This is a genomic window from Gardnerella sp. DNF01180P (genome assembly GCF_049244205.1).
Taxonomy (GTDB): Bacteria; Actinomycetota; Actinomycetes; order Actinomycetales; family Bifidobacteriaceae; genus Bifidobacterium; species Bifidobacterium swidsinskii.
In genome coordinates, this window is the sequence record NZ_CP058386.1 from 1 (window position 1) to 57,671 (window position 57,671).

A 57,671-nucleotide genomic window follows, 5' to 3' on the forward strand; every position below is an offset into this window, starting at 1 on the left:
AAGCCAGTCACCGGCACAAGCTTCGCATACGACGGATGCCACAAAATCTACATCTGCGAAAACACACAAGATGAGCAAGACGCGCAAAAAACCGGATACACCATCCACCCCATAAGCGAGCTTGAAAACACATACGAAAACTCGTGCGACCTACGCTTCATCCACAACTGGACACTCGATAAAGACTATGTCTCCCAACTAGAGCCCGCCTTATTCCAAGAATAGCCCATGCTTCACCAGAAAGCGCCGTATTTAATGCAATGCAGAAGTCTGCAACATTATTGTTAGCAAGCTCTACGCTATCAATCGTTGTGACAAGTTTTTCGCGCAACTGTTGCGTAGTAGTATGTGCCCAATTCATTTGAGCATCAGGATTAAGAGAGCGAATCTCTTCCCGTTTTTCCTCGTCAAACTGGAGAGCTGCGGAAGGAGCATTAAACGTTACAAGATCGTTGACGTTATCATCTGGGTTGGTTAAAATATTAAGTACTTTCATCAAAAGACTCCGCATTGTTTCTTGATGAAAAGGCTTATTCGATAGCTCAGAGGTATTGCTCTGAGCTATCTTAATTTTTAGGAAAGGAAAGATATTAAAATTTGTGGCTTTGTAAGAGATTAGTTAGGAAACCCAGAGGTCCATGGTTCAAATCCATGCCCCGCTACTGAAGCCAAGAATCACACGAATTTCTCACGATTGTTGTGGTTCTTGGCTTTTTTGTTTAATACTACATAAGTCGTCAAAAATGCGTCATCGCGCAATAATCAGTAAAGAAGAATTGCAAGACGGCGACGAGCGCGCGCAAGACGCTCATCATCTGCAGGAAGTATGGCAAAATACTCAAGCATACGAGAACGAATAGCATCCGCATCGCTCTTATGACCAGATGCAAGGAAGTCAAGCAGTCGCCCAAAAGCGTCATCAATATGACCGTCAATCATATCTACATCTGCTACTGCAAGCTGCGAATCTAAATCATCCTTATTATCGCCAGCAGCCTTTCTAACCGCAGCAACATCAGTATTAGTATTACGCGAAAGCAACAAAGCTTTTGCATGTTCACGCGATGCGAGCACATCATGAGGATCCGCTTCCATTACTTTTGCATACTCACGTGCAGCACCTTCATAATCACCCTTCATAGCAAGCGAATGAGCTTGCTCATGAGCAGGCGGAACACTCTCAACAGAATTATTCTCGGAACTATCTTGATCTGAGTCTTTAGACGTTTCAGACTTTTTCTCAACCGAGGATTCCACAAAAGGAGCAGTTCCAGCAACACCAGAGCGTTCAGCAACCTGAACCAATTGCGGCAAAATAGTGCCACAAATCTGCTGTAATTCCTCATCGCTAGGTAAACCTTGCGCAATAGGCATAGGGCGTCCGCCAATTAAACCGTAAATTGCAGGAAGCTGCTGCGCTTGCAATGCTTGAGCAATACTTGGGCTTTCATCAGAATCGATACGAGCTAACTGCATACGACCGTCAAGCGCGTTAACAGCATCCGCTAATTTCTGCGCCACATCATAATAGGCCTCGTCATTAGCTTGCCAAAGCAAAATAACAATTGGGAAACTTACAGACGTTTGCACCATCGCCTGAAAAGACTGCTCATTAACATCGATTACATAGCCGCCAGCTTTTGGAGCAGAAGAACCAGTAGAACCCGACGCAGCTTTAGCAGCTTGCTTAGCTTGAGCTTCTACGCGACGCTTTACGCCTTCTAAATCTACAGCCCCAGCAAGCGAAAATCCGCCAGGATTCATGCCTTGCGCTTTGCTACTCACCATTTTTCCTCTTTTCCAAGCACACTACATTGCACTTACAAATTTATAAAGCTTCTACCTTAATAGGCTGACGCTCAGCACCAACAGGAATAATCTTCATATGAGAACTAGCTGGAGGAACTACTAGAGCAATAACATTTACGTAAGTTACTCGCATAGTACCTTTTGCTTTACCGTCGCCAAATAATGCTTTTTCTTCATCAGAAGCAGGACGAGATTCACGCCCTTCACCAGCTTTACGAGTCCACACAGAATCTATGCGCGCAACAACCAAATCACTTCCATCGCTTGAACGCATAATGCTTATTTGTTTGAGATTTGGTGTAAAGACTTGTTCTTGAGAGCCTTTATTTCGCTCCATTCCAGCTTGCACTGCTTTAGAAAGTTCAACTAACTTTTTACGCAAATAATCGTCAGCAAAATGCTTTGCGTACTTGCTGTTTTCACCATTTTGTAAAACGTCAGCGTACGCAGCTACCGCTTCATCTGGAGTCATCACCAAACCAGTATCGTTAGATTTACCCATTGAAGAACCAATACTTGGCACAGCAAATTTAGGAAGATGCACTCCAGGGAATAAGCGCGCAACAGCCCAAAGTTTATAATTCGAACGCGCTCTCTGTTGACGTAAAACCAGCAAACGTTTTGACTGCTGATCTTTAGTAGTAGTTGTAATAGTCATTAAATCTCTTGGCCAACCAGAATTAGTTGGCACAATAGTTTGCGCGGCTTCACGCGGAATAGTGGCCTTAGGATCTAAGTTCCCAGTTTTGTTTGCAATCGTAAGCTCGCTCGTACGAATATCGAGAGCAGGTCCAGAAACTGCTTGAGATAATGAATCCACATCTTTTTCGTCGTTTGCCTTTTCTAGAGTGCGAAGCAACCCCAAGCGGATATCTTTTTCTTGCAGCATAGTCACATTAGGTAACTCTTGATTACTACGCGCTTCAGCAGGTTTCGGCACCTGCCCATCGCAAGCAGATAATCCGGTTACCATAACCGTTGATACAACACATGCTATTAATGTGACTACGTTGTTGCGCAATACGCCTCTATTTTTACTTTTTACTCGGTGAATATCGACATTACTATTACGCATTTTACTCATTTCCTCGCTCACTTGAAGAATTACCGCGGTAGCCTTTCCCATTTTTTCTGTAGCGACCGTTACCGCCGTCTCCTCTAAACCCATTTCGTTTTATGCGAGACTGCTTATCGTTGCTATTTTTAGACGAATTTTGACGTTTGTTTGATTCTGAGTTGCGATAGTTTTCGTGCTCATTAAGCTTTTTCTTACTAGATTCATGTGAAATCTTGCTATTACTATCTGAAGGCTTGACCGTTTCTAAACGTTTCTTTGCAAACTTTTCAGAATTATTAGCATTATTTCTATCGTTCTGACGATTACGCCTCTTGTTATTCTGCTGTGCATACTTATTTTGCTGCTGACGCTTATTCTTATAATCGTTCAGACTATTGCCATCCGACGCGCTTGCGTAAGATTTTTTCTTATTTCGCGGAGTCTTAATATTCTGAGAATTCCGCTTATATTGCTTATTTTCTGAATTTGCTGATTCTGCTGAATTTCCAGAATATTTCGCATTTCCTATATCTTCCGCATTTGCTAAATCTTCTCCGTTTGCCGCAGCATCCTGATTGTGCAAATCATTAAATTCATCATCAGCATTGTCTAAACCATCTAAATAAGAATTATCGTCATGTTGCTGCATAAAGCGCGTGGCAAACGCAAGCATTTCATCTTGCGCAATAACAGTAGTTTCAGCCAAAGAATCAGTAGATGCAACCGCTGTAGAAGCAGACGCAATTCGAGTTTGCATACCATTTGAGTCGCCGCTTTGCATTGAATCTTTGCGACGACGCGCATGATCTCCATGCCTTGCGTGGCTTCCAGAATCCTTCTTGTGTCGTTTGTGACCAAAAATACCAGACATGGTTCCAGAAATCGCCTCAGCAAAGGTGACTTCGTCACGCTGTGCAGACTTTACTGCCAACACTCCTGAACGGCTAGCTATTAATTGCTTATTACGACGACGATGCGGAGCCATTGCAAAAATAGTTGCAGAAAGTATAGCTAATACTGCAAAAAGTGCTCCTACAAAATATAAAGGCGTTGCAAAATCTGGAATTTGATTACGACGCCACCGCAATTCTACGGAAGCTTCCGGCACATTATCCCCCAAATCAATTAGCAAAACACGTCTAGCAGCCTGCGAGCGCAGTGAAGAAGAAGACGCATCATGACTATTTGACTTACTAGCGCGAGTGTCCGATTTAGGCATTGTGCCGCTTGCAACAGCATGATCATACGACGCAGAACCAGAAGATTGAACATAATCTGCAGTATTTATTGCCAATTTCGCTAAACCAAGCTGGCATGTAACTATAGGCCATAAATTAGATTCTTGGAATTTTACGTCAGGATCCTTAATGTCCACAGAGTCACCCGCTTGCACAGAGGTTTTACCAGACACTTCAGAAACTGAAAGATTATTCCAATCACGCAAACCAGTAATTCTTTGTACTGGAGAACCTGCCACCCAGCCTCTTACGTCTTTCGTTAAACCTACAGCAACACAAATAGGCTTACGCGTATGCAAAGCAGCAACACTAATACGAACCCTGTTATCTACAAGATTCAAAACACCAGGATCAGTGACAATATAACGAGTTCCAGATACGTTAGCGTACGCAATAACAACGTTGCTAGGCTTCCAAAATGTTGCGTTAGCAACTCCAAGAACAACGCTTAATACTGCAAGCAAAGCAAAAAATGGAGCTACAACGCCGCGCATGATTTTACTGCGCAAAGTGAGCCGTCGCATTGGTCGTCGCATTGGTCGTCCTTCTGTATCAGAAGCATCTTCTATATTTGTCATAACGATACCATTCTACAGTCTTTTAATATTACTTGCATGTTTTGATGTAAAAATCAGCGTCAAGCGGTAATGTGAGGCTATGAAAAAAATCAAAACATTAGAACAAAAATCCTTTTTGCTTCGCACTTTTGCAACTATTAGTGCAGTGGCAATGTGTGTAGTACTCGCTTCATGCGGAGAAAGTTCCAACAACAAAAACAATTTAACTGATGAGAACGCTCAAAAAGCTGGAATGCAGTTGCTGGAAGGCGTAAGCGCATCTGGAGCACTTGGGAAAAAGCCTAAAATAACGCTGAAAACGCCTGTAAAAGTAAAGCAAAATACTTATGCTGTTTTGCAACGAGGCAACGGAGAAACAATTAAAGAAGGCGATCGCGTATGCTCTCAGGGCATTGTGTTCGACTCCAAAACCGGCAAAGAGCTTATGAATACTTGGGAAAAAGGCAAAGCTGATTGCTCGATTTACATTAATAAAAATTCTACAAGCCGCCCATATTACGCTTTGATTAAAGGTAAGAAAATTAATACAACTATTGCTTTTGGCGTAAGTGAAGGATATAAAAATCCTTCATATGTTATGGTTCTTACAATGGTTTCGCGATCAAAGGCTATAACTAGAGCAACGGGCAAGGCTGTTACGAATATTCCCGCAAATTTGCCGAAGGTAACTCTTGATAAATCTGGAGCACCAACCTTAGATAAAAATAACTACGTTCCAGACGGAAAGCTTGTTTCTCAGACTTTGATTGAAGGAACCGGCAAAAAAGTAACTGCAAAAGACACAGTTTCTGCTCATTACACTGGCTGGACTACTGATAAAGACGGCAAATTGCATCAATTTGATTCTTCTTGGCTTCGTGGCATACCTGCAGACTTCCAACTTGCTGGAGGAGTAATCCCTGGTTGGACTAAAGGCTTAACTGGAAAGAAAGTTGGCTCCCAAGTTCTTTTGGTAATCCCACCAGAAGATGGCTACGGTAAAGAAGAAAAGAAGGACGCGCGCGGAAACGTAACTATTCCTGCAAATGCCACGCTGTACTTTGTAGTCGATATTCTCTATGCTTCGTGAGATTTGTAATTTTGCAAACTGTTGCAGAATTAACTAGCGATTCATAAATAATAAACCCCTCCTTCCCGAGGGGTTTTTACATATTTAGAACACATATTTAGAACAGACGAAGATCGTTGGACTCGACTCCACGCATTTCATCGTAATCCAATATTAAGCAAGTAAATCCACGATCCTCAGCCAAAACGCGAGCTTGTGGGCTAATAGTTTGCGCAGCAAAAATACCTCTAACCGGCTTAAGTAACGGATCTCTATTCAGTAACTCACAATAACGCGTAAGTTGTTCAACGCCGTCGATACCGCCATGCCGCTTAATCTCAATAGCGACATGTACACCATCCGCGTCCTGAGCCATAATATCCACTGGGCCGATAGCCGTAGGATACTCACGGCGCACCAACGTTGCACCATCGCCGATTCGTTCAATCTGCTCAGCCAAGTAACGTTGCAAATGATCCTCAACACCATCTTTAATTAAGCCAGGATCCTCACCCAAATCGTAAGTATTATCGCTATAAACATGCTCGAGCGAAATCATAAGCAAATCATCGCTTTTAGCGGCAGCAACACGCAAAATACAGCCATCTACAACAACGCCAGCATCGGATTCGCCGCTATCTTCTTTACGTAAAACACGCATACTACAAGGAGCTACCATCCAATTAAGAGGTTTATACGCACCAAGCTCAGAAAAAATAAGTACGCTGCCATCTGCTTTAATAAGCAACACTCGCTTAGCTAAAGGAAGCGTGGCATTTAACCTACCTGTATACTCTGCACTGCAATCTGCAACAATAATTCGCACACAGCAAGCATAACAGAAATCAAGTAAAGAAGTACCTTACTTCCCCAAAGCTTCAGCTAAATCGCGATTCTGCCAATGTTGATGTAAGGCGCAGTATCCGCCGAACAATACGAGCCACACTAGTCCGCCAATTGCAGAAGCTCGCGTATCGTCGCTAATAAACAAAGTCACATACACAAAAGCAAAGAACGCTATAGTAAGAGAATTCAAAAGCTTATAATGCGGCATAACGAAACCGTCTGGCATAAAATCAGCAGATTCACGGTACTTACGATGCGTAACCATAATCAAAATATAAATCATGATTATCACTGCAGAAGAAGCCGAAGCAAACAAAATAAACGCACCATGAATGCCAGGGATCGAATTAATAATTGGCGAAAGAAGAATCAAAGCAGACGAGAACAAAATCGCGCGAGCAGGAACCTTCGTGCGTGAAACCTTACGCAACTTACCCAAAAGAGGCGAAGGTGACTCAAGCGCAATCTGATACATGTGGCGACCAGCAGAATACAGCAAAGAATTAAGCGCAGAAGAAGCAGCTGTAATAACCACAAAGAACACAAGCGCAGAAGCCCAATGCAATCCCGCGTATTGGAACACCATAATGAATGGTGACATAAATACGCCTTCCGCATTCGTAGCCCTAAACTGTTGCCACGGCACAATAAGCATAATCGCTATGAGAGCACCAACATAGAAAACCAGAACGCGTACAATAATCTCGTTAACAGCCTTTGGCAAAACCTGGCGAGGATTCTTAGTTTCCGAAACAGTCACACCAACAAACTCAATAAGCTGGTACGCGTAAAACACCATTTGGAAGCTCATTAAGAAGGAAAGCCAGCCATTTGGCATAAGCGAGAAATTGTTGAAAATATTATCTAATCCAGCGTGACCAGCAGGACTCATTACACCACCATGCAAAGGAGTTGCAGAGTAATGGTAACCAATTAAAGCCATAACTACGGCTGTAACAATAAGAGCAACAATTAGCGTAATTTTAATCATTGAGAACCAAAACTCAGTTTCCCCAAATAGCTTTACAGCTACCAAATTTATGCACACTAAAGCCGCTAAAAATACTACTTCTATCAGCCATTTCCAATGACTTACGTCAATATCGAAAGTTTGGAAGAATGTGACACAATACGTACTAACTGCCGTAATTTCGCTCATACCAATAAGTACAAGCACAAACCAATACGACCATCCAGCAAAATTACCCCAACCTCTGCCAAGATAACGCGTAATAAAACTAATAAAAGTATGCTGGTTTGGATCCTTGTACATTAGCTCACCAATGCCACGCATCAGCAGGAACATGATCAAGCCCACAATAATGTAAACGAATACAATACTCGGACCTGTTAAGCTAATTGATTTTCCAGAACCAAGGAACAAACCTGTTCCAATTGTGCCGCCAATAGCAATAAATTGCACATGACGCTTGGTAAGACTACGCTCCATTTGGTTTGTATTGCTACTTGCATTTTCTTGCGCAGATACGCGAGAAGATTGGTTTGAAGATTGATTATGAGAAGATGTGCTATTGTGCGTCTCTGCAGATTCTGTTTGTTTAGAACCTACATTAATGTCACTATTCACAGTCTCACTCATTATTACAACTCCGTTCCTTAATAGCCACGAATTTCTAATTTTATAGGAACCCTTAACTATTCATTACGCATTCCACAATTCGCGCAACTATTCCACACTTTTAAGTGAGCTTACTGGATCTATGCGATCCAAAGCTGGGTTGGTAGCCCATTGCACAATTAACGCAAAAATTAGTGTTGCAACGCCAGCAATGCAATAGCTTAAAGGAGCTACTTCAACTTCAAAATACAAAGACGGCATACGAAGCGCGCTAGTCAACAATCCTGCAATAAGCCTTCCTAATGGCAATCCAACTGCAATGCCGATAACAGTTAAAGTAAGCATTTCTTTATGCACATAGGAATGAACTTCTCTACGATAAAAACCAAGAACTTTCAGCGTAGCCATTTCGCGAGTACGTTCCGAAATATTAGTACTTGCAAGAGTAAAAAGCACAGCTAAAGCTAAGCCAGCAGCCAAAGTTACGATTAAAGCAACAACAGCATTCATAAGATCAAAACTAAAAGCATGCTTCATACGCGTAATATTCATAACAGCAAGCACACCGTCACGTTCAGAAACCTTGTCGGCATATTTAATTTTATTATTATCGCTACCTCGCAAACGCAAAATTAACGCATTATGTTTCAAAAGCTTACTGTTTTCTCCATTAAATAAGCGTTCGTAGCAACGTTCAGTCATGTAAATATTAGAACCAATAAGATTACGAACAATAGCTTTAACTTTAACTTTCGCACGTTTAAAACTAGTATTCGTCACATTAATTTCACTACCACGAGTAATGTCCAGAGATGCAGCAGCGCTTTGAGAAAGCAACGGACCTTCATCTGTAAGTTTAATAGCTTGCAAATTATTGCCCACATCCTGCAAATTTACAAGATAAGACAAAGTTTTTGTGTCTTTTACAACAATCAACTGCACGCTTTCAGCATCCTCAACATGACGACTATGCGACTTATTTGATTGATTTTTAGCTATTTCTCCAGAGCCCACATAAGCTGGAAGTATAGTTTCTACTTTATTATTTGACTTGTCTTGCTCAACGCTTTTCTTCATATTTTGGAAAGATCCTGGAGCCGAGATAGAAATCATATCGTATCGATAAATTCCCTCGTATTGGCGAATACCCAAGGTCGCAACAGTATCGTTCAAAGCAAGACCGCAAACAATAAGCGCTGTGCAACCGGCAACTCCACCAATAGTCATGCACAATCTGCCTTTGAATCGCGCCAAATTGCGAACAGTAACCTTATTTAAGAAACTCATTCGCTTCCAAATCCAAGGCAACCTTTCAAGAAGAACGCGAGAACCAGCTTTTGGAGCTTTTGGTCTTAACAAAGCTGCAGGAACTTGCTTTGTTTCTCGCCAACTAACAACGATTGTGCATATTGCAACAGGAATCACAAATGCTAGCACACACAAAGAGCCATATAGCCAGTCATACTTCAACCTAACGTCTGGAACGGCGTATAAACCACGCAAGATTTTTAGTAAAAGTGAAGGGATTGCAAGAAAACCCATAATATCGCCAATTCCGCCGCCAACAAAGCACGCAAATATTGCGAAGAAAGCATGTCTTGTTACTGCAGTAGAACGACCGTATCCCAAACTTAAGTATGTGCCAATAAGCCCTCGCTCTTCTTCAACCATACGAGCCATAGCAGTTAAACTCATCATCATTGCTACAACAAGAAATACTGCCGGGAAAGCGTATCCAAGTGACTGTATTGAAGCAACGTCAGAACGCAAACTAGCATAACTATCGTTAGCTATACGAGTAGATATATGCCATTGAGCTTGAGGAACACGTTTTTGAATCTCTGACTTAATTTGTTTACGAATTTGCTTTTTTGCTTGCTCTTTAACAAAATTTGGAGCGCGCTGAAGTCTAGGATCGTTTGCAATAATGTTTTTTACTTCTGAGTTAACTTGGTTGTCGATAATTTGATTACGTCGAGCTGTTTCTCGCTTAGATTGCACGCGTTCTTGAATCTGTTCAGATGCATCGTCGACAATGCCCCGATAATCTTTAGAAAAAACATTGACATGTTGAGTATCATTCAAACGTACCGATATTGCTGTATACGGCAAGCCGGTCACGTTATCAGGAGCAGCAGAAGTAAATATTGGATATCTAGACGTCACAGAGTTACGAAATGCTTTAGATTGATAGCCATCAGGATTGTTTAAATCGTTGCTATCTAGCACGCTACCAGTTATGCGCAAACGATAAGTTTTAGACTTTGAATTAGAAGAATCAAGATTTCCAACGTCCACATTTTGCTGCATGTTGACTACTATCACATTGCCAATGCTCAAGCCACTATCGTGTAAAAATCGCTGAGTTACAACAGCTTCACTATTATTTTTAGGCATATTGCCCTTAAGCAAATGCAAACGATTAAGATTTTTTTGCGATTCTACATAATGCACGAAATTCATTGCGTATGAAGACTTTGCATCATCTGTCGCGTGTGCTGTTGCTTTCCAAGAACGCTCTGCTTCAACTTCACTCACACTTGGCAACGCGCGTAATGCTGCAACATCGTCTTTAGTTAAACCAAGAGTAGATACGATTTGCAAATCATAAGCATGCAATTTCGCATACATATCGTTAGTAGCGAGAAACATGTCGTTGCAGCCTGCATAAATACCAGTCATAACAGCAACGCCAAGCATTGCAATAACCGCAAGAACACAGAAGCGACGCCATTCGCGAACCCACATTCTAATTGCGCTAATAAATACTATTGGCAGCAATGAGTGCGTGCGCTTACCTTCACTGCCATTATTGGCGTTTTTATTATCAGATTGCTTTGAAACTGCTGTTACTTTCCGCATAACAACCACCTAATCACCACTCAATATCGGCTATAGCCATAGGATGTTCTTGCACAGTTTCGTCTACAACTTTTCCAGAACGGAAACGAACAACTTTGTGAGCCATCGGAGCAATGGCAGCATTATGAGTAATAATCAGCACTGTCATGCCTTCAGTTCGGCAAATATCTTGCAATAATTGCAATACTGCCTTACCTGTTTCATAATCCAAGGCACCAGTAGGCTCGTCACATAACAATAATTTAGGTTTTTTAGCAAGAGCTCGCGCAATAGATACGCGTTGCTGCTCACCGCCAGAAAGTTGAGCTGGGAAATTATGTAGCCTTTCTTTCAAGCCAACATCAATAAGCGTTTGAGCAGGGTCAAAATGATCTGCACAAATTTGCGAAGCTAACTCTACATTTTCAAGAGCAGTTAAATTTGGAACTAAATTATAAAATTGAAAAACAAAACCAATGTCTTCTCTGCGGTAGCGAACCAAATTACGACCTTTTAGCTTAGTAACATCGCAATCGCCAACAACAACACGACCGCTTGTTGCAGTATCCATACCACCCAAAATATTTAATGCTGTAGTTTTTCCCGCGCCAGATGCACCTAAAATTACTGTAAGCTCACCGCTCTGTGCAGTAAAACTGGCATCATCTAAAGCTCGCACAGCACCAGAACCTGATGGGTATTCTTTCACTACATGATCAAAAGTTATATATGCCACAACACACCTTCACAATATGAGAAACTATAAAAATTCAACTTCTATTTATTTGTATTATCTACCGTTATATTTCGTACTATTTTACTAAATGAGCGCAAAATTCGCTAACTTACTTCAGCGATGACACTCCACATCTTTCCATGCAATACGCATTACCAAGCCAAGTATGACGAGAATTTGGCCAGACAGCACCTAAACGCGGAGCACATTGACTCATCCATATACTTGGCACACGCCCATCTGCGCTTTGCGAACCAAGCAAATTAAATCCATTCTTGCTTTCAAGCCAATCTGGATGTTGTGTTGCAATAGCAAGCCCTTCTTCCAGCGTAAGAGGCAAACGCTCATCAGAATCAATAAGCTTACGAGCAACATCAGGCTCTCGATTCAAATACGATGAGCCAGTATGCGGATCGACAACTATATAGAACGGACCTTCAGGAAACTCATACCCGTCTTTAGGAAGAAAACTTATGATATCTCGCGGAGGCATAGTAGTGAATCCAGCCATGCGATTAATACTCGTCCGAGAAATCAACGATTCAGGCGAAACTAATTCACGCGTAGGAATCAATAAAATATTCGCACCTAAACTACTATTTTCAAGCGCACATAATATAGGATTTGCCAACTTACGAAAAGCATTGGCACTCATATCAGCCACATCTGGATACCCAAGTGCCACTATACGATCGAGTTGCTGCTGTATTTCTTCAGATGCTATTGACATAATTCCAGTTTACGCAAAATCTTACATAATCGCGAGCGCAATATAACCATAATTAGTTTAGGAAATTACGCTTTTTAGCAATAATTTCCGCCAATTGCACAGCATTTAATGCAGCACCTTTTCGCAAATTATCGTTAGTGATAAAAAGTGCCAATCCCTTATTTCCATCTACTGCTTGATCTTTCCTAATTCTGCCAACATAACTTGCAGATTTTCCGGCTGCTAGCTGAGGAGTAGGAATATCGTTAAGTTCAACTCCTTCAGCATTGCTCAATACTTCGCGAGCCATGTCTGGAGTTACATCATGCTCAAACTCAGCGTTTACACTCATGCCGTGACCAGTGAAAACACCTACTCGCACACAAGTACATGAGGCTGCAAGATTTGGCAAATGCAAAATCTTACGGCTTTCATTGCGCAATTTTTGTTCTTCGTCAGTTTCTTCAGATCCGTCATCAACTATTGAACCAATAAAAGGCACTACATTAAAAGCAATAGTACGAGCAACTTTTGTAGGCTCAGGGAAATCTATTGCACTACCGTCGAAAACGAGTTTATCTGCTCCTTGGTTTAATGCAGCTTGAGCCTCATTCATGAGTTGCAAAGCACCGGCTCGACCGGCACCAGAAACAGCTTGATAAGACGAAACTATTAAACGTTTTAATCCAAAAGCATCAGCAAGCGGCTTTAATACAGGCATGCAAGCCATAGTTGTGCAATTTGGATTTGCTACTATTCCTCTTGGAATAGTATCTAAATCTTCAGGATTTACTTCCGCAACTACCAAAGGCACATCGTTATGCATACGCCATTGCGAAGAATTATCTACTACAATTGCGCCAGCTTCAGCGAATTCCGGAGCCCAAATTTTTGAAGTTCCGCCGCCTGCAGAAAAAATAGCTATATCAATTCCGTGCAAATCTGCTTTTTCTACATCTTCTACAACTACGTCTTTGCCACGATATTGCAAAACTGTGCCAGCAGAATGAGCAGAAGCCATAAAACGTAAATCTTTTATTGGGAAATCACGCTCGTCAAGCACTCGACGCATTACCATACCAACTTGGCCAGTTGCGCCAAGTACTGCCACGTTCACGCCTTTTTCGTTGATAATTGTCATCGAGACTCCCTTAAAAGTAAGCACGTATAATTTCTACAGTTTTTACAATTCTACAATTTAAATAATTTAGTTAATTTAATAATTTAATAATTTAAATTGCTTCAGCGCCCGCTTCCGCCGTACACTACTGCTTCAACCTGACTTGCGTCCAAACCGTAAGCAGTATGCAAAGCGCGAACAGCTTCATCAATTTGTTCAACAGGAACCATGGCAGCAATACGAATTTCCGAAGTAGAAATCATCAAAGTATTTATACCATGTTCACTTAGCGCAGTGAAGAAGGTAGCAGCTAGGCCTGAATGTGTTTTCATACCAACGCCAACAACAGCTACTTTTCCTACTACTGGAACGACATCCATAGAAGTAAATTTCAATTCATCATGCGCTTCTTCTAGAACTTTACGGACTGCTTCCATTGATGCTCCTGGAGCAGTAATAGAAATATCTGCTGTACCAGTAGAAGCACTTGCTTGCGCAATCATGTCAATATTTACATTTGCTTTTGCAAGAGTTGTAAATACTTTCGCAGCCATACCAGGAATATCTGGAATACCGCGAACCGTAATCATTGCCTCACTGCGATCATGAGCAACGCCAGAGATAACAGGAGTTTCCGGACCTAAATCAGGAAATAAATCGCCCATAGTCGAAAGAATATCGTGGTTTACCATTGTTACCGCCTTTAAGCTCGAAGATTATTTGACATTATCTATTAATATTTAGTTTTGTATTTTCTAACTCAGATTAGGCAAATCGTTCGGATTAATATTATTTGGAACTATAAGCGTTCCGTTCCTATGTGAGAATGAACTTCTAACATGAAGAGGCATACCAAAACGCTGAGCGTACTCAACACAACGCAACGCAAGCACGCGCGAGCCGCAAGATGACATTTCAAGCATTGAATCATAATCAATTACAGGAATACGTTTTGCAGTTGGCACAATACGTGGGTCCGCAGTAAATACTCCATCTACATCCGTGTAAATCTCACATACATCAGCACCTAAAGCAACCGCAAGCGCTACAGCGGAAGTATCCGAACCGCCTCTACCGAGAGTCGTGTCATCTCCAACTTCGTTAATTCCTTGGAACCCGGCAACAATTGCAACACTGCCTTTGCTAAGAGCTCTTCTGACACGATCAGGCTTAACCGCACGAATATGCGCAGCTCCAAACTGAGTATCTGTCATAAATCCAGCTTGAGAACCAGTAAAAGAATAAGCATGAGATCCTTGAGCATGAATAGCCATTGCAAGCAAACTCATAGAAATTCGTTCGCCTGCTGTCATAAGCATATCCATTTCGCGAGCAGGAGGATGAGTGTTTACACTCATTGCTTGATCAATTAAATCGTCAGTCGTATCTCCCATCGCTGAAACTACAACAGCAACATCATTGCCTGCTGCTTTTGTAGAAAGAATGCGTTTGGCAACACGTTGTATGGAATCCGTATCCGCTACAGAAGAACCACCGTATTTCTGTACGATAAGCGACAATTTTTACCCCTTGCTCATGTCAATATTGATAAACGCACAGGATATGCCAAATAATGGCTTCAATATCAGACTACCAACTATGCCCTATTTACTAATAATGATTTGTGCTCATAAAAACAATATTCAAAATTACACAGATTGACGACCAGAAAATGCACGACCTAAAGTGATCTCATCCGCATACTCTAAATCTCCACCAACAGGCAATCCACTTGCCAAGCGAGTAACTTTAATTCCTAGAGGATCGAGCAATCGAGCCAAATACGTAACAGTCGCTTCACCTTCTATATCAGGATCAAGCGCAAGAATAATTTCTTGAACTTTTGCATCTTTAAGACGTTCAAGTAATTGCGTAATTGCTAAGTCCCCAGGCCCAACATTTGCCATTGGGTTAATTGCACCACCAAGAACATGATAAACACCTGAATATTCATGAGTTCGCTCAATACTCATAATGTCTTTAGGTTCTTCAACTACACAAATTTTGCTATGATCACGCCGAGGATCTGCGCATACTATGCAAGGGCTCTGCTCACATACGTTTCCGCATACATCACAAAAACGCACACTTTCTTTCATGTTATTAATTGCGTCTATTAGCTCTTGAACATCTTTATCCGAAGAAGAAAGTAAGTAAAACGCAATGCGCTGAGCGCCTTTAGGTCCAATCCCTGGAAGCTTTGAAAATGCTTCAATTAAATGACCAATTGCTCCATCATATGACGATGAATTATGCACTGTAAACTACTCCTCTTGCTTTTTCTTAACGCTCATAATCGCATTTTTAGGATTTTTAGGATCAGTAGAAGCAAATTCTTCAACAGATTTAACTTCAAAAATTTGTTTAAGCTCATCAGTGCTTACAGACGTTGCGGATTCTAATGAAGCATCATCCATCGAACATTCGTCAGCAGTAGCTCCATTCGTAGGAGAAACAGTAGTCTGAATTGATTCAGTAGACAATTCTGAAGTATTAGTTGCATTCTGAACTTGAGAGTGTAGTTTAGCTTGATCCAAGACACCAGAAATAGCTTCAGATTGGTTATGAGAATGCGAACTCTTCTGTATTGCAATCTCGTCATCATGATTCATGAGCTCATCTTCAATAGAAGAGTCTTTAGTAGAAGAATCTTCCGGCATTGCAATCACATCCGACATGGGCATAGACGACATATCTGCCCAAACATCATCATCCGCATTCGCAACATCACTTAACTCATCCGCAGTATTTTCAGAAGCTACTGATGCTGCGGAGCCATCAGCGCCACTAAAACCCGAAGATTCTTTTTTAGTAGGATTTTTATTTATTCCGCTGCCATCAGAATCAGTTTTATTACTAAATCCAGCAGATAGGCCAGTTTTGCGTAATAAAATATCTCGCTTAACTTTGGCAAGATTTTGCGGATCCATTCGAGCAACAGATTCTACTTGTTCACCATTAGCAGCAACTGGTGCAGGAGCAATCATTACTTGCGCACCAAATACTTCATGCACTTCATTCATTACTACTTTTGGCACTTTTTGCCCATCATATGGAGAAGTAGTGCATACTGCGAGCGCAAATGCATGTTGACTCATAGGCTCATTAAAAGTCAAAATAAGACGCTGCCGACCTGATTGTACTGGAGTAAGTTGCACTGTAGGAACATACTCACGAGTTACATATTCACGTACGTCATCAGGCAATTTTGAAACTACTTTATCCCACATTGCATCAGTATCCATGGAATCATTCTTTGAATTAGCATTATGTGCATCGTTCAAAAACGCTTTTTTAGATTCCATTTCTTTTGTGCGTGGAGCAGATTGCGTTTCTGCTTTAGCAATAGGAGATGCCGTAGTTTCAGAAGGTAGCGAAGAATTTGAAGTACTATTATTCTCACTATTTGCAGAAACATATTTTTTATTGCTTGTAGAACCTACGAAATGAGCACCAGAAGATACTTTATTTTGAATATTCTGCTTAGAAGTTGAAATATTTTGTTGCTGCACGTTATTGATGCGCAAATTAGTTGCAACAGTATTTGAAGTTTCGCTGTCTGCAAGCAAACGAGCAACTAAAATTTCCAAATTCATTCGAGGAGAAATTGCACTAGCCATTGCACTTAAAGCATCATTAATTGTTTGAGCCATACGTGCTAAATCATGCAATGTCATGCTTGCAGATTGCTTATTCAATATTTCCAAATCTTCTGGAGAAACATCATTAAGTAAGCTTGAAGCCGCTTTAGGACCTGCAGATACCATAAGCAACAAATCACGAACTCTACCTAATAAATCTTCTACAAACTTACGAGTATCGTAGCCTCCAACAATAACGCGACGAACTACATCGTATATCGAAGCACCATCATGATTAATAAGATTGTCAATGAATTCACTAATCAATGAATTAGGCGTAAAACCTAATAAAGCAACCGCAGAATCCAAAGAAATTGAACCATCAACAGCACCCACCATAAGCTGATCGAGCACAGATAACGTATCTCGCATTGATCCTGCACCAGCGCGCATGACAAGGCGAAGAACTCCCGGCTGTGGCAGAATACCTTCTTTTTTGCAAATATCTTCAAGATATGGAGACATTACCTCTGGAGGCACAAGTCTGAAAGGATAATGGTGTGTACGCGAGCGAATAGTGCCAATAACTTTATCCGGCTCAGTGGTAGCAAAAATAAACATTACATGTTCAGGCGGCTCTTCTACAATCTTAAGCAAAGCATTAAAACCTTGCTGCGTAACCATATGAGCTTCATCGAGAATGAAAATCTTATAACGGTCACGAGCAGGAGCGAAGCCAGCACGCTCACGCAACTCTCTAGCATCATCGACACCGTTATGGCTTGCAGCATCAATCTCTACAACGTCGATAGAACCGGCACCGCCAGTAGCTAAATCTTTACAGCTTTGGCACTCTCCACATGGGTGCGAAGTTGGTCCTTTTTCGCAATTAATGCAGCGAGCTAAAATTCGCGCAGAACTTGTTTTACCGCATCCACGCGGCCCAGAAAATAAATATGCATGCGTTATTTTTCCTTGGTCTAATGCTCTAGACAAAGGTATGGTAACCTGATCCTGCCCAATAACACCATCAAACGTGTCAGGACGATATCTACGATACAGTGCAAGTGCCATGTTTCCTAACCTACCGCGACCTAACTATTTCCCCGATATATCTTAGTTAAGACTATCAGCAGCCGCCACCCGACTGCTGATATTTATATTCGTTTTTGCTACTTACTACTTATTGCAATCTTCTAGTCCTGCTCTAGCAGAAACTTCCACGTTAGAAGCAAATGGAATATTTAGCCCAACAGAAACACGAACAGTTACATCATTACTAGTAGAGTTGCAAGATTTCAAAAAAGCATTGCTTGAAGCAACAGTACGCGCAACAACCTCACACGCATTATCCTCCATCCTTTGCAACGCAGAAGCACCAGATAAAGCAGCAGAAGTTGCAACAGCATAAGCTTGATGTTTAGCTCCGAGAACATTACATAAAATAGCAGAAAGCACTACTATTGAGCAGACTGCGATCACTAGCATAATGCCAAGCATAGTGCCAGAACCGCAGTCAATGCCCTTACATCGCTTATGAATGAAATTTATTGAATGCTTCACAAAATTCTTGCGCCTACTCATACTAAAACCTGGCTTACATGACTTTCCACTAGAGGCGGCAAAATATGAAGAGGATCGGGAATAAGAGGACATTTAACAACAATATTCGCCATATTATTGCTACGACTTATTTTCACCGACGCTCCTTGACCTGCGACCGACTGCACAATACTTGCGGCAGCTTTATCGTCCTTATGAGTCACAAGATAATACGCAACTTGCGCAGCAGCATCATGACAATTCATAGTACATACAACTGCTCTACCTATGCCAATTAATACAAATAACAGTATTAATACACAAGGCAAAACAATAGAAAATTCAGCAGTTACCGTCCCTCTGTCATAATCACTAATTTTGCGCAACAATCTTTTGCACACAATAACTTTCCGCATCATAAGCTCATTTCATCTGCTAAAACATGCCGTTAGCCGATTTTCAATGCTTTTTTCACTAAATCTGTCAACGTTGTGCGAACCGTATCTGATTTCAAAATAGCAACTAGCAGTGCAGCAAAACCAGTAGCAGCAATAATAACTACTGCATACTCAGCTGTTACAGCTCCGGAATCCTTATTTTTAAGACCTTCAGCGTACAGTTTTCTTTTTTGACACAAACGTGACTCAATATTCACTAATTGTTCATTTACTTGAAGCATAGACACAGCGTATCGTGCAACAAGTTTTTGCATTATCCCAACCATCATCTTGTACCTTTCACTTCAAACTATCCGAAATTTTCGGATAGAAATATTATTACAACTTGTTTTGCGAATGAAAATAAAAAAATTGCATTGTGGATAAAAGCTAATTTATTTTTCTAAAAATTTATTTTTAAAAAGCTAGCGCATAAGCGACATAACTGTTGGCAAAATTCCTATGCATATAAAAGACGGCAAAAAACATAATCCAACAGGAAGCAGCAATCGCACAGACAACTTAGAACTTTCTTGTCTAGCAATATTGGCCATATTTATCTCATAATGTTGAGCAAGTGCAGACAATACAGGAACTGGAGATGAACCATAACACCATGATTCTTTTAAAGATGTCATTAACCATCTAGCTAATATTTCTGAAGAATCTAAGTTTTTACGATTAGTAAATTTTGATTTATTTTCTAATTCAAAATTATCTTGTTTAGTATAAGTAGAAGACCATGCTTCATGCCACGTATCTCCTGCAAGTAAAGCATTGGAAACAGAGCAAAGCCACATGCCTTGACCACAAGGAAACACTTCTCCAACAGCACTAAGAGCCCTAGTAATAGCAACACCACTACGAAGTGAAACAATAATCATATGTAAACCAAGAAGAGGATCTACATATGAAACTTTGGAGTTACGCCATTCGTATTTAACTAGCATAATTTTACTGTTAAAACGCATACGATTATCTAATGAATCGCACTCTAATTTCAAACTCACCCATTGCCAAACAATTACAACAAACAATGGGATGATAAACAAAAGCTGCTTTGTGGATTCCATAAATCATCCTTCCAGCGAGGCAGCATCCATTGCATGCTGAGATATTTGCAACATAGAACTAACCCATGCCAAACCCAATCCATAACATATTCCACCTATTGTTAATAAAATCCATCCATTTACTGTTGTAATTAACATCAAAATAGGGTGCCCACCTAATAATTCACCAGCAAAAAGAGCCAAAATAGGTAGAGCAGTAAGTAGTTTTATTGTTGCTTTTGGCATTGCAGCTACGTCAGCACGTAAATCTTCTGCACGCTTCTGAGCATGATATGACGCTGCCGTAGCTTCCACACATTCTGCCATAGCACAACCAAGAGTATTACTCAATTCATATGAAGCCATAAGACTTTCAGAAACAGTATGCATATGTTTTTCAAGCTGACGACGTTGATTCTTATTCATATTGCGGTTCTTTGGAAAACAACGTTCATAAAGCCATTTATAAATAATTTTTGTATTAACTGCACTACTGCAAATACATTGTTGAGACTTAGAGTCACTGTGAACAATCATTGCAAAAGTAGAACCAGAACGTAATGCAGCAATCATTCCAGCAAGAACTTCTTCAATATCCATTTTTACGCTCCAAGCAACACAATCGACTACTAATTATTTGAACTGTCAACACATATGTTGGCCATATTTTCGGGAAGATTCCAATAATTTGAAAACTTAACCCATGCAGGCAAAAATTTCATGACAATACTGCCGTCAATTCCACAAGATAATTGCAAAACTGGAATGCCACACAGCAACGAAGCGCTAGAAGCGTATTGCAAAATACCGAGTTCTTTGATCATTCGACGCCCGTTAGAGGATCTCTCTACATGAATAACAACATCGAATGCTCCAGCAGCTAAAGCACATAAAGCTGCAGGCTCCAACCCAGCCAATAACCCTAATGCCATAAGACGAGCGGGAACTTTTTCTATTTCATCTGCATGAAGAGTTGTCATTCCACCCTTATGCCCGGAAGTAAACACTCTCAACAAATCAGCAATTTCTTCCCCACGACATTCACCAAGAATAATGCGATCCGGGCGCATTCTTAATGTTGCTTTTACTAATTGAGATAAGCCAATTTCTCCTACACCTTCTACATTAGCCTCTCGCGCACTTAACGAAACATGATTTTGTGTCAACTCGCCGAGCTCTCTAATTTCTTCAACAGATACAATACGATCTTCGCAATCAGCAGCAGCCAACAAAGCCTTCATAAGTGTGGTTTTCCCAGATCCAGTACTTCCAGTGATCATTATATTTGCTCGCTTTTTAACTAAAACGCTTAGAATACAAGACAATTCTTTTGGAAACATGCCTTGATCGCTTAAAGAAACAAGATCATAACGATTAACTGAAGGAAAACGAATTGACAATGCTGCTCCTTGAGATACAAGTGGTGCTAAAACAGCATGTATGCGAATGCCAGAAGTACTTGAAGCATCAGCAATAGGACACGCATCATCCAGTCTTTTGCCTAATTGTGCACAAAGCCATACAGCATATTCTCTTAACAAAGCAGGGTTGTTAAGCGGAACTCGAGTTGCGCGTTCCTTGAGACCTTGCCCACAATCTACCCACACACGACCGGACTCACTTACAACCATGTCTGTAACTCTTACATCATTGGCAAATTCCTGCAGAATTCCAAAATCGATATCACGAATATTATTTACGATCATATTTACCTCTTGAGTATTTCGAACGACGATATTGCGAACGACGATATTTAGTTACAGCATTTTTTGTATTTGATATAACATCTCCGATAAGCCAATTATTTATGCGTTTCATGGTTTCCTTCATTGAAGATGGCACATTTCGAATACCATATCCCCCTATAATGTCGGCGTACATGCGAGCATCGTGTTGCAAAGAACCAAGAAATGTAGTTGATAGATATTCAGAAGCTTCATCGATACTTAAAACATAAGATTTTTGCGTTAAACCACGAGGAGACAATCCAACAACAGCAAATTTATTAAACTTTACTTCAGAATCACACAAAGTATCTAATTTTTGTAGCAACGCTCTAAACCTTGCTAAATCAAGCACAGATAGCTCAACAGCAGCAAGAGTCACACTGTCAATAAATTGCGGAATATTATGGTAAGACTTCATAGCAGTCTCGCCAGAACCTATATCTACAATAACTACATCAACAGCATCAGCTAAACCTCTAATAGCAGCCTCTAAAACCCAAGGTTCAGGATACTTACCATGCCATGGAGAAAATGCTAAAACATCCACATTGTCCCAATGCAATAGCTCATTGCGTAACACATAGCCATCGCATTTACCTAAAGAAGCATCAACTTCTTGCAACCTGCGGCCTTCATCTGATTCCAAACCAAGCAGAACGTCTAAACCACCATGAGTCAAATCAGCATCTACAAGAGCAACACTATGACCTTGTTCACTTATATAGCGCGAAAGAATAGATAGCGAAGTGCTTAGCCCAATGCCATCTGCAGCAGACATTCCAACTAAAATATTTTTAGGCAACGGATCTAAAGAATCACGCGCAATAAGATTATCTTCTTCAGAATTATTAAACATGCAAGACTTATGCTTAATAGAAATATCTTGTGAGCGTTCAGTGTGTTGAAAACTCTCCACATCTTGAGAACTCTTAGGCAAAAGAGTCATAACAGTATGATCGTCAGCTATACAAGGCGTGCTTTTTACACCATTAGACGCAGATTCGTATATAGATTTATCTGCAACTTGAGGAGGATAAACATAACGTTTAACATCTCTAAATGCGCCTACAGCTTCGCCATTGTTATAATTTTTATCAATCTGCTTAACGCCAATTGATTTGTTGCTTACACTCATATTCATACTCATGCGCCTATTGAAACGCATACAGCAATGAGTTTTCAACAATATTCATGCAATGTGGTTAAAAGCTCAGGAAATATTAAGAATAAGCAAATATTGCACAAAAATTATCTATAAAAACATCTATTTTACAGAATTTACAGATGGCAATACTAAATCTTTATTAACTTTCATATAGCGTTCAAGTAACTCACCATAAATTGGCTTAGTTTTTAGAATATCCGAAATAAGCAATGCGATAAATGCAGAAGCTGCAACTGGAAGCGTATGAATCATAGTTCCAGACATTTCAACAGTAAGCAAAATCGAAGTGAGTGGAGCTTTTACAGATGCAGACAACGTACCAGCCATAACGCAAACTGCAAACACAGATACAAATTTTGTATCAATGCCAAATGCTGAAACGCTAGTAATCCAGCGCGCAGCAACACCACCTGCGAGCGCACCTACTGCAAGAATAGGCATAAAAATACCACCGGGAGCGCCACAACCAAAACTCGTAGAAGTAAACAACATTTTTGCCACAAATAGCAAACAAAGCATTGCAAGACTTGCTTTTCCATATTCAGAAAGTCGCACTAAATTAGATCCGCCACCAAGAACTTCAGGCAGGAACAAGCCAACTGGTATTGCAATTAAGCAAGCAATGGCAACAGGCATCCACTTTGGCAAATATCCGTATAATGTTTGCAAACCAAGTAACGAACGATTCATTATCGAGCCTACAAAACCTGCAAAAATACCAAGAGGAATAATCCAAATATGCAAGTTCATTGGCAAATCTGGAATCTGACCAAAATCAAGAACTGGACGCAACCCGAAACAAGTTTGCGAAACAAAATCAGCACATAAAGCAGCTGCAGCAGCTCCTATAAGAACAATTGAAGTTAAGCCGTGCTGAATCTCCTCCATAGCAAACATAACTCCAGAAAGTGGCGCAGAAAACGCAGCAGATAAACCGGCTGCAGCTCCAGCAGTTACCACATAATGCTCTTTAATATCGTCACGCCTACCTTTACGAAAAATTCGAGACAACATCTGAGCACCACATGCACCTATTTGAATAGATGGACCTTCACGTCCAAGAGACAATCCAAATAAAGAACCAAGTAAACCGCCAACAAAACGCACTGGCAGAATCGTGTGCCATCGCATATTCAAACCGCGATTAACATATCCCACGACTTGAGGAATACCACTTCCAGAAGCCATACTTTCTTTACGACTCATCCAGCCAATAATTAAACCTGCAATTACAGCAAAAATTAAGCATGGCAAAATCCACCATGCGTTATGCCGGATTTGTAAATACATCCAACGCGCAAAATCTGTACCGTATTCAATACCAAGCCTGTAAGAAGCTACTAATGAACCAGAAACAACGCCGACAAATATCCCAGCTAATATTACTTTCCAACGAAGCTGGCAAAAAGTTTTTGATATTTGCTTTAAGTTATTACTCAAAAAGCTCAATGCATTCTTAAACTTCACTACAACTCGATTCTGCGCACAACACTTAACTTCTAAATACTAAATTACGTACAGTAACAATATTTGCGAAACAATATACCCAACAGAAGCAGCAAAGAATGGAACAATAAGTTCTGCAAAAAGCAAGAACACTCCATCTTTTATGCGCTTTCTTTGAATAAGATCCACACCTTCAAAAATTGCAGTAGAAAACGTGGAAAATCCACCCAAAAATCCCAAAATCATCAAATAAGCAAAACGTACTCCACATATTGCAGCTGCAACCATGAAAACATTAGACATAACACCTATAGCAAATGAAGCAACGCAATTGATAAATAGCGTTGCAACTGGAACTTCGCTTTTATGAGCAGCTGAAATTTTTTTAGTCATTGCGCATCTTAAAACAGCACCTAAACCGCCAAAAAAGCAAGGCAAAATAAACATAATAAAAACGTATAAAGAATTCATCACTTCATCACCTTAGTATTAGCTTCTGCAACAGATCGAGTTTGCTTTTTGTTCATGCAATTCGCAATTCCTGTTCCAACCCAATTACCAACAAAAGCCATAAAAACGCCAAAAAGCAGCGAAAAAAGCATGCCCAAAACAACAAGCGTTATGCGTGGAGACATAAAAGACATTGCACTTTCAAACGCGAAAGTAGACATAGTCGACAATCCGCCACAAAAGCCTGTTCCTAGCGCATATTTATACAAAGTTTGCTTTTCTTGCGTTAAAGCTTTAACAGATATTGCAGTAACAAGAGCAAAAATAAAGCATGCAATCATATTCGACAAAAAAGTTCCTAAAGTAAGCTGACCAAATATAAATGATTGTCCGTCTACTTGGTGAATCGTGTGCGCATAAGAAGAAATTACTGCGCGCACGAAAGCTCCACATGTACCACCAATAAAAACTAAAAAGTATAATCGACAATTATTTTTTTTATTTTTTCCGCTTATTTTACTCATTTTCACTCTTTTTGAAATTATCGTCATAAACCAAAACGACACTCCCAACCGAGAAGTGCCGTTTTGCTAAGTTGATCATAAAATAATAAACAATTTCAGTCAGTTAGTGAGTGAACACTAATGATATGATCACGCTGCGGACCAGTTCCAATAGCAGAAATACGGCAATGAGAAAGCTCTTCCAAACGCTTTACATAACTTTGCGTATTTTGAGGCAAATCTTCAAACTTATGAATTTGAGAAATATCCTCATTCCAGCCTGGAAGCATCTCGTATACTGGTTTCGCAGAAGCAAACAGTGATTGATCTACAGGCATTTCTTCCATACGCTGAACTGTTCCATCAGACAAAGTCACATCATAAGCTACGCAAACTGGGATTTCCTTCAAACCAGTCAAAACGTCAAGCTTAGTAAGAACAATATCCGTCAAACCATTTACGCGAGTTGCATAACGGCTTACTACAGAATCAAACCATCCACAACGACGAGGACGACCAGTTGTAACACCATATTCATGGCCTTGCTCACGCAACCAGTCACCCTGCTCATCCAAAAGTTCAGTTGGGAATGGACCTTCACCAACACGAGTAATATACGCTTTCGCTACTCCAATTACGCGCGTAATACGAGTAGGACCAACACCAGTACCCGTGCAAGCGCCACCAGCAGTAGGGTTTGAAGAAGTTACAAACGGATAAGTGCCATGATCGACGTCAAGCATTGTGGCTTGTCCACCTTCAAACAGCACAGTTTTGCCTTCATCCATTGCTTCATTCAATACTAATGAAGTATCAGCAACATATTTCTTCAAGCGTTTGCCAAGCTCCACAAGTTGAGCAGTAACTGCATCAATATCAATAGGATGTTGATTATAAAGTTTTACAAGCATTTGATTCTTTTGATGCAAACTTGCTTCAACTTTGTCGCGCAAGTGATCAGCATTAAATAAATCATGCACTCGAATACCAACACGATTAATTTTATCTGCGTAAGTAGGTCCAATACCACGACCAGTCGTGCCGATCTTGTGTTTGCCAAGAAAACGCTCAGTTACTTTATCAATAACTCGATGATACGGAGTAATAACATGCGCAGCTTCGCTCACAAGCAAGCGCGAACAATCTACACCGCGAGATTCCAAAGCGTCAATTTCTTCAAGCAATACCTCTGGATCAACAACAACACCATTACCAATTACAGGCGTAACATTAGGGCTGATAATTCCGCTTGGAAGTAAATGTAATGCATAAGATTTATCACCAACAACGACAGTGTGCCCAGCATTATTACCGCCATTAAAACGTGCGACAATATCAACCTTTGAACCAATTAAATCTGTTGCTTTGCCTTTACCTTCGTCACCCCATTGAGCTCCAATAAGCACAATACCAGGCATGCCGCACCTCCATTTTTGAGCTAACGCTGCTCAAATAAGCACAATCCTTACCTGTTAAGACTATCTCTATGCCCCTACCGAATAAGAAAATGAAATATATAAAATTAAAAATTTACTATTTCAGTGCTTTACCAGCAGAACCTAACTGCACACAAGCTTCTGCTACACGCTGAGCCATGGCTTTTTCGGCTTCACGACCCCAAGATCGAGGATCATACAACTTCTTTTCGCCAACTTCTCCGTCTATTTTAAGAACAGAGTCATAATTGCTGAACATGTGACCAGCGATTGCACGAGTAAAAGCGTATTGAGTGTCGGTATCTATATTCATTTTAATTACGCCGTAACGCACAGCTTCAGCAATCTCTTGAGCAGTAGAGCCAGATCCGCCATGAAATACCAGCAGGAACGGCTTTTTAGAAGCGCCAAAGGTGCGAGTATCACAAATATTTTGATAGTTCTGATATACAGTTTTTTGGATTTCTTGCAATAATTTAGGATGCAGTTTTACAACGCCAGGCTTATAGGCTCCATGAACGTTGCCAAAAGTAAACGCTGCCATATACCTGCCACGTTCACCCAAGCCAAGTTTATCTACAACACGCAAAGCATCTTCAGGCGTAGAATACAATCTCTCGTCAATATCAGCACGATGCCCATCTTCTTCTCCACCAACAGCACCAATCTCAATTTCAAGAATTGTGCGAGATTTTTGCGAAGCATCCAGCAACTGTTCTGCAACGTCTAGATTATGTTGCAAAGGCACCGTTGAGCCATCCCACATATGCGACTGAAATAATGGTTCTTCGCCTTTTTTGACTTGTTCTGTTTCATAAGAAATTAGTGGTTGAATCCAATCATCTAAATATTGCTCAGCACAATGATCTGTATGAAGCGCAATAGTGATATTAGGATATTGAGCTGCTACTTCGTGCGCAAATTTTGCAAATGCTATTGAACCAACAACACGATTATTGAGAGATTGACCCGAAAAATAAGCAGAGCCACCGACAGAAACTTGGATAATGCCATCAGATTCAGCTTGAGCAAATCCCTGCAAAGCTGCATTAAGAGTTTGCGTACTAGTAACATTGATAGCAGGGTATGCGTAGCCACCTCGACTTGCAGCATCAAGCATATGCGCATAACGTTCAACAGTTGCAATAGTCATACTTGTATTATCCGCCTTTATTACTCAGATAGCCACGCATATGCACAAAAACATTACATACCGATATGCGAAAATCTATTTTCAAAATCTACAAACTGATTGTGATTCATAGTTCAATGCAATTAAAATAACAGAAATATCTAATCTCAAGACTGCATTTGCTGATGACGTTTCTTAGCCTCAGTAACAACAAACTCGTGATATTTCAACGCAATCGAAGAATCCAATCCGGCATTTTCCGCAATATTTAGCAAACTTTCTATTTGCTGCTGCTCTCTTTTAGAATCCTCAGGAGCAAATCCAGCTTCAGCCTTCAACTCACCAATTCGTTTCGTAGTTTTAAACCGCTCAGCAAGCAGCGCAATTATTGCATTATCAAAATTATCAACAGATTGACGCAACACAATAATCTCTTCGGCAGCAACTTTGCAACATGTCGTAAGAGATGTATCGCGCGCGTCAACCGTTGTTTCAGAAAAATCACACATATTATTTAATCGAAATATGTTTGCAGAACCATAGTTGTTTCTGTACTGACAGGGACTATGCGATGAATGGTATTAATAAGTTCTTCCAATTTGCTTGGCGTAGCAACACGCACTACCAGCATAAAACTTGGACTACCAGTAATCGAATAGCAAGCTTCAATACCAGAAATATCACGCAATTTGTTAGGTATTGTAGCTTCCTGCCCAAAATCAAGTGGCGTAACAGACACAAATGCGCTTACAGGTAAACCACGACGCTCATAATCAATTAACGCGCGATAACCAGTAATAACACCTTTACGCTCAAGCTTTTGCACTCGAGATTGAACTGCAGAAACAGACAAACCCGAAGCCTTCGCCAAACGAGTTAACGTCGCTCGACCATCATGTTCGAGAATATCAACAATGATTGCATCAGTTGAATCCATAGCTATACTAGTTTCAGCTTTATGAGGATTTCCAGCCATACGTCCTCCATTCTCCAGTCGACGCTGAATTGAGAATCTAAAACGAATCTATGTAGCGCCACATTGCAGTCTCTTTTATGGTACAGTATTTTTTACAGAAAAAGAACAAATTTATTCAAAAAATAATAAAAAATACAAATTATTACGTTAAAAATAATTTTTTCTTTTAACATCAGCCGTAATAGTGTTGTACAATTCGCATAATAAGCGTATAAACGAAACCTATAACCTTTAAAGATTATTCTTATAAAATCAAAACCAACAATCAAAAAGGAGCACAGCATGGCAAAAGTAGCGAAACATGCAATTTCAATACCTCGTTCAGGTATTAGAGATGTATTTGACCGTGTAGAACAAATACCAGACGCTATTTCACTATGCCTAGGAGAACCAGGCGAAACTGCTTCCTCACACATTGTTGAAGCCGCGTGCAACTCATTACGAGAGGGAAAAACAAAATACACAGACGTTTTAGGCATACCAGAATTCCGCGAGGCAGCTGCAAATTATACGAATAGAGTAAAAGGTTTAAACTACAACGCAGACACAGAAATTCAAGCCGTTGACGGCGCTACTATTGGATTATATTTAGCTATTAAATCAGTAATAGATCCGGGAGATGAGGTTATTATTCCATCTCCATACTTCACATCATACGATGCAGAAGTGCTAATGTGCGAAGGAATTCCAGTAACTGTAGCCCTTAAGCCAGAACATGGAATGCATATTAATGCAGCAGAAATACGCAAAGCTATATCGCCACGCACTAAAGCCATCATTATCAATTCTCCATGCAACCCAACCGGTGCTGTAACAACCGCAGAAGAACTCGAAGAAGTTGCAAAATTATGCCAAGAATTTAATCTTTGGGTAATTTCTGACGAAGTCTACCATCCATTCGTATTCGCAAGCAATCCAGAAACTGAACCTTGCGGAAATGCTGTAGCACCATCTATTGCAGCAGCTGAAGGAATGCACGAACGAACCATTATTGTAGAAAGTTTATCGAAAACTTATGCAATGACAGGATGGAGAATTGGATATATTCTTGCACCAAGTCAAGTTATTGAGCAAACCAGCAAAATTGCAGAAATGATGCATTCTTCTGTAAATTCTACCGCACAATATGGCGGCGTAGCTGCATTAACAGGTCCGCAAGATCACGTGCGCGAAATGAGAGAAGAATATCGTGCAAAACGTCAGCTTGTTATAGACGGATTGGCAAATTGCAATGCATTGCGTCTTATAGAGCCTCAAGGTGCATTCTACGTTTTTGTTGACGTTCGACCAACTGGTTTAAGTTCAGAAGAATTTAGCAAAAAACTTTTAGATGAAGAAAAAGTTGCTGTTGTGCCAGGAGAAGCCTTTGGCGCAGAAGGAAGCGGATTCGTGCGACTATCTTACGCTGGGAAAGCAGAAGAACTTAAAGAAGGCGTAGCGCGCATAAGCAAATTTGCACTTGCGCAACAAGCTTTACATGCTGCATAAAATATTAGTTATTAACGAATATAAATATAAATAAAATTATTGCCCCTTGGTAGATAATCCAAAGGGCAATAATTTTAATTCCTTACGAAATAAGAACTACGCAATAGTCGTAGAAGAAGAATTATTCGTAGCAGTGCCAGTTTGTTGAGTTATGGCAGCCAAGAAATCACGGTTTGAAGCAGTTTTCTTCAATCGAGGAATCAAAGTCTGATACGCTTGCTCTGCCTCAAGACCACCAAAGAGACGGCGCAAACGATAAATAACTGGCAAATCTGCAGCTGGAGTAATTAACTCCTCGCGACGAGTTCCAGAAGCATTAATATCTACTGCTGGGAAGAGACGCTTATCAGCCAAATCTCTACTCAAACGCAATTCCATATTTCCAGTGCCCTTAAACTCTTCGAAGATTACTTCATCCATCTTAGAGCCGGTTTCAACCAATGCAGAAGAAATAATCGTCAAAGAGCCGCCGTCTTCAATATTTCGAGCAGCACCGAAGAACTTCTTTGGTGGGTACAACGCCTGAGCATCAACACCACCGGAAAGAATACGACCAGAAGTAGGAGCAGCAATATTGTAGGCTCTAGCCAAACGAGTCATAGAATCAAGCAAAACCACAACATCCTGGCCAAGCTCAACCAAACGCTTAGCGCGCTCAATAGCAAGCTCAGCAACAGTAGTGTGATCCGTTGCAGGACGATCGAATGTAGAAGAAATCACTTCGCCTTGCACAGTGCGTTCCATATCGGTAACTTCTTCTGGACGCTCATCGACAAGCACAACCATAAGATGCACTTCAGGATTATTTGTAGTAATTGCATTTGCAATATTCTGAAGAGTAATGGTTTTACCAGCCTTTGGTGGCGACACAATCAAACCGCGCTGACCTTTACCAATTGGGGCAACTAAATCAATAACACGTCCCAACATGCGATTCGGAGTAGTTTCTTGCTTCAAACGCTCTTGTGGGTATAACGGCGTCAACTTAGCAAATTGCGGTCGAGACTGAGCTTCTTCAACGCTCATTCCATTAATGCTATCGATTGTTTGCAAAGGAACAAACTTTTGGCGCTGATTTCGACGATCGCCTTCGCGAGGAGCACGAATGGAGCCTTGAACTGCATCACCCTTGCGTAAGCCATATTTTTTAATTTGGCTCATTGAAACATACACATCGTTAGGACCAGGCAAATAACCAGAAGTGCGCACGAATGCGTAAGATTCTAAGACATCAACAATTCCAGCTACTGGCACGAGCTCTTCCTGAGACTCTTCACGACGAGACTCACGTAAATCATGCTCTTCGCGAGCATCGCGTGCATCGCGATCAAGACGAACATTGCGATCGTTACAATCTTGACGTTCTCCACGCTCAGCACGACGTTCATCACGATCTTCACGTTCTACTCGATTCATGCGTTCTGAATGATTCTGTCGATCTGAATAATCTGAACGAGACTCATCGTAATCACGTGCACGACCGCGCATACGACGCTGGAAACGATCAGCACGATTTTGTTGTTCTTCTCTATCAAAGTCACGAGAAGCTACACGCTGACGACGCGGTTCACCCTCTGCATGAGAATCTTCACCAGGCAATGTTGCCAAAATTTGATCCAACTCATGCGAATCCATACCATCTTCTCTACGATCGCGATTATCATTACGATCTTCTGAGGAACGACGACGCTGGAATGTATTATTACGATTCGCATCGCGTCGATAATTTTTATTCCCAAAATCTTCTTCGTCTCTATAGCGACGATCTGAAGCAGCATTGGGAACCAAAACTTCTAACGCTTCTAAATCACTATTGTCTTTCGATGACCTAACATCTTCTATATCTGTACTAGTATCTGCAGTTTTATTAGCATTCACAACATCACGAGGAACACGAACACTTACACCTGCAGGCGCTTCTCCCCCATTACGAGCAGCCGTCAGTGTAGCCACCAACTCAGGCTTACGCATTGTAGATGTACCGCGCAAACCCATTTGTTTCGCAAGATCTTTCAATTCTGAAAGCTTCATTTTTTCAAGATTCTGGCCTGTTGCCACAATTTTACCTTTCCTTAACTCGCACGGAATAGAGACCCGGCAAGTCTTTACATGGAAGATTACGGAAAAATCCGTCACGAACTCGCTGCTATTTCATAACAATTCATATGTACATAACAACGAACATTATGTATGCTACTACAGCTATACGACGCTGTACAATGCGACGCGCCATAGTATTTAGTATTTTATTGCAATTTCTATAAAGTTTTTAAAGAGCTACTCACATAAACAAAAAGCGCCAATAACTTGGGTAACACCCAGTATTATTGACGCTATATCGCTAAATTATTTGCGCTTTAAAATCAAACGCTCAAATTTATACGAGAATTAATTACTACTTCTTTTCGTGATACGACTTTTCAGTATTAACAGACCACACGTTCTTCTTAGAAGTTTCTCCAGTTCGGATATCTTCTACAGCCTCAATAGCAGTTGCCATTGAATGATCTTGGTTATTATAACGATGCTGTCCATTACGACCAACGCAATACAAATTACCAAAGCCATCAAGATAATCAATCAATTCAGGCATCTGAGCGTATGTGTCAAAGTAAGCAGGATATGCCTTTGGAACTCGCTCACGGTGAGAATCAAGAACGTCTTCCTCACCATTGATAACCTGCATACGAGTCAACTCGTCAATAGCCATCTTGCGAGCATCATCATCACTCATATTCCAGAAGTCGTCACCTTCGTCGCAGAAGTACTCAAGACCAATCCAAACAGTGTTATCAACATCCTTAACGAGATATGGGCTCCAGTTGTTGAAGATTTGCAAACGTCCGACTTTATATCCAGGATCCTGCACGTAAATCCAGCAATCAGGAACAATAGGAGGATTACCAAGCGTTGGAATAGTGGTAGTATTACGCAGACGCACGCGCTTAACAAGCAAGCCTACAGTCACAAAATCGCGATAAGGTAAACCTTTGGCAACGCGTTGCATTTCTGCTGGAACTTCAGCCTTTTCGTCACCATTTGCACCCTGCTCAAGAGCAGCTACCAAATCCTTAATTGGCATAGAAGATATAAACTGGTCGGCGTGCAATTCTGAACGCTCTCCATTTGCATCTTCAACTACAACACTGGAAATCTTTCCGTCTGCTTGCTTAATAGCAACTACCTTTGCGTCTGTGCGCACAGTAGCACCGTTTTCGCGGCAACGACGCTCAACCGTTTCCCACAACTGACCAGGACCAAGCTTTGGATACCAGAATTCCTCAATTAATGAGGTTTCTACTTCCTTTTCCTTGCCTTTTTTCTTAGGGAAAAGCTTGGAAAAAGCGTTCTTCAACACTTCCACAATGCTCAAGCCCTTAACGCGCTGAGCACCCCAATCGGCAGAAATTTGGCTTGGATGCCTACCCCAAAGCTTCTCTGTATAGCCCTCAAAGAACATGGAATAAAGTTTCTTGCCGAAACGATTAATGTAGAAATTCTCAAGATTAGTTTCTGGCAACTTGTGAATCATAGACCACAAATAGCTGAAGCCAACCTTCATAGTCAAGATAAAGCCCATAGAACGCAAGGTTGCTGCAGAAAGAGAAATTGGATAATCAAAGAAATGATGATTCCAGAAAATACGAGAAACGCGATGACGCTTCAACATCACTTCATCTTCAACTTCAGGATCAGGTCCACCTGCTTCCAAATCATGATGACGACCAAGCTTTTTATCATCATATGAAGGCGCACCCTGGAGAGGTAGCATTTCACGCCACCACTGCATAATACGGTCATCTTTTGAGAAGAAACGATGACCGCCAATATCCATACGATTGCCGTTATACTTCACAGTACGCGAAATGCCGCCAAATTCACGCGTGGCTTCGAGTACTGTTACGTCGTAGCGGCTGGATCCGCCATCCTTAACGAGTTCCCAGGCTGCCGTCAACCCTGCCGGACCACCACCAATAATTACCACAGATTCCTTTGGGGATTGTGTATCCGTCACTTGTCCTCCATCTTAATACATCAAATTTTTACGAAAACACTTTGCGTGCTAGGTAAGCAATTCCTATACATCCTTATTGAGCATACGCGCATCACGCGATAGATTCAGGAATGTCAATGTCTGTTTTTTGTACTTCTTCAACATTTACATCTTTAAAAGTTACTATTCGTACATTTTTAACAAAACGCGAAGGGCGGTAAACATCCCATACCCAAGCGTCCGTAAGTTGAACATCAAAATAAACATCCTGACCTGCTGAACGCACATTAAAATCGACTTTATTGGCTAAATAAAATCGTCGCTCTGTTTCTACAACATAAGTAAAAAGCTTAATAACATCACGGTATTCTTTGTATAACGCAAGTTCTGCATCGGTTTCATAGTTGTCGAGATCTTCGGCGCTCATTACTTACCTTCCGTATTACGTTTGCGTCCACGACCTATAATGCGCCACCAAGCTTTTTTTGATGAACTTCCTTCAGAGACGTTTACATTGTACGGCCATGCTTCATCAAGATTATCACGATGCACAGGTATAGCCACAGAATGTTCATGCGCACTCAAAGCTTCAATTACACCAGGATTTTCTTCAATAACGTGTAACCCAAAAGCATCTAGCGAGCGAATAGCATCATATTCATCTACAAGAGTGTCCATTACAACAAAATCTTGATATTTTTGATTCTGGGCATCCCATAATGCATCGCGCGCAGTGCCTGTTTTTACAAAGCCAAGCGATTGATACACCGAAAGCGAACGAGTATTAGTTGCTGGAACTCCCACCCAAATTCTATGCAACCCTAGACCAGTCGGCTCTGATGCAAAAGCATAAGTCATAACTCTAGGCATCGCATCGCGCGAATAGCCTCTTCCTCGATAATTTTTGCCTAAAACAACTTGAATTCGAGCACTGCGAGACCATCCGTCAATATCTATAAGGAAAATCATGCCAATAATGTCGCCGGAAGCGTTATTTGAATCATCCAAAACATCAGGAACAATCGCCCACGCAATAGTGTGACGCAATTGAACATCGCCAGCAAAACGACAAGATTCAGAAGGATTTTCGCCAATAAGACTATCTTTAGTCCATTGCATAGAGCTTTCAACCCACGAATGAACCATAGAACGCTCTGAATTAGCATCCTTTCCAGTAATAACTGCAGCACCATCAAATGCGCACAAATCATCCATTCTTTGCAAATCATTGCACGTAGCTGGACGAAGGTGCGCCATCTCTCCACGAATTTGAGGAATTACTATAGATTTTGGTAACTCGCGAGAGTTAATAACACCATCATTGGTTTGTTGCATAGTCACCTACTTGTATTGTGCCTTTGAGAATTAAGCCCTTCGCATAATTCTCATGTCGCATAGTATATGATAATCCAGAAGACGAAAAATGCCTCGCAATGTTGATAAATAGTAAATTCTGCGCACCTGCTACACAAACAAACCTGATTTGAGTATGCAGCAAGTACGCAGCACTTACTTTTGAATATTGATTACGCTTTTACGTTTATACATTAGCGTTATCAAATATTAAATTTTTCAGCCTTTACGGCACTTTTCAGCCTTTGATTTTTGCCATCACAATCTTAGTAACAGCCTTAGCATCAGCCTGACCTTTAGTTGCACGCATAACAGCGCCAATAATTGCACCCATCGGCTTCATATTTCCAGCCTTAAGCTTTTCTGCAACTTCAGGATCAGCAGCAAGAGCAGCGTCAACAGCAGCTTCCAAAGCACCGTCGTCGTTCATAACCTTGAATCCGTGCTTCTTAACAACTTCATCAGGCTTACCCTCGCCAGCCAAAACGCATGCAACAGTTTGCTTAGCGAGCTTATCGTTAAGATTGCCGTCTGCAATTAGCTTTTCAACTTCAGCTACATCTTGCGAAGTAATAGGCAATTCTTCCAAAGTCACGCCACGAGTGTTTGCTTCACGAGCAAGCTCACCAAGCCACCACTTCTTAGCACCTGCCGCACTTGCACCAGCCTTAACGGTTTCTTCAACCAAATCAAGAGCATCCGCATTCAAAATATCGCGCATTTCAAGATCGCTAATACCCCATTCGTTTTGCAAGCGGTTACGGCGCTCGCGAGGCATTTCCGGCATTTGCGCCTTCATGCGCTCAATATGCTCTTTAGTGATATGAAGCATAACCAAATCAGGATCTGGGAAGTAACGATAATCGTCAGCATCCGACTTCACACGACCGCCAGCAGTAGTCTGAGTTGCCTCATCCCAGTGACGAGTTTCCTGCAAAATCTCGCCGCCTTCGCTCAAAATAGCAGCCTGACGACGAATCTCATATTGCAGTGTCTTTTCAATACCGCGGAATGTGTTCACATTCTTAGTTTCTGAACGCGTACCAAATGGATCGGTTGGCTTGTGACGGAGCGAAACGTTCACGTCAGCACGCATATTGCCCTGCTCCATGCGAGCGTGAGAAATGTTGAGAGCGCGAACAATATCGCGAATAGCACGCATGTATGCGCCTGCGATTTCTGGAGCGCGGCTGCCAGCGCCTTCGATTGGCTTAGTTACAATCTCGATTAAAGGCACACCTGCGCGATTGTAATCAACCAAAGAATGATTTGCGCCTTCAATACGGCCGTCAGCACCACCAACGTGCGTATTCTTACCAGCATCATCTTCAATGTGAGCGCGCTCAATCGGAACGCGGAACACGGTTCCATCTTCAAGCTCAACATCCAAGTAACCGTTGCCATTGGTAGGCTTATCGTACTGGGAGATCTGATAATCGCGAGGCATATCTGGGTAGAAGTAGTTCTTACGAGCGAACTGGCTCCACTCAGCAATTTCGCAATGCAATGCCAAACCAAGCTTAATTGCATAATCAACTGCAGTCTTGTTTACAACTGGCAAAGAGCCTGGCAAACCAAGACTTACAGGAGTTAGCTGAGTGTTTGGCTCGCCACCAAAAGACACTTCCGCTGGGCAAAACAGCTTTGTGCGCGTGCTAAGCTCAACGTGAGTTTCCAAACCGAATACTGGATCAAACTGCTCAACAGCATCGGCGTATTTCATAAGTTTTTCAGCCATGAGAATCCTTCTTACTTAAGCTTTGCTTAACTTTACTTAGCCAATGAATCGAGCCAGCCAGCCTTAAGCGACTTCCAGATTGAGCCGCCCCACTGCTCTTCGAGAGCAGCTTCCAACGCTGCTGCAGGCTTGTACATCTTTTCATCATGGCATTGCGGAGCAATAATCTGAATGCCAACAGGCAAACCGTCGTCGCTTAAGCCAGCTGGGAGACTCAAAGCAGGAACTCCAGCCATGTTTGCAGGAATCGTAGCAATATCGTTCATATACATAGAAAGCGGATCGTCCATCTTCTCACCAAACTTAAATGCCGTTGTAGGGCTTGTTGGAGAAATAAGAACATCTACTTTCTTAAACGCTTCTTCGAAATCGCGAATAATAAGCGTACGAACTTTCTGTGCAGAACCATACCAAGCATCGTAATAGCCAGCGGAAAGCGCGTAAGTACCGAGAATAATACGGCGCTTTACTTCGTCACCGAAACCAGCTTCACGAGTTGCAGCCATCATATTTGCAGCAGTCTGAGGCTTGTCTGCTGGCGGCATTACGCGCAAACCGTAGCGCATGCCGTCGTAACGAGCCAAATTAGAGCTAACTTCTGAAGGCATAATAATGTAGTAAGCAGCCAAAGAGTAAGGGAAATGAGGGCAAGAGACTTCTGTTACTTCTGCACCCATATCCTTAAGCAATTGCACAGCTTCATTAAAGCGTGCTTCAACTCCCGGCTGGAATCCGTCGCCACTAAGCTCTTTAACTAAACCAACCTTCAAGCCCTTCAAATCACGGCGAGCACCCTCACGAGCAGCTTGAGCCATTGGAGGAACAGGAGCTGGAATAGAAGTAGAATCGCGCCTATCGTTACCACCGATAATTTCCTGCAAAAGCGCAGAATCAAGAACGGTACGAGAAACAGGTCCAATCTGATCCAAGGAACTTGCCATAGCGATTGCACCAAAACGGCTAACACCGCCATAAGTTGGCTTTGCGCCGACTGTACCAGTTAAAGCACCTGGCTGACGAATAGAGCCACCTGTATCTGTACCCAAAGCAATAGGAGCCTCGAATGCAGCAACAGCTGCAGCTGAACCGCCGCCGGAACCACCAGGAACACGCTCAGTATCCCAAGGATTGCAAGTAGTTTGATAAGCAGAATGTTCTGTAGAAGAACCTTGAGCAAACTCATCCAAATTAGTCTTGCCGAGAATTGGCATGCCAGCTGCTTTGAGCTTTTCAATAACAGTAGCATCGTAAGGTGGAACCCAGCCTTCGAGGATCTTCGATGCTGCAGTGGTTGGAATGCCTTTAGTGACAATCATGTCTTTAATTGCAATTGGAACGCCTGCAAGCTCAGGCAAGCCTTCAGTCTCACCATTAGCGTTCTTAGCATCAAAAGCATCTGCCTGCTCGAGAGCAATATCTGCAGAAACATGCAAGAATGCCTTAATTTCTGGCTCTGCAGATTCAATGACTGCCAAGTGAGCTTCAACAAGTTCACGGCTAGAAACTTCTTTAGCTTTTACAGCCTTTGCCATATCGGCAGCAGAAAGTTTTACCAAATCTTGAGTATTAGTCATGTTTTTATTCCTCCCCCAAAATTCGAGGCGCTACAAACATGCCAGACTCACTTCTAGGAGCATCCGAAAGAGCTTCTTCTTGAGTCAAAGGTGTAGCAGGCTCATCTGGACGCAAATAAGCTTCCAAAGGCACTGGATTTGCAGTAGGTGGCACATCTTCGCCAGCAACTTCCTGCACTTTATTAATAGATTCTGCAATGACGTTCAATTCGCCTTGCAAGCGACTGATTTCTTCGTCGCTTAAAGCAATCTGGGATAAAACGCCCAAATGCTCAATTTCTTCGCGTGTGAATGTAGGCATAACCTCAACTATATGTGTGATACGTGACCTTCGTTAGTAGAAAAAGCAATGTGGATAAAAGCTTTATGAGAATTATTTGTTAATTATTTTGTTTTATTGAGAAAGTACTACGAATTAATTTTTTAAGACTGAAGCAATTAAAAATTGCGCATGTGTAACACTAAATAATACTTGCACAAATATTTTGCATATATTTTCACAAAATTATCACGAATCAAAATACGTAAAATCCGTTCATTTTATCTGTCAACACGCCGAAACGACAAAACTGACGTAACAAAAAAGTGTTGGTATTTCAGCATTATTTAAACTTTTGTTTGAAACTTAAAAAATTATTTTAAACAATTATCGCATAAATAAAAAGTGTGTAATAATCGTGTGATGTGAGAAGCTGAAGCTGATGCACTGAAGCATATATATGCACTGAAGCACGTATTTGCAGCATCTCACTGAAAAAATAATTTGAAATAAAATCTAATAAAAATCGAAGGATACATATGAAGAGCACAAAGTTCTACCGTAATGCAGCAATGTTGTTGCTCGCGGGCGCGACTATTATTCCACAATGCTTAGCAGTTCCAGCAATGGCAGATTCTTCTGCAAAGCCTTCTGCACCAGCTGCATCTTGCGCAGCCAGCAAGGACTCGCTGAACAACTACTTGTGGGATTTGCATTACGATAAAACGAATATTCTCGCACGTCACGGCGAAACAATTAACAATAAATTCTCCAGCGACAGCTTCAACAAGAACGGCGAATTCGTTGTTGTTGAGCATCAGAAGAAGAACATCACCAATACAACGTCAAACTTGTCGGTAACTTCGGCCAACAATGATCGCGTGTATCCTGGTGCATTATTCCGCGCTGACCAGAATTTGATGGATAACATGCCAAGCTTGATTTCAGCAAATCGCGCACCATTAACTTTGAGCATTGATTTGCCAGGCTTCCACGGCGGCGAGAGTGCTGTAACTGTGCAACATCCAACCAAGAGCTCCGTTACTTCAGCAGTTAACGGTTTAGTTTCTAAGTGGAATGCACAATATGCAGCAAGCCATCATGTGGCAGCTCGTATGCAGTATGATTCCGCAAGCGCACAGAGCATGAACCAGCTCAAGGCTAAGTTTGGTGCTGATTTTGCAAAGATTGGCGTACCGCTGAAGATTGATTTCGATGCAGTACACAAGGGTGAGAAGCAGACTCAAATTGTGAACTTCAAGCAAACTTACTACACAGTAAGCGTCGACGCTCCAGATAGCCCAGCAGATTTCTTTGCTCCATGCACTACGCCAGAAAGCTTGAAGAACCGTGGCGTTGACAGCAAACGCCCACCAGTTTACGTGTCAAACGTAGCTTATGGTCGCTCAATGTACGTAAAGTTCGATACCACCAGCAAGAGCACTGATTTCCAGGCTGCAGTAGAAGCGGCAATTAAGGGCGTAGAAATTAAGCCAAACACCGAATTCCATCGCATTCTCCAGAATACTTCTGTTACTGCAGTGATTCTCGGCGGCAGCGCTAACGGCGCAGCAAAGGTTATTACCGGCAATATCGATACGCTGAAGGCTTTGATTCAGGAAGGTGCAAATTTGAGCACCTCTAGCCCAGCTGTTCCAATCGCTTACACTACTTCCTTCGTAAAAGATAACGAAGTAGCAACTCTCCAGAGCAACAGCGATTATGTTGAGACTAAGGTTTCTGCTTACCGTGACGGTTATTTGACCTTGGATCACCGTGGAGCTTATGTAGCTCGCTACTACGTCTACTGGGATGAGTACGGCACTGATATCGACGGAACTCCATACGTACGTTCTCGCGCTTGGGAAGGAAACGGCAAGTATCGTACCGCTCACTTCAGCACAACGATTCAGTTCAAGGGCAATGTGCGCAATCTTCGCATTAAGTTGGAAGAAAAGACCGGCTTGGTATGGGAACCATGGCGTACAGTGTACAACCGTACTGATTTGCCGTTGGTTCGTCAGCGCACAATCAAGAACTGGGGCACAACCTTGTGGCCTCGCGTTGCTGAAACTGTAAAGAATGACTGAACTCATATTGCAATTGAGCATAAATAAATAAAACTGAAAAAATTAAGGACTTTATCTTGTAGCCAGTTACGAGATAAAGTCCTTAATTTTTTACACAAATAGGGTTTCTATTACATTTTTCGCAGTAGGATTTAGTTATGTTAGAGATACAAAATATATCCAAGTACTATAAAAACAGCAAGTACTCAATAATATTTCTTTTGTAGCAGAAGATAGCAAAGTTACGGGATTTGTTGGCCCTAACGGTTCAATCAACTGCGCTATATTGCGCATTGGGACTCATAAAAGCCAATGAAGGTGAAGTATTATTCGACGGCGTCCCATACAAAAAGCTTAATTCCCCAATAAAAACAGTCGGCAAAGTATTAGATTTAAAAGCTAATTATAGAAATACTAGTTCTATAAAAAGCTCACATTCGTTGCAAAATATTGTAAAATTCCAAAAAGTCGCGTATCAGAGATTATGGATATTGCCGGAATCAGCTCTATGCAAAATATGAAAATCAAAGAAATATCAACCGGCATGCGCAACCACAACATACTAAGCCTACTACCGAGCTACCATTGCCTGATACTTCATATATTGGACCAGAGTATGCTCATCCTCAATTTGCTAAAAAGAAACAAGATGATCAGGATTCTCAAGAAAATGCACAATGAGCTTAGTGCCAGAATTAGTGCCATCTATTATTGCTATGGTTGCTTGAGCCGTTGTGCTATTTGCAGTGGGTGCTTTACTTCTAGCAAAAAGAATTAAAACTAGTATCAGCAAATAGTTGCAACAAATAAACCCCGCTCGTTTGCTCAGTAATGATTGCAATCGAACGGGGCTTATTTTTTATTTATACTTACTATGTTTAAATATCGCGATGCTTTTCAATAACGTAGCCAATTGCGTACATGATTACAGCCCAAGCAAGAACCACTAAACCGGACTGCCACCATGTAAAAACATATGCGTTTGGTGGAAGTTGCAGCCCAGAATTAGCGGAGGCTTCTAAGAATTGGCTTACAGCACTGCCTGGCAAAATCTGAATAAGTATTGAAGTCCACTTCGCAAAATTGCTTGCAAGCATAATAATGCTAACAATGGTCTGCAGAATCACCACGGCTCCAATAACGCACATAATTCCGCCAGCAGTTGACTTGCAAATCATGCCAAAACCGTACGCCATTGCTGACACAACAACCATAATTGCAGGAGAGCCAAGGAACAGAGTAAGCGGCAATTTCCACACGTTGCTTCCCGATAATCCGGAAATGTTATCTCCCATAAAAGCTAATTCTGCAGCAGCTAGCGAAACTGTCATTGCAATAAGTTGGGCTACAAAAACGTAGATTGCAACCGCAACAAATTTAGCCGTAAAGAACATACCCCTTCGAGGTACAGCAGTAAGAGAAGCCTGAATCGAAGTTGTAGAATGCTCCGCGGTTACAGCAAGCACTGCAAAAATCGCCAAAACAATCAAAGATATAGAAGCAAAGCTAATAACTAAGCGGAAAATGCCTTCTTGAGATGCAATAAGATCACTTTTATCGCTCGGCCCAACGGTAATCGCAGCACTTGATTTGCTACCAGCTGCACCATTGTTATGAACGTCAACTTTAGACATTGCTTTCTGCACAAGCGCGATAATAAAACTAAAAATTACTGGCAAAACAATTGTTAATGCCATGCACCACCACGTAGACGCAAGTCCGCGCAGCTTAACAATTTCAGATTTAAGCGTGTGCATAAATGTAAGGCGTAAGTGCTGAGCGTTCATGCTGCGGCCTGTTTTGTAAGAATTGCTCGCCGGATATTCAACAGCTTGTTCAATTTGCCCACTCATTTTGCGCTCCTTCCATCTACATATTGCGTTCCAGTCGCAGCAGTAGTATTTGGCAATGCTTTTGTTACGTACTGCTCTTGACCGTGCGTAAGAGCCAAATATGCTTCCTCAAGCGAAGCATGCTCTTGATTCAGCTGATATACCAAAATCTGATTATCCGCAATTTCGCGCGCAATCTGGTTGAGCTCGCAACCTGTTACCTTAAAAAGTTCGCCTTCTTGAGCGTCTTGAGGCGTGCGCTTATCAGGCAAAATCTTGCATTCGGGATGATTTTGTGTAAGCACTTGCTTTAGTTTTTCACCTTCTGGAGTTACAAGTCGCACAGCGTGCTGAGAATGTGCATTAACAAAATCTTGTACTGTTGTGCGCTCCAAAATTTCTCCGTGCGCAATAATCACAAGATTATCTGCAGTAAGAGCAACTTCGCTCATTAAGTGGGAACTAAGTAAAATTGCACGGCCTTCGCTTGCATAATACTTGCATAATTCGCGAACCCACTTAACACCTTCCGGATCCAAGCCGTTAACCGGTTCGTCAAGTATGAGATTGTGCGGATCTGCTAAAAGAGCCGCAGCAATGGAAAGACGCTGACCCATGCCAAGCGAGAATGAACCTGCCTTGCGATTTTTTACACTAGTCAAACCAGTAATATCAATGACTTCATCGACACGTTTCTTTGATATTCCGTGAGTTAAAGCCAATGAATACAGGTGATTGTAAGCCGTTCGACCTCTGTGAGCAGACTTTGCATCAAGAACCGCGCCAACTTCCGTCATTGGGGATGTGATTTTTGCGTAAGGTTTTCCGTCAATAAGAGAAGTGCCACTATTGGCGTGAATAAGATTTAACGCGCAACGCATGGTGGTAGATTTACCAGCGCCATTAGGACCTAAAAAGCCTGTGACCTTGCCGTCTTCAGCGACGAAAGAAACGTCGTTAAGCACTGTTTTTGCGCCAAAACGCTTTGTAATATGTTGAAATTCTAACATAAATCAACAGTATCACAAATAAAAAAAAATAAACATCAAATGTAAGCGTTTATAAGTACAAGCTGCTACGTTTTAACTAATATTGCTGATGAGATTCTGCTGACAAAATTCTGCTACCGAAATTCTAATTAATATTTTATTAAGATTCAGCAATTTGGTACTGCATGCTGAGCAATCCACGCGTGCATAGAAACAGCTGCAGCAGCTCCTGCATTTAGTGAGCGAACAGAGCCGAATTGCGAAATATAAACAACGTCATCCGCCATCTCTAGTGCTTTTTTAGAAAGACCTGGACCTTCTGCACCAAAAAGCATAAGACAACGTTTAGGGAACTTGTAGTTTTCCATAGCAACAGCACCTGGAATAATATCTAGCGCTATAACGCGAGCGTTTTTAGCGTCTTGTTCCTTAATATTTGCGATTTTTTCGGCTTCTTTATTGCCTTCTGCTTGTGCTTTAAGCAAAAATTGATGCGCTTCTTCTGCTTCTTTAAGCATATTTTCGCGCCAATTAGTTACTAGAGTTTCAATAGTTGGGCAGCACTCAACGTATTGGTATAGCTCAGTCATTAATGAGCCTTTACGATTCCATTTATGAGGCCCTACGATATACACTTTTTTCGCAGTAAACGCGTTCGCAGTGCGAACCATAGAGCCTATGTTGAAATCGTGAGTCCAATTTTCTACAGCTACTTCAAACTCATGACGGCCTTTAGAATCGAGATCCGCTTTTATGGCTTCTACTTTCCAGTATCTGTAGCGATCTAAGACGTTACGCTGGTCGCCTTCGTCTAGTAATTCAGTGCTAAACCGCGCATCATAATTTGGCGATTCTGGATTATCTGGACGAGGCTCACCTGGATGTTCTTCTTCCCATGGGCCAACTCCTATAGGTCGGAATTCTGGCTCATCGGAAGCTTTTGCAGCCAAAGTAATTGGATTCGGTTCGTGCATGTGTGAGTTTTGCTCCGTTTAATACTTTTGCTTAGTATTGGCAGCTAGTAATTGCAACTAGTCTTGGCAGCCGTCAGTTGCGCAATCACCTGTGCAGCCTGACTTGCAGTGACCGCCACAGCAATTGTCCTCGCAGCATGGCTCAGTGCAACCATCGTGAGCGCAATCGCCCGTGCACTCTACTTTGCAATGACCACCGCAGCAGTTGTCTTCGCAACATGGCTCAGTGCAACCATCGTGAGCACAATCACCCGTGCACTCTACTTTGCAATGACCACCGCAGCAATGATCGTTGCAGCAATTGTCGTGATCTGCATCTGCACGTAATTCTTCTTCATCGAAAGCTTGAACAAATGCCATTTTAGTACTCTCCTCATTTATTGGATTTACTAATTGAAGATGCCTTGTGCCTTGTTCGTCGGCGTCAACACCACCAATTAATGCAACTATAGCAAGAATTTGCGCACCTTGCTGATGAACAATGCCAAAATCGAGACTTAATTCATTGCCGTGTCGTAAAGTCACAAGCGAAGAAGTTTGAACATACGATTTTTCAGAAAGCCAAGAGTCAAGCAACAGCACTCGCTTGCCTTTAACTGACGGGCCTTTTGTTGCAGGAAAAACAAAATCCATAACAAAGCCGTCGAGTGCAATTCCTTTACGTTCTGCAGCATGAATAAGCGCAAAAACCATCGGCACCGCAGCAGCAGTTAACGCGCCAACAGCGTCAACATCGCGTTCTAACGAATACCCAGCTTTCTCAATTGCGTCAAAAAGAACATCTCCAACCAGCTTAGAGCCACGCTGAGCAAATGTAACAGAAAACAGTTCACTAAATGGTTTCGCAATCATATCTGCACAAAGCATGCGTTTAAGCTCAGCGCGTTCCTCTTGTAATTCTGCCATTTTTGCACTCCTTAGCGTTAGAGTTCTTCAATTTTTGATGCTTTAATGTTTTTATGCTTAACGATCTTCTACTGATACTTCCGGAGCGCTCAGCTCTTTAACATCAGCTTTATCGGAATCTATAAGATCTATTGAAGCAATAACTTTACTTTGATCTAACTTCTGAAGTTTACGCGCTGTTACCAACACTCGCGACTCAAGCGAAGAAGCAAACTTATTGTAAGCTGCAACTGTTCTTGCCAAAGATACGCCAAGTTTTGAAGCATTTTCCCCAAGAACCGCAAAGCGATCATATAATTCTCGAGATAAATCGAAAAGTTCTTTTGCATCATCTGTAAGACTTTGCTGCTGCCATGCGTACGCAACAGACTTAAGCACGGCCCACAAAGTAACTGGTGAAGTGAGTGCTACTTTTTGCGCAAAAGCATCATCCATAAGCGTTGGATCCGCTTCAAGAGCCGCCTGAAGCAATGCTTCGTTTGGAATAAATGCAACTACAAAATCTGGTGCTGTTTCAAAAGCCTGCCAATACGCTTTAGCCCCTAATACTCTAACATGCTCTCGCAAAGCCTTAGCATGCGCTTTTAGAAGCTCGCTCCTTCTAGCTAATTCTTCGTCACTTGCGTTATCTGGGATTTCGCAAGCGCGCTGATAATCCGCATACGGAACTTTTGCATCAACTGGAATTGTTTTGCCTCCTGGCAGATGCACAACCATATCTGGCCTCTGCTGTTCGCCATTTACTCCAGTTACAACAACCTGCGTATCAAAATCAACATGCTCAAGCAAGCCTGCAGATTCAACAATATTCTTTAGTTGAGCCTCGCCCCAAGCTCCGCGAACCTTATTATTTCGCAATGCTGCAGAAAGCGAACTTGTTTCGCGGTCAAGCCTTGTTTGCTGCTCACTTAGGCCTTTAAGCTGAGTGCTTAGCACACCCATTTCTTGCTTACGCCCTTCTTCAATCTGCGAAACTTTATTCTTCAATGCTTCGAGATTGTCTTTTACTGGAGCAAGCGCTTCCAAAACTTTACCTTGCTCTTTCAAAGTTTTTTCACGATTTAACCGTTCGCGTTCTTCTCGCTCTGCGCGCAATTGTTCTTCGCGATTCACTCGCAATTGCTCTGCCTGCTGCGCCTTAGCAAGTTCTGCTTCAACAAACTTTAATCGCTCAGCAAGCTGCTCTGCTTGCGTGCGATAGCGTATAGCCTGATTGCCATTTTCTTGAGCTTGAGCGCGCGCTTGTTCATACTGCGAGCGCAATTCGTTAAATTCGCGCTGGTTTACGCCATTAGCGCCTTGCGTTCCAGAGTTGTGCTTAACAATAGCCAGCACAACAATGGCGGTTATTACAACAGCAACCACCATTAAAACAAACATCACAATATTATCGAACATACGTTCTATTAAACACTATTGAGTTGACTTTTGAAATATAATTAAACACGTCTTTTAAGCACGTTCAAAATAAAGCAATCCACGTCCACACGTGCCGCTCCATAGGCAAACTGCAATTACAGTAAGAACAACAATGACGTATAACAATATGGATTGTCCAGGAATTACAGGCAAAGTTCCAGAAGGATACCATCGCAAAATCAATCCAATTTTACTTTGCAAACCTTGTGTGGCAATATTCATCACCGCTAAAAAGACACCAAATGCAAGGCCGTAAAACCTTCCAAAACAGGCTAATCCAATCATTATGAGCACAATATCAATCCAAGCATTACCTAAAATCATCTGCAATGTACTCAATAACTGCAAATCAATTATACGAACAATTAACACTGAAGCGCCAAATGAAACAAACAAACACAATAAAGCAGCACTCAATGCATATATTCGCAACCTTTTCATCACGAAACGTTCCCACGATACCATAATCGGAGCAAGACAAACGAATGCCGCGGCAATAAACCCAACTACAATAACTTCATACAGAGGAACAACAAAATTAACAACACTACTACCAGATTGACATTGAAACGTTATACCTTCTACCGCATTATGCACATTAGCAGAATCCGGCAAACAAATATAACCAACATAAACTGGCAACTGCGTTACAAATGATCTGAATATAACAAGCATTAAAGAGGGAAGGACTACGGACAATAAAATTGCAACGATTGCAACAATATAATGCCTACCTTCAAGCCAAGCGCGAAAATTATTTTTCATGCTTATCACCAAGTTCCGATAAGACTTGTTGTGGAGTTATGAGACATTGATTAAGTTCTTTAACATGATTTTTTACAAATTGTTTCAGCTTAGCATCATCAGCATTATTAATACTCATAGCCACTTTATCGTTTGCTTCACCTGTAATAAATCCATATGACCCATACACATCATTACTTATACGAGAAGGAAGCTGAGCAAGCAAAAATGCTGTAACAGAAGCGTTTGAATCAAGATTCTTTTTTACATATACTTCTTTCATAGCACTTGATGCACATTTTGCAGGCACAAATCTTTGTAACACTTCTTGAGCGATACCAGTCATATCACCATATTTCTCAGAACGCCTAACAAATGTATCTGTTTGTTGTTGAATAACAGTAGCTTTAAGATTACGTAACTTTATTAAACCACTATTAGTAAGATTCCAAGATTTTTCAGTATTTGTTGGAGTAAACGCATTTCCAAGCACAAGCACAATTCCTTTGCCTTGCGAATCTCTCTGATTCTTAGGAAACCAAGAAGCAACAGTTTTCAAATGTTTAACAGCACGAAGTTTACGAATATAAGCTTCTTCAGGATGTACACAAACAGAAAAAGCAGTATCTTTAAACGTCGTACACTGAGGCACAAAAGGTCCAGAGCGAATCCAAGGTTTTGGACCCCACATAGCTATACAACAAGCACATACTATTGGCATAATTAAAGAAATACTTATTGCTTTTATGCACCAATAAGATCCCTTTTGCCAAAAATATCTAATATGCGCGCAACAAAGAATGCATGAAACGATAACAACACACACAAAGAATATGCGCAAAGTCACCAACCATGGGTTCATACGCAAACCAGGCTCAGCACCAATACCAGCATCCGACACTGGAAGTATTGCATATAAACTACTACCCCAATATCTAGGAAAAATATCTCCCTGAGGTATGGTGCCATTATGCATTATAATGACACCATAAATACAGCACCAAATTATTGCAAAAGATAATAAAGCTGAGAATACAATTGCCCAACGATTGCCAATAATTACTCCTAAAGCAAAACCAATTGCAAAAAATGCACTTGGCGTCACGCCTCCACATAATAGTGGAAAATACGGAAAATTTGTAATATTTACATCACTCTGAATTACTGTTGGCAATATACTTACGCAATATAACAAACTGCACAGTATAGCGCCTTTTAGTATAGGAATAGCGTAACGACTGGCTGATTTTCCTGCACACCACGCAGAATTAACCAAACATCTAGGCGAGCAAGCTTTACATGAACACCATGCGCCAAAAATGCAAGCAACAATATCAGACAAACAATGCATCCACGTGACATCAATTCTTAACCAAAGCGCATAATTATTATTATGCGCTAAAAAATTTGCCACACCCAAAAAAATAGGATATGCAATCAAAAATAAGCTAAAAATACAACTGCTTATTAGAGATAATGGGTACATAATACGTGAAATAATTGTGCACTTCTTATGACTTTTCGTAAAAAATCTGAATTCAGTTAAAAAGTTAGAATATTGACGCATATTTAATCACATCCCTACTTGCTACCACATTAACGAAATAAGAAACTATACATATCTAGTTACTGCTACTACTAATTTTTATGAAATTTAGATAGCAAATGCCTATACCCTGATTCCCATGGAGTTACCATAAGATCTTCACGATTAGCATATTGAAGAAGATTATCCATTTTCCCATCAAGCAATATAATTCCTTCATTAAGAACTATAACCCGATCCGCAATTACTGCTAAATCTTCTACTAAATGTGTACTGACAATAACAGTATGCTTTTGCGAATAAGACTTAAGAAAATTACGAATATCAATACGCTGCTCAGGATCTAAACCAACAGTAGGCTCATCAAGTATTAGTACTGCAGGCTGACTAGCAATCACACAAGCAATACCAGCACGCTGACGCTGACCTCCTGATATTTTTGCAACTATGCGATGTGCTTGTTTTTCCAAGCCAACCTGTTTGAGAGCATTCCAAGCAGCTTGATACGCAGCACTCCACGATAGACCTCGCGCCCATGCGGCATATTGAACATTTTTTAACACACTCGATGCATTCATAAGTTCAAATGATTGTGGCAAATAACCAATATTTGACCGAGCTTTAGCCCTTTCCGCACGATCAGTTACGTCAAAGCCATGAACAAAAAGTTTCCCACTAGAGGGAGCATAAATCGTCGCTATAACGTTAAGCAGAGTAGTTTTCCCAGCACCATTTGGCCCCAAAAGACCACATATGCCAAAAGATAAATCTATAGAAAGATTATGCAAAATTTGTTTTTTCCCATACGAAAAATTCACATTAACAAGTTGCACATCTGAGCACGTATATGATTCTTGCATATCTCACCACTTAATAACTAGACTACTTACCTACAACTTCGTATATTTTCTCTGTCTATTCCAACTACAGAACCACTCATCTGAGCATAAGCTGACATTGGCATAGCATAAGCAATAGTAGAACGCGCAACTATTGCAAATCCTTCCTTTGCGAACATATTCGTATCTCCATTTTCAATCTGCTTCATAACGTATTCAGCCTTGAATACATACACGCATTTTATAATAATTCAATATAAAAAAATAGATTTTTACAAAAACCAATTAAAATTTTAAAAGATACGCATATTCGATAATGCCAATTATCAGCAATAACTCGAAAAATTAAGGGGGAATTCCACCTTTTTATTTCAAGTTCATTCTACAAATATTTTTTATTTAGATAAAAAAATAGCGTGCTGTCTACTGGGGAATAATCCAACAAACAGCACGCTTTGTTTTATTTGACTACATTATTTGACTACATTAAAGAATGCAGGCACTACGCAATCTTTAGGGTCACATGGTCGCTAGTATTCTCACAATCTGCAACTACGCGAGCGCCATCATGCACCTTTCCAGAAAGCAACAATCGCGCAAGCTGGTCGCCAATTTCCGTTTGAACCAATCTGCGCAAAGGACGAGCACCATAAACTGGATCGTAGCCATGCTCCGCAAGCCAAGTGCGAGCAGAGTCACTCACATCCAAGCTAATGCGGCGGTCGCTCAAGCGCGCAGCCACTTGACGAACTTGAATATCCACAATTCCACCAAGCTCTTCACGAGTAAGCGGATGGAACATAACAAGTTCATCCAAACGGTTGATGAACTCTGGCTTAAACTCAGCGTGAACAGCGTTCATAACAGCTTTACGTTTAGCAGCATCGTCCAAGCCTTCTTGCACAAGGAATTGCGAACCCAAGTTTGACGTCATAATCAAAATCGTATTCGTAAAATCAACCGTTCTACCCTGACCGTCAGTCAAACGACCATCATCCAAAACCTGCAACAAAACGTCGAATACTTCCGGATGTGCCTTCTCAACTTCGTCAAAAAGCACTACAGAATACGGACGCCTACGCACAGCTTCAGTAAGCTGGCCGCCTTCCTCATAGCCAATGTAACCAGGAGCAGCACCGATTAGACGCGAAACGGAAGCCTTTTCCATGTACTCGCTCATATCAATGCGAACCATTGCACGCTCGTCGTCAAACAAAAAGTCAGCAAGAGCCTTAGCAAGCTCCGTCTTGCCAACGCCAGTAGGACCCAAGAATAGGAACGAACCAGTCGGGCGATTCGGGTCTGCAATTCCAGCACGGCTTCTGCGCACAGCATCCGCTATAGCCTGAATTGCTTCGCTTTGACCAACCACACGCTTAGAAAGCTCCTTTTCCATGTTTAGGAGCTTCTCATTTTCGCCTTGCATCAAGCGACCAACAGGAATGCCCGTCCATTCGCTAACAACTCCTGCAATAGAATCAGCGTCAACCTGGTCTGGAACCATCGGCTCTTTCGCTTCACTCTTAGCGTTAGCAGCCTCGGACTCTGCTTCTTCCAAAGCTTTTTGAATGCTTGGGATTTCGCCATACAAAATACGGCTTGCTTGCTCCAAGTTGCCTTCACGCGTGAATTTGTCGGCTTCTACGCGCTTAGCATCGAGTTGCGCTCGCAAATCACCAACCTTGTTGTGACCAGCCTTTTCCGCATCCCAACGCGCTTTCAATCCAGCAAGCTTTTCGCGCGAGTTAGCTAATTCTTCTTGCAACTTTTCTAAGCGTTCGCGCGCAGCAGCATCTTCCGCTTTCTTTAATTGCATTTCCTCCATTTCAAGACGCGTAACTTTGCGCTGCAATTCATCGATTTCTTCTGGCTGAGAATCAAGCTCCATACGCAAGTGAGCTGCCGCTTCATCCACCAAATCAATCGCCTTATCTGGAAGCTGACGACCGGTAATATAGCGGTTTGAAAGCGTTGCTGCAGCTACGATTGCATCGTCACTAATCGTCACCTTGTGGTGCGCTTCGTAACGTTGCTTAAGTCCACGCAAAATCGTCACCGTATCTTCAACAGATGGCTCGCCAACAAACACTTGCTGGAATCTGCGTTCAAGCGCAGAATCCTTTTCAATATGCTCACGATACTCGTTAAGCGTAGTCGCGCCAACCAAGCGCAGCTCACCGCGCGCAAGCATTGGCTTAAGCATATTGCCAGCATCCATTGAACCTTCTGCAGATCCCGCGCCAACAACAGTGTGAATTTCGTCAATAAACGTAATAATTTGACCGTCTGATTGTTGAATTTCCTTCAACACTGCTTTTAAGCGTTCCTCAAACTCGCCGCGATACTTCGAACCTGCAACCATCGAAGCCAAGTCAAGACTGATAAGACGCTTGTTTTGCAAAGTCGTAGGCACATCCCCTGCAACGATTCGCTGAGCTAATCCTTCTACAACTGCCGTTTTTCCAACGCCCGGCTCGCCAATCAGCACAGGATTGTTCTTCGTGCGGCGAGAAAGAATCTGAATTACGCGACGAATCTCCTGGTCGCGCCCAATCACAGGGTCAAGCTTTCCCTCGCGAGCGCGCGCTGTCATATCAACTGAATACTTTTCGAGCGCTTTGTAGTTGCCTTCCGCGTCTGGGCTTGTAACTTTTGTGCCTCCGCGTACAGTTGGCACAGCTTTTCGCAACGCGTCTGCGGAAACGTTGTGCTTTTTGAAAATATCCGCAACTGCATTCGGCGCGCTCGCAACTATGCCAATAAGCATGTGCTCCGTAGAAACGTATTCGTCTCCCATTGCGCGCATTTCTTTTTCTGCCTGGCTTAGCGCAGCCAAAAGCTGACGGCTTGCATCTGGCTTAGTTGTAGTTGAGCCAGTAGATGAAGGCAATGACACTAATGCGTTGCGAATTTCAGCACCGATTTGTTGCGCATCTGCCCCCGTTTGCGCAATAAGCGCGCGAACGACGCCCTGCTCTTGACGAAGTAAAGCATCTGCCAAATGTAACGTATCTACTTGCGCATTGCCAGCAGCCGCTGCACTTTGCACAGCATCACTTAATGCGTCTTGCGCTAAGGTTGTAAACTTTTGTTCCATATCTACCTCATTTCCACGAAAGCTGTAGAAACCATTTCAGTTAAGTCAAATCGCTGCAACTTTTATTGCAATTTTTATTGCAACTTTCGTTGCAACTTCAAGCTTTTTGACAATACTTTCGAGTTCTAACGAGCTTTCACTTTCATGTATCTGATACGTATAACAGATTTTCCTATAACTTTATTCCTAAAACTTGAGTGTACTAGACTCAAGTTTTGAAATCAAGATTAAGGGCTATTCCCTAAAATCAATCACATGTTGCATATTTAAGGTGAAATTGCAATGTTTTACGAATATTTTATAGACTGACTTCTGCAAATAATCTACAATATAAATATATCGTCGGCGACATATTACAGGTAAAATTATCCACAATAACAATGAGGCTATTATGAATAAGAAACTTTTTAAAACAATTACAATTGCAGCTGTTTTATGCGTACTATGGCCTACATCTTCCGCTTTTGCCAAAGAATCATATGATGATAAATTATCAAATTTTGCAAATGCGTTACCCTATTACGTAAATAAAGAAAAGCTAGATAAAAGCGTGCAAGAAATAGCTCAATATCATCATTGGAGCAAAGAAAAAGCGCTCGATGCAGAAATGGAATTATTGCAAAATCCAAATATCAATAAATACCAACAAGATAAATCTTCCAGCCAAACAACTATAACGCTACCAAACGCTCAACATCGTGGTGATTTTTATTTCACTCCTGCAGGACTACATGGTCACACAGGCATTTACTCGCAAAAAAATAAAATTGTTGAGGCAGTAGGACCAGGAGAAGTAGCTAGAGAAAAACTAGCTTTCAAGACTCTTGTAGCTCCAGGAGCAATAATACGTTCTGTTAATACATCTAATGCCAATAGAGCAAAAGCTGCAGATCGAGCTCGAACTTATATCGGTCGTGGATATAATAGTGCTTTCTTCCAACCGCATAAAAACGACTGGGGAGGACTACATTGCGCGCAATTAGTCTGGGCTTCTTATAAATATGGCGCTGGAATAGACATTGACGATGGCAACGATGAACTCGTCTGGCCTTGGGATCTTGAAAAAACAACAAAAGCCACAACATACAGAAAGCTTTGATGACAAGATGAAACAATTAAGCAAGAAGATAATTATTGTTTTACTGTGCTTTTCTGCCACCGTCATCGCATCAGCTATATTGTTTCTACTGTTTTGGCAGCAGATGCCTACACAAATTAGTTATAAACAAGCAAATCTTTCACATGCCGTTGGCGCTGTGGCAATAAGTGACATGACTGCCGGCAAAGAGAAGAAGCGAGATGGATTCATCGTATTACTCAACAACGATGGAACTTCTCAAACTATTACCACTTCTGCCATTGAATCTCCTAACATATTATGGAACACTGATGGTTTGTATTTCGTAGACGCTAAATTTGACTATTTCCTTGCCCAAAAAAGTAACATGCGTATTGCAATTAAACATCACAAAAAATTACCTGCTGCACAAGCTGGAATTTTTGAAAATAATCAGCACGAAGTTATTAGTGTTCTTGACCACGGTTTTACTCGCACTAGGAAAAATCAACTCGAATTCAATAGTATTACCCTTGGCAAACCGCGAAATACAGATATTATGCAATCACGTATATATGATGTATCGAGCGCTTGCGAGAGTGGCACGTACACCATTAGCCCCAGCGACAATGGAACTAATAGTTTTAATGGAACAAATGGATTCGTAATAAAAAAACTCCAAGATTCAATACCCATAAAACATATACTCAAAAATTCTGAAACGACGGTACATAGTTTTTCTACGATAGGAAACGATACAGCTCCTTGCATTCGCAACACCATCATTTCGATTGGAGACACAACGGAATATAAAAAAGACGATCCTGAATTCACTTTCACCACGTACGGTATTAATCGGTGGAATACGCAATCAGGAAAATTCGATTTTATACCGCTAACCTTGCAAAATAAGCGCATAGCCTATAACTATGGGGAAAAACACGATTTTGAAAATATTTCATATGGGAATAGGACAATGCTCAATGATCGCGAGCTCTTAGCACTCGACCAAGGCACAGGCGCGCTGTATAAAATTAATACAATTACTGGGAAAACGCAAATTACATTTACCATCCCAGTAAATACTTCAAGCAAGTTCAATCCAAAAAGATATTGGATGCAAACCACTAAAAATGCTATAGCAATTTTAGATAACGCAAATGGAGAAAAGACACCACAATCTACATTGTATTTTCTTAACAAAAAGAATTTTAAACTACAACAAACCGTGCATTTTGATAACACAACAAGTAATCTTCTTGCTGGGAAAGTAGATGGATGTCATTTCAGCGATTTTGCAATTAATCCACAAATGTAGACGATTTGCTAAATTACAGTTTATGGAAAAACTTAGGGGTGTCTTACAAATAAGACACCCTTTCCTTTAACTCTTATTCACTTACAACAACGTTTCGCAAAGAGCCAATGCCATCTACGTGCACGATAGCTTCGTCACCCGCGCGTAAAGTCCCAGCCGGGTATGGAGTTCCTGTCAAAATCACATCTCCCGGAAGAAGCGTTGAGAAGCTTGAAATCGCAGCAATTTGCTCAGGAATACTGTGAATAAGTCGAGCTGTGGTGCCACTCGCTTCTGGCACATTTTCACCATTAAGCGTAAATGAAATATGTGCATCGCGCCAATTTAGCTCGGTTGTAATCCAAGGTCCAAGCGGGCAAGAAGTGTCGAAACCTTTTGCGCGCGTCCACATTGGGTCGCTTCCTGCGCAATCTCGTAAAGTTACGTCGTTTACGCATGTAAAGCCAAAAACGTAATTCATTGCAGTATCTGCCGTCACATTTTTGGCGATTTTGCCCATAACAACTGCCACTTCTGGCTCAAAATTCATGTCGTTTGAGCAAGTAGGAATAACAATCGGATCGTCAGGTCCTATTACAGAAGTGCTCGGCTTTGTAAAAATCACCATATCTGCAGCAGTATGTGAAGAAGCCGCAGAAGAAGTAGCGCGCTCATCGTCGGAACGTGTATCGTAATTTTTTGCCAAGCCGTAAACTTTCGAAGGAATTACAGGTACAAGCAAGCGCACGCCATCCGCATCCAACGCGTAACGTTTACCAGTTGGTTTAACTCCTTGCGAGCTTAAAGGATGACCTTCAAGCGCTACTAAATAATCTTTACCGTCGGCTTTGTCTTTTTGAACGAAAGCGTATTGCGGAACTTCATTATATGAAAAACGTGCAATTCTCATAGTTCAAGATTACGCAGCACACTACACAAATGCGCGTGGGCCAAAGATTGCCGAACCGATTCTGACCATTGTTGAACCTTCGGCAATCGCCCACGCAAAATCACCAGACATTCCCATCGAAAGCTCTAATTTTACAGAGCTTCCATCATAATCTTGCACGAGTTGTTTACTCACACAATCTCTAATTTCTCGCAATTTTGCGAAACCGCTTCTCACTATTGTTTCATCATCCACGCGCGCTCCAAGCGTCATAAATCCGTGCAAATTAAGTGCCGGAAGACTAGATATAGCGAACGCTTCGTCAATCGCGCGTTCTGGCGCGCACCCCGATTTCGTAGCTTCTCCCGAAACGTTCACTTCCAACATAACGTCTACACAAAGTCCCAAATTTTGCGCGCGAGCAGATATCTTTTGCGCAAGTTCAATGCCGTCAACCGACTGAATACCATTTGCAAGTGGTAAAACTTTGTTTATTTTATTGCTTTGCAGTTGACCGATTAAGTAGAGCGGAATTTCGCCGTTTACACCAACGCTTAAACCTTCTCTAGCAGCTTCCGCGCGTAAAATTTCGGCTTTTG

52 protein-coding genes (1 of these 52 running past the window's edge) are annotated in these 57,671 nt (G+C 41.5%); 5 read left to right on the forward strand and 47 right to left on the reverse strand.

Features of this window, described 5'->3' with window-relative positions:
• Window positions 1-157: 157 nt before the first annotated feature.
• The 4 genes from HXT40_RS00005 to HXT40_RS00020 form a co-directional block, all read right to left on the reverse strand.
• Complete coding sequence (locus HXT40_RS00005; RefSeq protein WP_004109968.1) at window positions 158-496, reverse strand: hypothetical protein; 339 nt, start codon at window positions 494-496, stop codon at window positions 158-160.
• A 266-nt stretch (window positions 497-762) separates the two neighbouring features.
• On the reverse strand, window positions 763-1,788 hold the full coding sequence (locus tag HXT40_RS00010) for a tetratricopeptide repeat protein (RefSeq protein WP_064621456.1): 1,026 nt from the start codon (window positions 1,786-1,788) through the stop codon (window positions 763-765).
• A 40-nt stretch (window positions 1,789-1,828) separates the two neighbouring features.
• Window positions 1,829-2,893, reverse strand: coding sequence for a hypothetical protein (locus tag HXT40_RS00015; protein ID WP_004109972.1), 1,065 nt, complete (start codon window positions 2,891-2,893; stop codon window positions 1,829-1,831).
• Window positions 2,886-4,682 (reverse strand): hypothetical protein, encoded by a 1,797-nt coding sequence (locus tag HXT40_RS00020; RefSeq protein WP_421777243.1) that lies wholly within the window; start codon window positions 4,680-4,682, stop codon window positions 2,886-2,888. The genes HXT40_RS00015 and HXT40_RS00020 overlap by 8 nt, the downstream gene beginning before the upstream one ends.
• Before the next feature lie 79 nt (window positions 4,683-4,761).
• Between HXT40_RS00020 and HXT40_RS00025 the strand changes: the two genes are divergently transcribed.
• Window positions 4,762-5,751, forward strand: a complete 990-nt coding sequence (locus tag HXT40_RS00025; RefSeq protein WP_004109977.1) for an FKBP-type peptidyl-prolyl cis-trans isomerase — start codon at window positions 4,762-4,764, stop codon at window positions 5,749-5,751.
• A gap of 97 nt (window positions 5,752-5,848) precedes the next feature.
• Here the strand turns inward: HXT40_RS00025 and nucS are convergent, their stop codons facing one another.
• From nucS to HXT40_RS00145, 24 genes are all read right to left on the reverse strand, one after another.
• A complete protein-coding gene (nucS, locus tag HXT40_RS00030; RefSeq protein WP_004109980.1) occupies window positions 5,849-6,556 on the reverse strand; it encodes an endonuclease NucS in 708 nt (235 codons plus the stop codon).
• Between the two features lie 36 nt (window positions 6,557-6,592).
• Complete coding sequence (locus HXT40_RS00035) at window positions 6,593-8,026, reverse strand: amino acid permease (RefSeq protein WP_100066729.1); 1,434 nt, start codon at window positions 8,024-8,026, stop codon at window positions 6,593-6,595.
• Between the two features lie 237 nt (window positions 8,027-8,263).
• Window positions 8,264-11,017: an FtsX-like permease family protein gene (locus HXT40_RS00040; protein WP_421777244.1), complete on the reverse strand. Its 2,754-nt coding sequence runs from the start codon at window positions 11,015-11,017 to the stop codon at window positions 8,264-8,266.
• Between the two features lie 13 nt (window positions 11,018-11,030).
• On the reverse strand, window positions 11,031-11,732 hold the full coding sequence (locus HXT40_RS00045) for an ABC transporter ATP-binding protein (protein ID WP_004105770.1): 702 nt from the start codon (window positions 11,730-11,732) through the stop codon (window positions 11,031-11,033).
• A 109-nt stretch (window positions 11,733-11,841) separates the two neighbouring features.
• The gene (locus tag HXT40_RS00050; RefSeq protein ID WP_004109989.1) at window positions 11,842-12,462 is read right to left on the reverse strand and encodes a DUF5701 family protein; all 621 of its coding nucleotides are present in this window, start codon (window positions 12,460-12,462) and stop codon (window positions 11,842-11,844) included.
• Window positions 12,463-12,514: 52 nt separating this feature from the next.
• Window positions 12,515-13,582: an aspartate-semialdehyde dehydrogenase gene (locus HXT40_RS00055; protein ID WP_004109990.1), complete on the reverse strand. Its 1,068-nt coding sequence runs from the start codon at window positions 13,580-13,582 to the stop codon at window positions 12,515-12,517.
• Between the two features lie 101 nt (window positions 13,583-13,683).
• A complete protein-coding gene (locus HXT40_RS00060) occupies window positions 13,684-14,253 on the reverse strand; it encodes an ACT domain-containing protein (RefSeq protein ID WP_004105778.1) in 570 nt (189 codons plus the stop codon).
• Between the two features lie 63 nt (window positions 14,254-14,316).
• A complete protein-coding gene (locus HXT40_RS00065) occupies window positions 14,317-15,081 on the reverse strand; it encodes an aspartate kinase (protein WP_004109991.1) in 765 nt (254 codons plus the stop codon).
• Window positions 15,082-15,210: 129 nt separating this feature from the next.
• Window positions 15,211-15,819, reverse strand: a complete 609-nt coding sequence (gene recR / locus HXT40_RS00070; RefSeq protein WP_004109996.1) for a recombination mediator RecR — start codon at window positions 15,817-15,819, stop codon at window positions 15,211-15,213.
• Between the two features lie 6 nt (window positions 15,820-15,825).
• Window positions 15,826-18,216: a DNA polymerase III subunit gamma and tau gene (locus HXT40_RS00075; protein ID WP_004109999.1), complete on the reverse strand. Its 2,391-nt coding sequence runs from the start codon at window positions 18,214-18,216 to the stop codon at window positions 15,826-15,828.
• 105 nt (window positions 18,217-18,321) lie between these two features.
• A complete protein-coding gene (locus HXT40_RS00080) occupies window positions 18,322-18,726 on the reverse strand; it encodes an Rv3654c family TadE-like protein (RefSeq protein WP_033888548.1) in 405 nt (134 codons plus the stop codon).
• A complete protein-coding gene (locus tag HXT40_RS00085) occupies window positions 18,723-19,103 on the reverse strand; it encodes a TadE/TadG family type IV pilus assembly protein (RefSeq protein ID WP_033888547.1) in 381 nt (126 codons plus the stop codon). Before HXT40_RS00085 ends, HXT40_RS00080 begins: the two co-directional genes overlap by 4 nt.
• A gap of 29 nt (window positions 19,104-19,132) precedes the next feature.
• Entirely contained in the window at window positions 19,133-19,408 is a 276-nt protein-coding gene (locus HXT40_RS00090; RefSeq protein ID WP_033888546.1) for a DUF4244 domain-containing protein, read from the reverse strand.
• Window positions 19,409-19,546: 138 nt separating this feature from the next.
• On the reverse strand, window positions 19,547-20,194 hold the full coding sequence (locus tag HXT40_RS00095) for a type II secretion system F family protein (protein WP_004110027.1): 648 nt from the start codon (window positions 20,192-20,194) through the stop codon (window positions 19,547-19,549).
• 3 nt (window positions 20,195-20,197) lie between these two features.
• Window positions 20,198-20,773, reverse strand: a complete 576-nt coding sequence (locus tag HXT40_RS00100) for a type II secretion system F family protein (protein WP_004110029.1) — start codon at window positions 20,771-20,773, stop codon at window positions 20,198-20,200.
• 29 nt (window positions 20,774-20,802) lie between these two features.
• Window positions 20,803-21,879, reverse strand: a complete 1,077-nt coding sequence (locus HXT40_RS00105; protein WP_004110032.1) for a CpaF family protein — start codon at window positions 21,877-21,879, stop codon at window positions 20,803-20,805.
• Window positions 21,866-23,041 carry an ATPase gene (locus tag HXT40_RS00110; protein WP_116440310.1) on the reverse strand — a complete coding sequence of 392 codons (1,176 nt, stop codon included), beginning with the start codon at window positions 23,039-23,041 and terminating at the stop codon, window positions 21,866-21,868. The genes HXT40_RS00105 and HXT40_RS00110 overlap by 14 nt, the downstream gene beginning before the upstream one ends.
• 123 nt (window positions 23,042-23,164) lie before the next feature.
• Complete coding sequence (locus HXT40_RS00115) at window positions 23,165-24,532, reverse strand: ClC family H(+)/Cl(-) exchange transporter (protein WP_004110037.1); 1,368 nt, start codon at window positions 24,530-24,532, stop codon at window positions 23,165-23,167.
• 39 nt (window positions 24,533-24,571) lie between these two features.
• Complete coding sequence (locus HXT40_RS00120; RefSeq protein WP_004110041.1) at window positions 24,572-24,982, reverse strand: fluoride efflux transporter FluC; 411 nt, start codon at window positions 24,980-24,982, stop codon at window positions 24,572-24,574.
• Window positions 24,982-25,401, reverse strand: a complete 420-nt coding sequence (locus HXT40_RS00125; protein ID WP_421777245.1) for a fluoride efflux transporter FluC — start codon at window positions 25,399-25,401, stop codon at window positions 24,982-24,984. Before HXT40_RS00125 ends, HXT40_RS00120 begins: the two co-directional genes overlap by 1 nt.
• A 179-nt stretch (window positions 25,402-25,580) precedes the next feature.
• A complete protein-coding gene (locus tag HXT40_RS00130) occupies window positions 25,581-26,882 on the reverse strand; it encodes an adenylosuccinate synthase (protein WP_004110044.1) in 1,302 nt (433 codons plus the stop codon).
• Between the two features lie 115 nt (window positions 26,883-26,997).
• A complete protein-coding gene (gene fbaA, locus HXT40_RS00135; RefSeq protein ID WP_012913738.1) occupies window positions 26,998-28,053 on the reverse strand; it encodes a class II fructose-bisphosphate aldolase in 1,056 nt (351 codons plus the stop codon).
• Between the two features lie 146 nt (window positions 28,054-28,199).
• The gene (locus tag HXT40_RS00140; RefSeq protein WP_004110050.1) at window positions 28,200-28,541 is read right to left on the reverse strand and encodes a chorismate mutase; all 342 of its coding nucleotides are present in this window, start codon (window positions 28,539-28,541) and stop codon (window positions 28,200-28,202) included.
• A 5-nt stretch (window positions 28,542-28,546) separates the two neighbouring features.
• Window positions 28,547-29,008 (reverse strand): Lrp/AsnC family transcriptional regulator, encoded by a 462-nt coding sequence (locus tag HXT40_RS00145; RefSeq protein ID WP_004105907.1) that lies wholly within the window; start codon window positions 29,006-29,008, stop codon window positions 28,547-28,549.
• Between the two features lie 282 nt (window positions 29,009-29,290).
• On the opposite strand from HXT40_RS00145, the gene HXT40_RS00150 reads away from it, so the two are divergent.
• A complete protein-coding gene (locus HXT40_RS00150) occupies window positions 29,291-30,496 on the forward strand; it encodes a pyridoxal phosphate-dependent aminotransferase (protein ID WP_004110055.1) in 1,206 nt (401 codons plus the stop codon).
• 96 nt (window positions 30,497-30,592) lie between these two features.
• On the opposite strand, the gene rho is transcribed toward HXT40_RS00150, so the two are convergent.
• The 7 genes from rho to gatC form a co-directional block, all read right to left on the reverse strand.
• On the reverse strand, window positions 30,593-32,554 hold the full coding sequence (gene rho / locus HXT40_RS00155; protein WP_004110057.1) for a transcription termination factor Rho: 1,962 nt from the start codon (window positions 32,552-32,554) through the stop codon (window positions 30,593-30,595).
• A gap of 337 nt (window positions 32,555-32,891) precedes the next feature.
• Window positions 32,892-34,511 (reverse strand): NAD(P)/FAD-dependent oxidoreductase, encoded by a 1,620-nt coding sequence (locus tag HXT40_RS00160; RefSeq protein WP_012913735.1) that lies wholly within the window; start codon window positions 34,509-34,511, stop codon window positions 32,892-32,894.
• A gap of 91 nt (window positions 34,512-34,602) precedes the next feature.
• On the reverse strand, window positions 34,603-34,917 hold the full coding sequence (locus HXT40_RS00165) for a DUF2469 domain-containing protein (RefSeq protein ID WP_004105898.1): 315 nt from the start codon (window positions 34,915-34,917) through the stop codon (window positions 34,603-34,605).
• Window positions 34,917-35,825 carry a GNAT family N-acetyltransferase gene (locus tag HXT40_RS00170; RefSeq protein ID WP_012913734.1) on the reverse strand — a complete coding sequence of 303 codons (909 nt, stop codon included), beginning with the start codon at window positions 35,823-35,825 and terminating at the stop codon, window positions 34,917-34,919. The genes HXT40_RS00165 and HXT40_RS00170 overlap by 1 nt, the downstream gene beginning before the upstream one ends.
• Window positions 35,826-36,081: 256 nt before the next feature.
• Window positions 36,082-37,581, reverse strand: a complete 1,500-nt coding sequence (gatB, locus tag HXT40_RS00175; protein ID WP_116431980.1) for an Asp-tRNA(Asn)/Glu-tRNA(Gln) amidotransferase subunit GatB — start codon at window positions 37,579-37,581, stop codon at window positions 36,082-36,084.
• Window positions 37,582-37,613: 32 nt separating this feature from the next.
• Entirely contained in the window at window positions 37,614-39,155 is a 1,542-nt protein-coding gene (gene gatA / locus HXT40_RS00180; RefSeq protein WP_004110065.1) for an Asp-tRNA(Asn)/Glu-tRNA(Gln) amidotransferase subunit GatA, read from the reverse strand.
• A gap of 4 nt (window positions 39,156-39,159) precedes the next feature.
• The gene (gene gatC / locus HXT40_RS00185) at window positions 39,160-39,456 is read right to left on the reverse strand and encodes an Asp-tRNA(Asn)/Glu-tRNA(Gln) amidotransferase subunit GatC (protein ID WP_004105888.1); all 297 of its coding nucleotides are present in this window, start codon (window positions 39,454-39,456) and stop codon (window positions 39,160-39,162) included.
• A 497-nt stretch (window positions 39,457-39,953) separates the two neighbouring features.
• Here gatC and vly point away from each other — a divergent pair, with 497 nt between their 5' ends.
• Entirely contained in the window at window positions 39,954-41,504 is a 1,551-nt protein-coding gene (gene vly / locus HXT40_RS00190; RefSeq protein WP_004110067.1) for a cholesterol-dependent cytolysin vaginolysin, read from the forward strand.
• A gap of 857 nt (window positions 41,505-42,361) precedes the next feature.
• On the opposite strand, the gene HXT40_RS00195 is transcribed toward vly, so the two are convergent.
• From HXT40_RS00195 to clpB, 10 genes are all read right to left on the reverse strand, one after another.
• Window positions 42,362-43,336 (reverse strand): ABC transporter permease subunit, encoded by a 975-nt coding sequence (locus HXT40_RS00195; protein WP_103013765.1) that lies wholly within the window; start codon window positions 43,334-43,336, stop codon window positions 42,362-42,364.
• Complete coding sequence (locus tag HXT40_RS00200; protein ID WP_116439814.1) at window positions 43,333-44,325, reverse strand: ATP-binding cassette domain-containing protein; 993 nt, start codon at window positions 44,323-44,325, stop codon at window positions 43,333-43,335. The genes HXT40_RS00195 and HXT40_RS00200 overlap by 4 nt, the downstream gene beginning before the upstream one ends.
• A 146-nt stretch (window positions 44,326-44,471) precedes the next feature.
• Window positions 44,472-45,278, reverse strand: a complete 807-nt coding sequence (locus HXT40_RS00205; RefSeq protein ID WP_076002563.1) for a TrmH family RNA methyltransferase — start codon at window positions 45,276-45,278, stop codon at window positions 44,472-44,474.
• Between the two features lie 57 nt (window positions 45,279-45,335).
• The gene (locus tag HXT40_RS00210; protein ID WP_416090900.1) at window positions 45,336-46,184 is read right to left on the reverse strand and encodes a hypothetical protein; all 849 of its coding nucleotides are present in this window, start codon (window positions 46,182-46,184) and stop codon (window positions 45,336-45,338) included.
• 57 nt (window positions 46,185-46,241) lie between these two features.
• Window positions 46,242-47,582, reverse strand: a complete 1,341-nt coding sequence (gene rmuC / locus HXT40_RS00215; RefSeq protein WP_004105862.1) for a DNA recombination protein RmuC — start codon at window positions 47,580-47,582, stop codon at window positions 46,242-46,244.
• A 54-nt stretch (window positions 47,583-47,636) separates the two neighbouring features.
• Complete coding sequence (locus HXT40_RS00220; protein ID WP_004136512.1) at window positions 47,637-48,368, reverse strand: hypothetical protein; 732 nt, start codon at window positions 48,366-48,368, stop codon at window positions 47,637-47,639.
• Window positions 48,358-49,914 (reverse strand): hypothetical protein, encoded by a 1,557-nt coding sequence (locus HXT40_RS00225; RefSeq protein WP_329503344.1) that lies wholly within the window; start codon window positions 49,912-49,914, stop codon window positions 48,358-48,360. Before HXT40_RS00225 ends, HXT40_RS00220 begins: the two co-directional genes overlap by 11 nt.
• 71 nt (window positions 49,915-49,985) lie before the next feature.
• On the reverse strand, window positions 49,986-50,753 hold the full coding sequence (locus tag HXT40_RS00230) for an ABC transporter ATP-binding protein (RefSeq protein ID WP_004136514.1): 768 nt from the start codon (window positions 50,751-50,753) through the stop codon (window positions 49,986-49,988).
• Window positions 50,754-50,779: 26 nt separating this feature from the next.
• A complete protein-coding gene (locus HXT40_RS00235; protein WP_004136515.1) occupies window positions 50,780-50,941 on the reverse strand; it encodes a hypothetical protein in 162 nt (53 codons plus the stop codon).
• Window positions 50,942-51,234: 293 nt separating this feature from the next.
• Window positions 51,235-53,829 (reverse strand): ATP-dependent chaperone ClpB, encoded by a 2,595-nt coding sequence (gene clpB / locus HXT40_RS00240; RefSeq protein ID WP_416090898.1) that lies wholly within the window; start codon window positions 53,827-53,829, stop codon window positions 51,235-51,237.
• 391 nt (window positions 53,830-54,220) lie between these two features.
• Here clpB and HXT40_RS00245 point away from each other — a divergent pair, with 391 nt between their 5' ends.
• Entirely contained in the window at window positions 54,221-54,928 is a 708-nt protein-coding gene (locus HXT40_RS00245) for a cell wall hydrolase (RefSeq protein ID WP_004110080.1), read from the forward strand.
• Complete coding sequence (locus HXT40_RS00250) at window positions 54,855-56,204, forward strand: hypothetical protein (protein ID WP_240318946.1); 1,350 nt, start codon at window positions 54,855-54,857, stop codon at window positions 56,202-56,204. The genes HXT40_RS00245 and HXT40_RS00250 overlap by 74 nt, the downstream gene beginning before the upstream one ends.
• Before the next feature lie 73 nt (window positions 56,205-56,277).
• Here the strand turns inward: HXT40_RS00250 and HXT40_RS00255 are convergent, their stop codons facing one another.
• A complete protein-coding gene (locus HXT40_RS00255) occupies window positions 56,278-57,093 on the reverse strand; it encodes a fumarylacetoacetate hydrolase family protein (RefSeq protein ID WP_004110082.1) in 816 nt (271 codons plus the stop codon).
• A gap of 21 nt (window positions 57,094-57,114) precedes the next feature.
• Window positions 57,115-57,671, reverse strand: partial view of a YggS family pyridoxal phosphate-dependent enzyme gene (locus HXT40_RS00260; protein WP_004110083.1) — the 3' portion only. Its footprint extends 244 nt past the window's final position; only the last 557 of its 801 coding nucleotides appear in the window; its start codon lies off the right edge, out of view; the stop codon is at window positions 57,115-57,117.

What these genes read in the sequence shown, in the direction of transcription:
- HXT40_RS00140 (WP_004110050.1), bottom strand. Translation starts at nt 28,541, where the DNA reads ATGTGTGATTTTTCTGAAACAACGGTTGACGCGCGCGATACATCTCTT.
- HXT40_RS00090 (WP_033888546.1), bottom strand. Translation starts at nt 19,408, where the DNA reads ATGGTTGGGATAATGCAAAAACTTGTTGCACGATACGCTGTGTCTATG.
- HXT40_RS00020 (WP_421777243.1), bottom strand. Translation starts at nt 4,682, where the DNA reads ATGACAAATATAGAAGATGCTTCTGATACAGAAGGACGACCAATGCGA.
- HXT40_RS00035 (WP_100066729.1), bottom strand. Translation starts at nt 8,026, where the DNA reads ATGGAGCGTAGTCTTACCAAGCGTCATGTGCAATTTATTGCTATTGGC.
- HXT40_RS00235 (WP_004136515.1), bottom strand. Translation starts at nt 50,941, where the DNA reads ATGAAGCAGATTGAAAATGGAGATACGAATATGTTCGCAAAGGAAGGA.
- HXT40_RS00145 (WP_004105907.1), bottom strand. Translation starts at nt 29,008, where the DNA reads ATGGCTGGAAATCCTCATAAAGCTGAAACTAGTATAGCTATGGATTCA.
- HXT40_RS00025 (WP_004109977.1), top strand. Translation starts at nt 4,762, where the DNA reads ATGAAAAAAATCAAAACATTAGAACAAAAATCCTTTTTGCTTCGCACT.
- clpB (WP_416090898.1), bottom strand. Translation starts at nt 53,829, where the DNA reads ATGGAACAAAAGTTTACAACCTTAGCGCAAGACGCATTAAGTGATGCT.
- rmuC (WP_004105862.1), bottom strand. Translation starts at nt 47,582, where the DNA reads ATGTTCGATAATATTGTGATGTTTGTTTTAATGGTGGTTGCTGTTGTA.
- HXT40_RS00220 (WP_004136512.1), bottom strand. Translation starts at nt 48,368, where the DNA reads ATGAAAAATAATTTTCGCGCTTGGCTTGAAGGTAGGCATTATATTGTT.
- HXT40_RS00110 (WP_116440310.1), bottom strand. Translation starts at nt 23,041, where the DNA reads ATGAATATGAGTGTAAGCAACAAATCAATTGGCGTTAAGCAGATTGAT.
- HXT40_RS00055 (WP_004109990.1), bottom strand. Translation starts at nt 13,582, where the DNA reads ATGACAATTATCAACGAAAAAGGCGTGAACGTGGCAGTACTTGGCGCA.
- HXT40_RS00205 (WP_076002563.1), bottom strand. Translation starts at nt 45,278, where the DNA reads ATGCACGAACCGAATCCAATTACTTTGGCTGCAAAAGCTTCCGATGAG.
- HXT40_RS00165 (WP_004105898.1), bottom strand. Translation starts at nt 34,917, where the DNA reads ATGAGCGCCGAAGATCTCGACAACTATGAAACCGATGCAGAACTTGCG.
- HXT40_RS00060 (WP_004105778.1), bottom strand. Translation starts at nt 14,253, where the DNA reads ATGGTAAACCACGATATTCTTTCGACTATGGGCGATTTATTTCCTGAT.
- HXT40_RS00250 (WP_240318946.1), top strand. Translation starts at nt 54,855, where the DNA reads ATGGCAACGATGAACTCGTCTGGCCTTGGGATCTTGAAAAAACAACAA.
- HXT40_RS00100 (WP_004110029.1), bottom strand. Translation starts at nt 20,773, where the DNA reads ATGGATATTGAAGAAGTTCTTGCTGGAATGATTGCTGCATTACGTTCT.
- HXT40_RS00005 (WP_004109968.1), bottom strand. Translation starts at nt 496, where the DNA reads ATGAAAGTACTTAATATTTTAACCAACCCAGATGATAACGTCAACGAT.
- HXT40_RS00015 (WP_004109972.1), bottom strand. Translation starts at nt 2,893, where the DNA reads ATGAGTAAAATGCGTAATAGTAATGTCGATATTCACCGAGTAAAAAGT.
- HXT40_RS00195 (WP_103013765.1), bottom strand. Translation starts at nt 43,336, where the DNA reads ATGAGTGGGCAAATTGAACAAGCTGTTGAATATCCGGCGAGCAATTCT.
- HXT40_RS00050 (WP_004109989.1), bottom strand. Translation starts at nt 12,462, where the DNA reads ATGTCAATAGCATCTGAAGAAATACAGCAGCAACTCGATCGTATAGTG.
- HXT40_RS00120 (WP_004110041.1), bottom strand. Translation starts at nt 24,982, where the DNA reads ATGAATTCTTTATACGTTTTTATTATGTTTATTTTGCCTTGCTTTTTT.
- HXT40_RS00225 (WP_329503344.1), bottom strand. Translation starts at nt 49,914, where the DNA reads ATGCGTCAATATTCTAACTTTTTAACTGAATTCAGATTTTTTACGAAA.
- HXT40_RS00150 (WP_004110055.1), top strand. Translation starts at nt 29,291, where the DNA reads ATGGCAAAAGTAGCGAAACATGCAATTTCAATACCTCGTTCAGGTATT.
- HXT40_RS00075 (WP_004109999.1), bottom strand. Translation starts at nt 18,216, where the DNA reads ATGGCACTTGCACTGTATCGTAGATATCGTCCTGACACGTTTGATGGT.
- HXT40_RS00085 (WP_033888547.1), bottom strand. Translation starts at nt 19,103, where the DNA reads ATGATGCGGAAAGTTATTGTGTGCAAAAGATTGTTGCGCAAAATTAGT.
- fbaA (WP_012913738.1), bottom strand. Translation starts at nt 28,053, where the DNA reads ATGACTATTGCAACTGTTGAACGTTATGCGCATATGCTTGATGCTGCA.
- gatA (WP_004110065.1), bottom strand. Translation starts at nt 39,155, where the DNA reads ATGACTAATACTCAAGATTTGGTAAAACTTTCTGCTGCCGATATGGCA.
- HXT40_RS00130 (WP_004110044.1), bottom strand. Translation starts at nt 26,882, where the DNA reads ATGCCTGGTATTGTGCTTATTGGAGCTCAATGGGGTGACGAAGGTAAA.
- HXT40_RS00010 (WP_064621456.1), bottom strand. Translation starts at nt 1,788, where the DNA reads ATGGTGAGTAGCAAAGCGCAAGGCATGAATCCTGGCGGATTTTCGCTT.
- HXT40_RS00200 (WP_116439814.1), bottom strand. Translation starts at nt 44,325, where the DNA reads ATGTTAGAATTTCAACATATTACAAAGCGTTTTGGCGCAAAAACAGTG.
- HXT40_RS00040 (WP_421777244.1), bottom strand. Translation starts at nt 11,017, where the DNA reads ATGCGGAAAGTAACAGCAGTTTCAAAGCAATCTGATAATAAAAACGCC.
- HXT40_RS00255 (WP_004110082.1), bottom strand. Translation starts at nt 57,093, where the DNA reads ATGAGAATTGCACGTTTTTCATATAATGAAGTTCCGCAATACGCTTTC.
- HXT40_RS00210 (WP_416090900.1), bottom strand. Translation starts at nt 46,184, where the DNA reads ATGGCAGAATTACAAGAGGAACGCGCTGAGCTTAAACGCATGCTTTGT.
- HXT40_RS00095 (WP_004110027.1), bottom strand. Translation starts at nt 20,194, where the DNA reads ATGGAATCCACAAAGCAGCTTTTGTTTATCATCCCATTGTTTGTTGTA.
- vly (WP_004110067.1), top strand. Translation starts at nt 39,954, where the DNA reads ATGAAGAGCACAAAGTTCTACCGTAATGCAGCAATGTTGTTGCTCGCG.
- gatB (WP_116431980.1), bottom strand. Translation starts at nt 37,581, where the DNA reads ATGGCTGAAAAACTTATGAAATACGCCGATGCTGTTGAGCAGTTTGAT.
- HXT40_RS00230 (WP_004136514.1), bottom strand. Translation starts at nt 50,753, where the DNA reads ATGCAAGAATCATATACGTGCTCAGATGTGCAACTTGTTAATGTGAAT.
- HXT40_RS00080 (WP_033888548.1), bottom strand. Translation starts at nt 18,726, where the DNA reads ATGAGTAGGCGCAAGAATTTTGTGAAGCATTCAATAAATTTCATTCAT.
- HXT40_RS00105 (WP_004110032.1), bottom strand. Translation starts at nt 21,879, where the DNA reads ATGATCGTAAATAATATTCGTGATATCGATTTTGGAATTCTGCAGGAA.
- HXT40_RS00170 (WP_012913734.1), bottom strand. Translation starts at nt 35,825, where the DNA reads ATGCAACAAACCAATGATGGTGTTATTAACTCTCGCGAGTTACCAAAA.
- gatC (WP_004105888.1), bottom strand. Translation starts at nt 39,456, where the DNA reads ATGCCTACATTCACACGCGAAGAAATTGAGCATTTGGGCGTTTTATCC.
- HXT40_RS00245 (WP_004110080.1), top strand. Translation starts at nt 54,221, where the DNA reads ATGAATAAGAAACTTTTTAAAACAATTACAATTGCAGCTGTTTTATGC.